Origin of the sequence: Ruegeria sp. ANG10 (assembly GCF_040705255.1) — a bacterium.
GTDB lineage: Bacteria > Pseudomonadota > Alphaproteobacteria > Rhodobacterales > Rhodobacteraceae > Ruegeria.
Genome location: NZ_JBFCVU010000013.1, coordinates 57,672 through 112,289, shown reverse-complemented (window position 1 = coordinate 112,289; position 54,618 = coordinate 57,672). Strand labels below are relative to the sequence as shown.

The following is a 54,618-nucleotide window of genomic DNA, read 5'->3' as shown; positions in this document are numbered from 1 at the left end:
GCGGTCAGTGTCACCAACGCCCCATCCGGCAGTTTCCGCACGATCTCGTGCAGGGTTGTCGCTGCGACGGTTGTGGCGCCCGCTTTTTCGACCTGCGCCGGGGCTTTGTCGACCACCTCGATATCCAGATCGGTGGCGCGGAACATTGCCTGATCGCCTTCGGCCTCGATCAGCACATTGGCCAGTATGGGAATGGTGTTCCGGCGTTCTACAACAGATTGGGCCTGCGAAACGGCCTTGAGAAGGGTGCCGCGTTCGATGCTGATCTTCATACCCTCAATTCCTCTGACTTGCGTGCCGAAAACAGGCGGGACTGGCACGTTAGCGGTTCCACCCTGAGGCACAAGGATTTTTTATGGTTTTCTGGGTCGGAACGGCCAAAGGGTCAAGGGGCGCGTGGCCGCGTGGGCACAGTTCCTATTCAACCGTGGATTTAAGCGCACAAGAAAACGCCCCGGGCGTGAGGGTCCGGGGCGTTTTCTTGAATTGATGGGATGACCCTTAGGCTTCCAGCGACCGGCGCAGCATTTCCACGTCTTCGGCGATCTGGCCGTCGGTGACTTTCAATTCTTCAATGCGTTTGACGCCGTGCATGACGGTGGTGTGATCGCGTCCACCAAAGCGACGCCCAATCTCGGGCAGGGACCGGCTGGTCAATTGTTTGCACAGGTACATCGCCACCTGACGCGGACGCGCATAAGACCGCAGGCGTTTGGGGCCGATGATGTCGGACAGGCGGATGTTGTAATAGTCCGAAACTTTGCGTTGAATCTCTTCGACGGTGATCTTGCGCTCGGACGCCCGCAGCACATCCGCCAGACAATCCTGAGTCAACTCCATGTCGATCTCACGCCCCACCAGCGAGGCAAAAGCGAACAGACGGGTCAGGGCACCCTCCAGCACGCGCACGTTGGTCGAGATACGATGGGCCAGAAACTCCAGCACGCCATCGGCGATGGTCAGATCGGGATAGGTGCTGCTGTATTGCTGCACCTTGTTCTGCAAGATGCCCAGTCGCAGTTCGTAATCGGTGGGGTGTAAGTCGACAACCAGACCGCATTGCAGGCGCGATTTCACGCGATCTTCCAGATCCTTGATCTCACCCGGGGCGCGGTCAGCGGAAATGATGATCTGCTTGTTCTGATCAACCAGCGCATTGAATGTGTGAAAGAATTCTTCCTGAGTCGAATCTTTGCCAGCGATGAACTGCACGTCATCCACCATCAACACGTCGACCGAGCGGAACAGATGTTTGAAATCCATCATCCGACGTTCACGCAGGGCCTGCACAAAGCGGTACATGAATTGTTCCGCCGACAGATACAGCACGTTCAACTCGGGGCGTTTGGTTTTCAGCTCCCACGCGATGGCATGCATTAGGTGCGTCTTACCAAGACCAACACCGCCATACAGAACCAGCGGGTTGAACGTGACGGGGCCACCTTCGGAGACACGGCGCGCGGCGGCATGGGCCAGTTCGTTGGGTTTGCCGACCACAAAACTGTCAAAAGTGAAACGGGCATCCAGCGGTGCAGCCTGAAGGGATTCGAGCGCATCATTCGCGGGCTCGGCCCGCTGTGACAGGGACTGCGGTTGAGGCGCGTCCTGAACAACGGACGGCGCAGCTTCTACATCACCCGACGGACGCACCGGCGAATTGGCCGCGACGCGAAACGCCAATCGCTGAACCGATTCCCCTGCGGTGTTCATCTCGTACAGAATCAAGTCCGCAAAGTTTTGACTAACATAATTGCCCATGAAGTTGGTCGGAACCGAGAACGTGGCCACGCCATCCTGCAGCTCTTGGAATTCAAGAGGCTCGATCCAGGTGGTATAGTTGTTCTTGCCGATCGCCTTGAGCAGTTTGTTACGCAGTTGTCCCCATTTCTCTTGTGTCATCAAGCGCCTCACGCATCCCATTCTTTATTGGCCTGTCGGCCTTATTAATCTAGCCCGGTTGCCCGGTTCTTAAGCATTCACACGCAATAGGATACCCATCGCCAAACCACATGGGTCTGGCGGGACTGTCCCGAAAGTTTGCACGGCCCAGCAATCAGGCACCCATAATCCGGGCGCCCCGTAACCGGGTTGCGCTTCGCAATCAAATTTTTAGACAGGGCTCAGATCTTCGGTTACCCCAAGACCTTTAGCAGATCAGCAAATCAGCCGTGACCGATTGCCAACATTCGTTTCGTGACCGTCCTGATGCCCGTCAGTCAGATCGCCGAAACAGCCTGTCCCCCCAAGCGAGTGAATCGCTGTACCAGTGGTAGCAAGAGGCCAAGGCGTACGGCAACGAAACTCTGATATTGACTCGGGTCTTTTGCAGAAAGAATCTCTCGGTTTTGTGAAGACGCGACTTTCCGGCAACAGCAACAAAAAGGCGCCACGCATTGTGACGCCTTTGAGAACAATTCGACCTTGCTTTGTTGACCCAAGGTCAACCCGAGCGATTAGCCCAGTGCTTTTACGCGGGCCGACAGGCGCGACATTTTCCGCGAAGCGGTGTTTTTGTGAAAGACGCCTTTGGTGACGCCACGCATCAGTTCGGGCTGAGCGGCACGCAGAGCTGTGGTTGCTGCATCCTTGTCGCCGGACGCAATCGCTTCTTCAACCTTGCGCAGATAAGTACGGATGCGCGAGCGACGTGCTTTGTTGATAGCAAAACGCTTTTCGTTCTGACGAGCGCGCTTTTTAGCCTGAGGCGAGTTTGCCATGTGTTTCTGACCTTCATTCGGTACGGTTATCAATGGTTGCGCGTCACGGACTATCCGCACCGGATCAGAATCACGAGTGTGAGTCGGGCCAAGCGGGCCGCACGCGCATGTATAGCGGCGCTAGTTACCCAAGTTTGCGGGCTTTGCCAAGCCGATTCTTTTGCGACGTATAGCAGCCATGAAAAAAGGCAGGCCAAGCCCGCCTGTTTCGGTCGCTTGCCCGTTTTACTTGTCGCGGAATTGAGCCGCGCGTTTTTCCAAGAAGGCCGCCATGCCTTCTTTCTGGTCTTCTGTCGCAAACATCGAGTGGAACACGCGACGTTCAAACAGCATCCCTTCGCTGAGCGGCAACTCATAGCTGCGGTTCACAGCTTCTTTGGCGGCCATTGCACTCAGCTGCGATTTCTCAGCGATCTTCTGGGCGGCGCCCATCGCCTCTTCCATCAGCTTCTTGGCTGGCACGACCCGACTGACAAGACCCGAACGCTCGGCCTCTTCGGCATCCATGAAGCGACCGGTCAGATTCATGTCCATCGATTTGGACTTACCAACGAAACGCGTCAGGCGCTGCGAACCACCCAGCCCTGCAATGACGCCCAGATTGATTTCGGGTTGCCCGAACTTGGCGGTATCCGCAGCAATGATGAAATCGCACAACATGGCCAATTCGCACCCACCGCCCAGCGCATAGCCAGCAACGGCTGCAATGATCGGCTTGCGGATCGCGCAAACACGGTCATTCAGAGCACCAAACAGATTTGAGCTGTAGACATCGACAAAGCTCATCTCGGACATTTCCTTGATGTCCGCGCCAGCCGCGAACGCCTTGTCCGAACCGGTAATGACGATGCAGCGCACCTTGTCGTTGGTATCCGCATCTTCCAATGCGGTGCATAGTTCCTGAGCCAGCTGCGAATTCAGTGCATTCAGCGCATCGGGTCTGTCGAGCTTGATAAGGGCGACGTGGTCTTCGATTTCGACGATGATCGTCTCAAAAGCCATGAGGTGTAAGCTTCCGGTTGTTCCGTTCAAGTACGATTCCTTATCACGCGAATTTTCTGGATCAAGTTATCTTTGGCATTGCGCGCAATAGAAGGATGAGCGACCGGACTGGGTGATTCTTTTCACAACGGCATCACAACCCTCGGTCCGGCAGGGTTCGCCTTCACGCCCATAGACATCGAAGCTGTGCTGAAAATATCCAAGTTCTCCATCAGCTTGGCGGAAATCACGCAGGGATGAACCACCGGCCTCGATCGCGTCCTGCAACACCTGCCGAATGACCGGAACCAGAGAGGCAACGCGTGGTGCAGAAATTTGTCCGGCTTTGCGACGTGGCGACACACCCGCGCGATAAAGGGCCTCGCAAACATAGATATTGCCCAATCCGGCAACGATTCCCTGATCCAAAAGCGCAGATTTGACCGGAGTGTTCTTGCCTTTGAACGCCTCGATCAGGTGCTGTTCGTGGAAATCATTCCCCAAGGGCTCTGGGCCTAAAACTGACAGCAGTTTGTGATCCTCAGCCGCAGCCGTGGTCAACAGGTCCATCGCGCCGAAGCGCCGCGGATCGTTGAACGTCACACGCGCGCCATTGGCCATGTGAAACACCACGTGGTCGTGTTTTTCGGGCATGGGATGCTCATGTACGAACTGCCCCAGCGGATCACCCGATACTGTCATTCGCCCGGACATCCCTAGGTGAATCAGAAGCGTTTCACCACTGCTGAGATCGGCCAGAATATATTTTGACCGCCGCCGCAGCTGATCCACCCGCTGCCCGGTCAGCCGCTCGGCCATGCGGTCCGGGAACGGCCAGCGCAAATCGGGGCGATTTACATCTGCCCGTTCGATCACAACCCCCTCCATTGCGGGGCTCAGGCCGCGTCTTACTGTCTCGACCTCGGGCAATTCGGGCATTAGATGGCTCCTAATTCAAAGGGCCGCATTGTGCCCCGGTTCCAGAGCCCTATAACAGAGACGAAATTCGACAAACGGCAAGGCTTATGTCCGACAACAGCGACAAGACCACTCATTTCGGGTTTGAAACCGTGCGCGAGGCCGACAAGGCCGGTCGTGTGCAGGGCGTGTTCAACTCGGTCGCCTCGAAATACGATGTGATGAACGATGTCATGTCGATGGGCATCCACCGGGTCTGGAAAGACGCGATGATGGACTGGCTGGCCCCGCGCCCCGGTCAACGTCTGCTGGATGTGGCCGGTGGAACGGGCGATATCTCGTTTCGCTTCCTCAAACGCGCGGGCTACGGCCACGCCACCGTTCTGGACCTGACCGAGCCGATGCTGGTCGAAGGCCGCCAGCGCGCCGAGGCCGATCAGATGTCCGACAGCCTGAACTGGGTAGTGGGCGATGCGATGGCCCTGCCGTTCGAGGACAATACCTTTGACGTTTACACCATCTCGTTCGGCATCCGGAACGTGACCCGCCCTCAAGAAGCGCTGAACGAAGCCTTCCGGGTGCTGAAACCCGGTGGCCGTCTGATGGTGCTGGAATTCAGCCAGTTGCCCAATGACGGGCTGCAAAAGCTCTATGACCTGTACAGCTTCAACATCATTCCCCGCATGGGCAAGCTGATCGCCAATGATTACGACAGCTATCAATACCTGGTCGAATCGATCCGCAATTTTCCCGATCAGGAAACTTTTCTGGGCATGGTTCGTGCCGCTGGTTTCGAAAACGCCAAATACCGCAACCTCAGCATGGGTATCGCTGCGCTACACTCCGGCTGGAAGATTTAATGCGCGGCCCTCACAACATCATCCGCCTGATCCGCACAGGCGCCACGTTTGAACGCACAGGCGCCATGAATGTGGTGCTGGACGCGTTTGAGGCCCCCCGTGCGCTGCGGTTTCTGGCGCATGCGTTGGGCAAACCGTTTCAATGGCTGGGTTACAAGGGCGACCCCAACATGCCACCCGCCACCCGGGCACTGACAGCACTGGGCCCGGCTTATATCAAGTTCGGTCAGATCCTCTCGACCCGCCCTGACGTGGTGGGCGAAGAACTGGCCGCCCAATTGCGTGTGTTGCAGGACAAGCTGCCACCCTTTTCCCGCGCCGAAGCCATGGCCGAGGTGGAAAAGGAACTTGGCCAACCCGTCGATGAGGTTTTTGAGGAATTCAGCGAACCAATCGCTGCGGCTTCGATCGCGCAGGTGCATAAGGCGCGATTGGTCAGCACCGGTGAATATGTCGCCGTCAAAGTGCTGCGCCCAGGGATCGAGCGTGCCTTTCACAAGGATGTCGATGCGTTCTATTTCGCCGCCCGTATTGTCGACCTGTTCGCCCCCGGCGCGCGCCGCCTGCGACCGATGGACGTGATCGAACATTTCGACGGCGTTGTACGGGGTGAGTTGGACCTGCGACTGGAAAGCGCCGCTGCCTCGGAATATGCTGCCAATACCAAGGACGATGCCGGTTTCTGGCTGCCCCCCGTTGTGTGGTCACTGTCCGCGCGCCGGGTGATGACGCTCAGCTGGGCGGATGGTGTACCGCTGGGCGACAATGCTGCACTGGATGCGGTTGGTCACAACCGCCGCGATCTGGCGGAGCGGGTCCTGCACCTGTTCCTGCTGCACGCCCTGCGTGACGGCTATTTCCACGCCGATATGCATCAGGGCAACCTGAAGGTCGCCGCAAATGGCGATATCATCGCCTATGACTACGGCATCATGGGTCATATCGACGAATACACCCGCCGGGTTTATGCCGAGATTCTGTTCGGTTTCATCCGCCGCGACTATAAACGCGTGGCCGAGGTACATTTCGAGGCCGGTTACGTCCCCGCCAACCAGGATGTCGACGAATTTGCCCGCGCTTTGCGAGCGGTGGGCGAGCCGATCTTTGGCATGGACGCCTCGCATATCTCAATGGGCCGCCTGCTGAATTACCTGTTCGAGGTCACCGAACGCTTTGGCATGGAAACCCGGACCGAACTGATCCTATTGCAGCGTACGATGGTGGTGGTCGAAGGCGTTGCACGGTCGCTTGATCCGCATATGAACATCTGGGAAACTGCCCGCCCCGTGGTTGAGGATTACATCAAGCAATCCATCGGTCCCCGCGCGGCGCTGCGGGACTTCGGGAAAACCGCGATGGTCCTGGCCCGCTTTGGCCCACGACTGCCCGGTCTGGTCGAAAATGCACTGATCGCGCAGACCCAAAAGGATGATCCGCAAAAGTCATCCTTATGGTCCGCGGCCCTACCTGCCGCCATCGGTGCCGCAGCCGGTGCGGCGCTAGTCCTGATTGTCAACGTGCTCAGCTAAGTCAGCCCGCCTGCTTCATCTGGCCAATAATACCTTCGGGGGGAATCGCGCCTATGCGCGATGGGGGGCAGACAGCCCCCCCTGCACGGTTCGAAATCAAAGCCGCTGGATAGCCAGCGCAATACCCTGCCCACCACCGATACACATGGTCACCAGCCCCTTGGTCCCTCCAATGCGCTCCAGCTCATACAGCGCTTTCATGGTGATGATTGCGCCGGTCGCCCCAACCGGGTGACCCAAGGCAATCGCGCCACCATTCGGGTTAACTTTCGACGCGTCCAATCCCAGTTCCTGATTTACCGCCAAGGCCTGCGCCGCGAAGGCCTCGTTGCTTTCGATCACATCGAAATCATCCACCGACAGGCCGGTTTTTTCCATCAGGTTCCGCACCGCCGGAACCGGCCCAATTCCCATAACCTCGGGGCGAACGCCCGCATGGGCATATCCCAGCACGCGCGCCTTGGGCTTCAACCCGGCTTTCTCGGCTGCATCCGCTGTTGCCAAAACCATCGCCGCCGCCCCGTCATTGATGCCCGAAGCATTACCCGCTGTAACGCGCCCATCCTTCTGGAACACCGGCCGCAGCCCGGCCAGCGCCTCGGCAGTGGTGGCCTTGGGATGTTCGTCGACCTTGAAATCAACCATGTCCCGTTTGACCTTGACCTGCACCGGCGCGATCTGGCTGTCGAAATACCCCGCCTCAATCGCCGCTGCGGCGCGGGTCTGGCTGGTTACGGCGAACTGGTCCATCTGCTCGCGGGTGATCTGGTGTTCGTCTGCCACGTTCTCAGCTGTCACACCCATATGTCCGGTGCCAAACGGGCAATTCAGCGCCCCCAGCATCATATCCAACGAGGTGACATCGCCCATCTTCGCGCCCCAGCGCGCCTGCGGCACGATATAGGGACTGCGCGACATGCTCTCGGCCCCGCCTGCCACGGCAAATTCGGCATCCCCCAACATCAGCGACTGCACAGCTGAGACAATTGCCTGCGCGCCTGACCCACACAGCCGGTTCACGTTCATCGCAGGTGTTCCATTCGGAATTCCAGCCTGCATCGCGGCAACGCGCGACAGGTACATATCCCGCGGCTCGGTATTGATCACGTGGCCAAACACCACATGCCCGATCTGACCACCTTCAACACCCGAGCGTTCCAGCGCGGCTTCGGTGACAACCGTAGCCAGATCGATCGGAGCGGTCGAAGCCAGCGCGCCACCAAAGGTTCCGATAGCGGTGCGGGCACCGTCCAAAATTACGATATCAGTCATGGATCACTCCTCGTGCATTTGCGCGCAGTATGCATACACCACGTCGCCCTGTCCTATGAGACGTCCCGTCACAGATGGAATTGACAACCACATATACAAAGCGCATGAAATTCCGTCATGACGGAGAATACAGACGATATCCTGACACGCCTGCCCGCCCGCCTGAAAGAGGCGCGCCGAGCCAAGGGTCTGTCGCTTGAAGCCGTGGCCAACCTCAGCGGCGTGTCGCGTTCAATGGTCAGTCAGATCGAACGGGGGGAAAGCAGCCCCACCATCTCGACCCTGTGGAACCTGACTCGGGCCTTGCAGGTGGATTTCGCCGGTCTGCTCGAAGAGAGCGGCGCAGCAAACCAGATTGAGGTGCTGCGAAAGTCCGAAGTGCCGAGCATCGACAATATGGGTCAGAACTGCCGGATTCGTATCCTGTCACCCCCCGAAGAAGCGGGCGGGCACGAGGTCTACGATATTCAGTTCGACAAGGACGGCGCGTTGAACAGCCAGCCCCACACGCGCGGCGCGCAAGAGCAATTGACGGTTTTGGAAGGATCGGTTCGCGTCACATCGGGATCGGCCACAATGGACCTGAACCAAGGCGATACAGCGCGGTACGCGGCAGACGTCTTGCACTCGATCGCATCACCCAATGGTGCCGCGCGGGTGTTCCTGATTGTGAAAAACGCCTGACCCCGACCGGGGCGAAGTTTGGGGGATACCTGTGTGTTGTGCTATTTTATGGCATTTACACAAATTGGAGTTACCCAAAATAGCGTTTGAACAGCTGAGTTTCGGACCCTGCCACCGGATCAGTGAACTTGATTCGAGATTTACCGCAGATTCCGCTATTGTGGATTTTTTTCTGTAATATTGAAATCCCCTATTTGGGAACCATATCCGTTATGTTAGATACGCGACTCATATAAACCGGAGACCGCCATGGCCGATGCATTCCTGTCCCATATCTCGGACACCCTTGCGCAGATTGAATCTGAGGGTCTGTATAAACGCGAACGAATGATCACCTCGCCTCAGGGCGGTGAAATCACTGTGGGCGACAAGCAGGTGATCAACCTGTGCGCCAACAATTATCTGGGTCTGGCCGATCACCCTGCGCTGATCGACGCCGCCAAGGGCGCGATGCGGCCCAAAGGGTTCGGCATGGCCTCGGTCCGGTTTATCTGCGGCACGCAGGACATTCACCGTGAGCTAGAGCAGAAGCTGGCACAATTCCTGAACAAGGACGACGCGATCCTGTTTGCGGCCTGTTTCGATGCCAATGGTGGGCTCTTTGAGCCCCTGTTAGGGCCTGAAGACGCCATCATCTCGGACAGTTTGAACCATGCCTCGATCATCGACGGGGTGCGGCTGTGCAAGGCGAAGCGCTACCGCTATCTGAACAATGACATGAACGACCTTGAGGCCTGGTTGAAACAGGCGCGCGAGGACGGAGCGCGGCACATCATGATCGCGACCGACGGTGTGTTCTCGATGGACGGCTATCTTGCCAACCTGCCGAAAATTCGCGAGCTGGCCGATAAATATGATGCCATCGTCATGGTCGATGACTGCCACGCCACCGGCTTTATGGGACCGAACGGCGCTGGCACGCCAGATCATTTTGGTGTCGATGTCGACATTCTGACGGGAACCTTGGGCAAGGCACTTGGGGGGGCAATCGGCGGTTATATCGCTGGGCCGCAACCAGTGATCGATCTGCTGCGGCAGCGGGCGCGGCCCTATTTGTTCTCGAACTCGCTGCCGCCCTCGATTGTCGCCGCCGGATTGGAAGCCATCCGGCTCGTCGAAGAAGGCGAAATGCTGCGGGCTCAGCTGTTCGGCAATGCAAAATACTGGCGCGCAGGGCTTGAGAAGTTGGGCTTTGACCTGTTGCCCGGCGAACATCCCATCATTCCGGTGATGCTGGGCGAGGCCACCTTAGCGCAGGACATGGCGTCGCGACTGTTTGACGAGGGCGTCTATGTCTCGGGCTTCTTCTTCCCCGTCGTCCCGCGCGGACAAGCGCGGATCAGGACGCAGATGAATGCAGCCTTGACGAAAGACGAACTGGACCGTGCATTGGCCGCCTTTGGCAAGGTTGGCAAAGAATTGGGAGTGATCTGATGCGACCCAACACGATGAAAGCTTTGGAGAAATCCAAGCCCGAGGAAGGTCTGTGGATGGTGCAGGCCCCGGTGCCCGAGATCAGCCCCGAAGAGGTGCTGATCCGCGTCAACAAGACCGGCATCTGCGGCACTGATATCCATATCTGGAACTGGGATGACTGGGCCGCCGCCACGGTGCCGATACCTATGATCACCGGCCACGAGTTTGCGGGCGAAATCGTCGAGATCGGGCGCAATGTGACGGGTCTTGAGATCGGGCAACGCTGCTCGGGCGAGGGGCATCTGATCACTAACGACAGCCGTCAGAGCAGAGCGGGAAAGTTCCACCTCGATCCTGGCACGCGGGGGATTGGCGTAAACGAACAGGGGGCCTTTGCCCAATATCTTAAGCTGCCCGCCTTCAACGTGGTGCCCCTGCCCGAGGACGTGCCGGATGAGATCGGCGCCATCCTCGATCCATTGGGCAATGCGGTTCACACGGCGCTCAGCTTTGATCTGCTGGGTGAGGATGTTCTGATCACCGGCGCAGGCCCCATCGGCATCATGGCTGCCGCTGTCGCCCGCCATGCCGGCGCGCGCCATGTGGTGATCACCGATATCAACCCCGACCGTCTGAAACTGGCCGAACATGTGGTACCGACCGTGCGCACCGTGGATGTGTCCAAAGAAGACCTGCAGGACGTCATCGCAGAACTGGGCATGAAAGAAGGGTTCGATGTAGGACTGGAAATGTCCGGCTCACAAATCGCACTAGATCAGATGGTCGAAGCGCTTGTGATGGGCGGCAAGATCGCTCTGCTGGGTATTCCGCCCGGCAAATCCCCGGTCGACTGGTCCCGCATTGTGTTTAAGGCCATCACCATCAAAGGCGTCTACGGGCGCGAGATGTTCGAGACCTGGTACAAGATGATCGCCATGCTGCAGAACGGTCTGGATGTCAGCCGCGTCATCACGCACGAGATGAAAGTCGACGATTTTGCCGAAGGATTTGCCGCGATGAAATCGGGCCGGTCAGGCAAAGTGGTGCTGGACTGGACCTGACGCTCTGGCACTGCGCGGGTTCAGCCCCTAAACAGGGGTAAACCCGGACGTTTGGAGGAGCATATGGGCGATAAGGATGATCGGTATCTGGAACGCGGAATCGAAGACACTCTGGTCACCGATTTCGCGCAGACCCATCGCAAGAGTTACGGCGATTTTCTGCAGCTGAAGGCCCTGCTGAACCTGCAAAAAACCTTTCAGGACCCTGCGCAACCAGATGAGATGCTGTTCATCATCATTCATCAGGTCAGCGAGCTGTGGCTGAAACTGATGCATCATCAACTGGTCGAGGTGCGCCACTTCCTGCAACGGGATGAATTTGGCCCGGCGATGAAAAATCTCGACCGGGTCAAGGCGATCCAGCGGCAACTGATTTCAGCCTGGGAGACGTTGCTGACCATGACCCCAGCAGATTACATGACCTTTCGCGAGGCATTGGGCAGTTCGTCCGGCTTCCAAAGCTATGGCTACCGCCAGATCGAATTCATTTTGGGCAACAAGGACGCCTCGACCCTGAAAGTCCACGAACATGACGCGCAGGTCATGGAACTGCTGAACGCCGCGCTGACCAAGCCGTCTTTGTATGACGAGGTTCTGTTCATGCTGGCCCGACAGGGGTTTGACGTGCCGCAAGACCTGCTGGATCGCGACTATGCGCAGCCATACTCCGGTGATCCGCGCGTGGTGAAAATCTGGGTTCAGGTGTATCGCGACACAGGCAAATACTGGGACCTCTACGCACTGGCTGAAAAACTGATGGACGTGGAATCCCTGTTTCAACGCTGGCGCTTCGATCACGTCACCGCGGTAGAACGGGTGATTGGCAACCAGCCGGGCACCGGCGGGTCCAGCGGTGTATCCTTCCTGCGGAAAGCCTTGGATTTGCGGTTCTTCCATGATCTCTATGATATGCGCACTGAACTGATGTATTCCGAGCAGGAGTAGGTGATGCTGTACCGCGGGTTTTCGCAGGAAGAGCTAGAACAGGAATATTCGCCCCGGTCGATGATCGGCGGCGACCTGACGCCCTATCTGGACAGCTACGCCGCGCTCAGCGCGCAGCACCGGGCCCAGATGGAGGTCATCGGGAATGTCTCTTACGGTGACGGTAGGGCTCAGGTTCTGGATTTCTTTCCCGCGAAGGGCGCAGGCGCGCCGCTGCACGTCTTTATTCACGGCGGTTACTGGCAGGCGCTGAGTCAGAACGAGTCGGCGATGATGGCCCCGGCACTGGTTGAGGCCGAACAGTCCTTTGCGACCCTGAACTACACGTTGGCCCCCGAGGCGCGGATTGGTGACATGATCGATGAATGCCGCGACGCCCTGCTGTGGCTGGCCGCAAATGCGCCTGATCTGGGTTTCGATCCGTCACGGATCACCCTGTCGGGGCACAGCGCCGGGGCGCAATTGGCGGCTATGGTCATGGCAAATTCGGCCGATGCGCTGGCCCGCGCAGGGTTACGGGTGCGCGAGGTGATCCTGATCAGCGGGGTCTATGATCTGGAGCCGATCAGCCTGACGTCCGTAAACGATCCGCTGCAACTGACTCCGGTCGAGATACATGATTTGTCCCCCATCCTGCACCTGCCCGCCCCCGGCCCGCGCTACCACGTGACCGTGGCCGAACGAGACACGCCCGAATTTGTTCGCCAGAGCCGAGATTATGCTGAATTGCTGCGCAAAGCCGGACATTCGGTCAGTTTCGACCTGAAAAAGGGGATGCAGCATTTCGATATTATCATGCATCCGGGGACGTTTTTAGCAGGGTCGAAATAGGCAAGGGCCATTTGCTGCGACGCCATGAACGTCTTGTTCGAGTCCCGTAGCGGCCATTGCTGAACCCCGGGCTAACTTCCGCTTGTCGGCAAGGAGGCAGAGACCATTGTATGACCTCTGCCTCATCACTTCATCTATTGAAGAACTTAGCAACAGCATCGGTTGATGCCTTCACGGCCTCGGGCTTGTAGTAGAAGTCCACATGGGAGAACTCATCAAACGCCAATTCCTCATGCTCATTGGTCAACTTCTCGACAAACTGCGTTGAGCAGGGGGCCGTGAATGCTGAGCTGCTATAGATGGTCAGGGACGGCTGCACGATCTTGTCGGCATAGGCTTCCCCAATAGAAATCAGCGACTGCATGCCCTGATCGCCAATATGCATGTTGGTATAGGTCGGAACCGCAACCGGCCCTTTGACCCCATCGCGGCCGTAGTAATCGTAGGATTCACCTGCCATCGGATTGACGCCCGATCCGACAAAATCTTCTCGGGATTGGTCATCGCTAAGGCCAAAGGGAGCGACGTAATCCGGTTCGCCTGTTTCATAAATCTTCTGCTTCGAAGCGTTCGAGGCTGCGATTTGCTGGTTGACCACGTCTCGGTCGGTCCATTGGAAGCCATCGGCTGCCATCATGCCGGACACCATGGCGATTTTCTTGATCCGATGATCGGTCACGGCAGCGGGCGCGATGATCGAGCCGCCTTGGCAAACGCCCAGACCGTAAATCTCGTCAACGAACGGCAGAGTGCCGAGGTAAGACACGGCGTCCCAAGTGTTTTCGATGAGCCGGAACATGTAGCGGGATTGCTTGTACTCTCCGGGCAGCGCGGGGGACGAGCCCATGCCGAGGTAATCGAAACCGAGGTAGATGAAGCCCAGTGCAGCCATTTCTGGGCCGTAGGTCGCCGGGATCTGATCTTTGACCTGTGGGAATGGGCTGGCACCAACGATGGCCTTGTAAGTCTTGGTTTTGTCAAAATTTTCGGGAAGGTAAAGGTCACCTGCCAAATCCACACCAAAGGATTTGAAGGTGACTTCGTTTTTGCCCGCGTCGAAATTTTGGGTTGTCATAGTCTTGGTCCTTTCGGGGTCAGGCAGCTTTGCGCCTTGCTAAAGTAAATCGTTGTGTTTACTTATGGTGAGGAAATGGCGCTTGTAAACACATCTTTTTACTTCTTGAGGCAGAAATCGTGAAACGTACTGAAAAGAAAAGAAAAGATATCATCGATGCGGCCATCGATGAGTTTAAAGAGCAGGGGTTTCTGGGGGCAAAGACCACTTCAATCGCGAAAAAAGCGAACGTATCGAGTCGCACGCTCTACAATCACTTCGAGAGCAAGGAGGCTCTCTTTGAGGCGATCTCACAGATTATGCTGGAGCAGAACCGGAGCATGGAGCCAGTGCCCTATGATCCGGATCGAGACTTCGTTGAGCAACTGAAGAACGCCTTGTGGCGCTACATTGGGGTGATCACCGATGAGACCGCCATCGGATTAAACCGGATGGTCATCTCAGAATTGATCCGTGACCTTGACCGATCCCGGCAATTCTTCACTGAAACAGCAACACATGATTACCCAATAAAGAGGCTGATCAGCGAAGCCATGGACGCAGGTGTGATCCGAAAGGCTGATCCGGTTTTTGCGACCAATCAACTTCTGGCGCTTGTAAAAAACTTCTTCTTCTGGCCAGAGTTCTTCCTTGGTGAGAACCCCACGCCGAAAGACGTATTGGACGATTGTGTAGCGATGTTTCTAAAGCACTACAAAGCAGACGTTTAATCGGCCATCACGAAGGGTAGGAAAGTCCGCAAAGCGGACGTGCAATCATTGTACTCTTGAGGATAGAGCAGGATTAAATGATGCGTGTTTCTGACTGGATTCGGAAAGCCTTAGGCAAAACATAGAAAAACGGCGACCCTTGGGGTCGCCGCTAACTGTTTCAGCGCATAGCAAGATCAATCCAGCGTACGCGTAACCTCTTCGCGCTCGAAGATTTCGATCACATCGCCGGCCCGGATATCGTCGTAGTTTTCGAACGCCATACCGCATTCCTGACCCGACTGAACCTCGGTCACTTCGTCCTTGAAGCGTTTCAGCGTCTTCAGCGTGCCTTCGTGGATCACCACGTTGTCGCGCAGCAGGCGGACGCCCGCGGAACGGCGCGCCACGCCTTCGGTGACCAGACAGCCGGCAACTTTGCCAACACCGGTGACCTTGAAGACTTCGCGGATCTCGGCGTAACCGATGAACTTTTCGCGGATCTCGGCGCTCAGCAGGCCCGAAGCGGCGGCTTTCACGTCGTCGACCAGATCGTAGATCACCGAGTAATAGCGGATTTCCACGCCCTTCTGGTTCGCCGTGTTTCGTGCCGAAGCATTGGCACGCACGTTAAACCCAAAGATCGGCGCACCTGACGCTTCGGCCAGACCGACATCCGTTTCGGTGATCGCACCAACGCCCGAGTGCAGCACTCGTACGCGCACTTCGTCGTTGCCGATCTTTTCCATCGCCTGAACGATGGCCTCGGCCGAACCTTGTACGTCCGCTTTCATCAGAATCGGCAGCTCGGTGACGTTTTCGTCTTCCTTGGCCTTCTGCATCAGCTGCTCAAGGGTGGTCGCGGCACCAGCGGCGGCGCGTTTGTCCTTGGCGGCCTGTTCGCGATAGGCGGCAATCTCACGGGCTTGCGCTTCGGTCTCGGTCACGTTCAGAACGTCACCGGCCTCGGGCGTGCCGTTGAGACCCAGAACCTCGACCGGGACCGAGGGGCCAGCTTCTTTGACGCGGTCGCCCTTGTCGTTGATCAGCGCGCGGACTTTACCGTATTGCTCACCCACAACGAAGATATCGCCCTGACGTAGCGTGCCGTTCTGAACCAGAACGGTGGCTACGGGACCGCGGCCCACATCCAGCTGCGCCTCGATCACGGCACCTTGGGCGGCGCGATCGGGGTTGGCTTTCAGCTCCAGAATCTCGGCCTGCAGCGCGATGGCTTCCAGCAATTCATCCAGACCCTGACCAGTGATGGCTGACACTTCGACGTCCTGAACCTCACCCGACATTTTCTCAACGATGACTTCGTGTTGCAGCAGATCGGTGCGCACCTTGTCCGGGTTTGCATCCGGCTTGTCGACCTTGTTGATCGCCACGATCATCGGCACTTCGGCCGCTTTGGCGTGGTTGATCGCCTCGATCGTCTGCGGCATCACCGCGTCGTCGGCGGCCACAACCAGCACTACGATATCCGTGACCTGAGCCCCGCGTGAACGCATCGAGGTAAAGGCCGCGTGGCCCGGCGTATCCAGGAACGTCAGCGTCGTGCCGCCATCGGTTTTCACCTGATAGGCACCGATATGCTGGGTGATGCCACCGGCCTCACCGGCAACAACGCGCGCATCACGAATCGCATCCAGCAACGAGGTCTTACCGTGGTCGACGTGACCCATGATGGTGATGACCGGCGGACGCGGCTGCAGATCTTCTTCGCTGTCTTCGACCTCTTTGATGACGTCTTCGACATCCGAATCGGAAACACGCGTGACCTTGTGGCCAAACTCTTCGATGATCAGTTCTGCGGTATCGGCGTCGATGGTCTGGTTCTGCGTGACCATCATGCCCATGTTCATCAGCGATTTGACCACATCAGCCACACGCTCGGCCATACGGTTGGCCAGCTCGGACACTGTGATCGCCTCGGGCAGTTGCACGTCGCGGATTACCTTTTCCCGCTCGACCGGGCCGCCCATGGCTTTCTGACGCGCACGCTCCTGCTTGCGCTTCATCGACGCCATCGAGCGCTGACGGCTACCTTCGCCACCGGTGGCCTGACCCAGTGTCAGCTTGCCGGAACGACGATTGTCATCACGGCCCTTGCCGCGGTTTCCACGCTGCTCCCGCTCACGCTCGTTCTTACGAGGCGTCGCGGCAGGTGCCGGTTTATTGACCGGGCTGCGCGGTGCGGCGGCCTTGGGTTCGGCAGGCGCAGGGGTTGCGGCACGTTGTGCAGCAATTTCAGCCTCTTTGCGCTTGCGCTCTTCCTCTTCAGCCTTGGCGCGCGCGCGCTCTTCGGCTTCGCGCTGTTCGCGCTCTTTTGCTTCTTGCTCGGCACGACGACGGGCGCGCTCTTCCTCGCGCGCCTTTTCGGCGGCTTCACGCGCTGCGGCCTCTTCGACTTCGCGGGCCTTGGCAGCCTGCAGTGCCTTCATCCGGCGCGCCATTTCCGCGTCAGAGATACCTGCAGGGCGACGCGACGGATCACCCGACGGCGTTGCTCCGCCACCCGGTTTGCCGGCGCCCGGCTTGGGAACCACCACGCGCTTGCGTTTGGTTTCCACCACGACATTCTTGGTGCGTCCGTGGCTGAAACTCTGTTTCACATTTCCGGGGCGTGCCCCGCCACGAAGACCCAATGTCTTTTTGCCGTCATTCTCGCTCATAAAGCTTTTTACCCTTCCGCGCGGCCCCTGCCGCCGTCATCCGTTTCGCGCAAGCCACGCAGGCGCTGCGCTTCCTCTACAACACGTTTGGCGAGTCCGCCAGAGGCCAGCGCCGCATGAATCACGGTTTGGCGCCCAAATGCCTGTCCTAACTCGTCTGCGGTCAGCCAACCGATGTATTTTCCGAAGTGCGGCGTGCTGAGTTTCGACTTGCCGCGCCCCGATCCATCGCTGGCCTGAATCAGCACTTGTGCCTCTTCCCGGTCCAGCCATGTCTTGACCTTTTCGTACCCGGCGACCGCGTCACCGGACTTGCGCGCCAGGCTCAACAGCTCGATCACCCGGCGCGAAACCTGTTTTTCGACCTCATCGGTCAGATTCTGTGGCACGCTGACTTGCGCCTTGAACCCACGGGCGAACAGCTTCTTGCCCACAGCCTTGTCCAGCGCAGCGCGATCCGCCGCCACATAGACTCCGCGTCCCGGCAATTTCGCCGCGACATCCGGATAGACCTGCCCGTCCGGCCCCGTCACAAAGCGTATCAACCCGTATTTAGGTTGAATGTCGCCCGTGGCGATGCACTTGCGTTCAGGTCCTTCGGACCGATCCTTATGGACGCCACCGCGACCCATGCGCGTACCCCGAGGCCTGAGATCAGGCCTCGGCCTCCTCGTCTACTGCTTCGCCATCTTCTTCGGCTTGTTCCAGCTCGGCGGGATCAACCCAGCCCAGCATGATGCGCGCGGTCATGACCAGATCCTGTGCTTCTTCCAGCGACAAGCCGAAAGGCTCAAGCACACCGTCATCCTTGATTCGCTCACCATCAACCGTGGTCCAACCGCCGGCCAGCTCCCAGTCGGCGCAGGTGGCGAAGTCTTCGAGCGTTTTCACGTCGTCCTTTGCCAGCGCTTCCACCATCTGGGGTGTCAAGCCTTCGAATTCAATAAGGCTGTCCTCGGCACCCAGAGCACGCGCTGCATCCAGTGCAGCTTTGGCCTGTGCTTCCAGATATTCACGGGCACGGGTCTGCAGTTCCTGCGCGGTGCCTTCGTCAACGCCGTCAATGACCAGCAGTTCATCGATTTCCACATACGCAACCTCTTCGAGGTTGGTAAAGCCTTCAGACACCAGCAACTGAGCGAAGAATTCGTCCAGATCCAAGCTTTCCATGAACAGCTGGGTGCGGGCTTCGAACTCCTTCTGACGGCGGGCCGATTCTTCGGCTTCGGTCATGATGTCGATGTCCAGATTTGTCAGCTGGCTGGCCAGACGCACGTTCTGACCGCGGCGACCGATTGCGAGGCTCAGTTGTTCCTCGGGAACCACAACTTCGATCTTGCCGGCTTCTTCGTCCAGAACCACCTTGGAAACCTCGGCGGGCTGCAGCGCATTCACCAGGAAGGTCGGCTGATCTTCGTTCCACGGGATGATGTCGATTTTCTCACCCTGCAGTTCGTTCACAACGGCCTGCACGCGGCTACCGCGCATACCAACGCAGGCACCAACGGGATCAATCGAACCGTCATACGAGATCACGGCGATCTTGGCGCGCGAACCGGGGTCACGGGCCACGGCCTTGACCTCGATGATGCCGTCATAGATTTCTGGCACTTCCATCTTGAACAGCTCGGCCATGAATTCCGGCGCGGTGCGCGACAGGAAGATCTGGTGGCCACGAACCTCGCGGCGGACTTCCTTGATATAGGCACGCACGCGGTCATTCGGGCGATAGCTTTCGCGGCCGATCTTGTCGTTGCGGCGCAGAACGGCCTCGGCACCGCCCAGATCGACGATGACATTGCCAAACTCCTCGCGCTTGACGGCACCGTTGATGATGGTTCCTGCGCGATCCTTGAATTCTTCGTACTGACGGTCACGCTCAGCTTCGCGAACCTTCTGCAGAATGACCTGCTTGGCGGACTGAGCAGCAATCCGTCCCATTTCAACTGGCGGTACTTCTTCGACGAAGACGTCACCCACCTCGGGCGCTTCCATGTACTGTTTCGCCTGTTCGACAGTCATCTCGGCCTGATAATTCTCAAGCTCTTCATCCTCAACCACGGTGCGGACGCGAGTGAAGGTCGCCTTGCCGGTCTTGCGGTCGATTGACACGCGGATGTCCATCTCGGCGCCGTAACGGCTCTTGGCGGCACGGGCGAGCGATTCTTCCATCGCTTCGACAACCAGACCGGGGTCGATCATCTTTTCGCGGGCCACGGCCTCGGCGGTCTGCAGCAGCTCCAGCTGGTTGGCTGAGGTGATTGCCATCAGTTCGTCTCCTCTTCGGACCCTTCGGTCTCAATCTCGTCGAAAGCGTTTTCGTTCAGGGCACCGGCGTCCTTGCGCTGGCGCAACATTTCCTTGATCAGATCATCGGTCAGGACCAGCTTGGCATCGCTCAGCCAGTCGAATTGTAGACCAATGGTGATCGTCTCATCCCCCTCGGGGATGTTGATCAGAACCTCATCCCCTTCGATCCCGGCCAATTCGCCCTTGAACCGGCGACGGCCGTCGATCAGCTCGGCGGTTTCGATCTTGGCCTCATACCCTTCGAACATCTCAAAATCCTTGAGACGGGTCAGCGGGCGGTCGATACCGGGGCTGGACACTTCCAGCGTATAGGCGTCTAGGATCGGGTCCTCGACATCCAACGTAGCGCTAATCGCGTTCGAAATTTCGGCGCAGTCATCCACTTCGATACCGCCATCGGGCTTGTCGGCCATGATCTGCATCGTGGTGGTCTTGCCGCTCATCAGGCGGATGCGGACCAGTTCATACCCCAGATCTTCGATCACGGGGGTGATGATCTCGGCCAGTCTCCGGTCAATCGCCGCTTTGGCTATCAGGTCGTTTGTCATCAGGTGCTCTACCCTGTCATACGGGCACAAAAAAACGGGCGCGCGGCCCGTCGAAATTTTCCGGTGGAGCCCCGGACCAGAAGTCCAACGCGCCGCTGTTGCAACTGCATATACGCAGGGTTTCCCGAATCTGCAACCCCCGGTGCAAGACGTGATCGGATTTACGCCATCCACCACCGTTCAGCGATGCGGCCATCGTCCAGTGCGCGGCCTGTTCCGATCTGGCGCGGCATGCCAACGTGCGGGGCCACGGCCAGTGCCATATCCGATTCGCTTGGGTGAAAACGCAGCCCGCGCTGGCCTTTTAACTCACTGCGCGTGGGCAGCGCCGCCACATCGACAAAGCCATCACGCAAGGCCTCGGCCCGGACACGGGCGTCGGGGATGACAATGATTTCGAACGTCTCGGCCCATCCGGCGTTACCTTCTTTGTAGTGCCCGTCCACCTTGCGGCCCAGGAAATGACGATCATCCTCGGCCCGGTCCACGCGGTAGCATCCGGTGCCATTGGCCGCGTGCAAAGGCGTCACGCCTTGTCCGTCGCGTGTAATGACAAAGCGGCTGTCGGCCAGCAGGAACGGCAGACCCGGATTTGCCTCAAACAGTTCAAGCTGCACCTGGTTGGGCGATACCGCTTCGACCCGCCCAACATCGCCCAGAACCGCCATCACATCCGCAACGTCCAGCGGCACGCCATCGTGAAAGGTAACACCCTCGCGCAGATCGAACTGCCAAACCCGCGCATCCGCGTCCGTGTGCCAACCCGTCGCAAGCTCTCCGCGCAAGGTGCCATCGGGGGCAATCTCGGTCAGAGTGTCAAACACCGCCCCACGCGCCACCTGTTCCAAGCTGTCGTCGCGCGGCACAGCCAGCCGTAACGCCCCACCGGCCTTGGGCGTATCCGCCAGCGACGCCCCCGTGGCCGCCAGCAAAGCTGCGGCAGCACCTGAGGCAAACAGAGCACGACGGTCAATCCGGGTCATACCACCCCCTCGGCCACGCGATCCATGATCCGGACCAGCTCGGCACTGATACCGGGCTCAGAAAGGGCGTGGCCTGCGTTGCGGACCATCTTCAGTTCGGCATTGGGCCAGCGTTCGGCCAGATTCCACGCGGCCTGTGGTGGGCAAATCATGTCATAGCGCCCCTGCACGATATGGCCGGGGATATGGGCGATCTTGTCCATCTGATCCAGAATCTGACCGTCCTTCTCAAGGAAGGCGTTATTGATGAAATAGTGATTCTCAAGCCGCGCAAAGGCCCGCGCGTATTCGCCGGGACTTTCCCCTGTCCCGCCTTGGGCATGAATTGACGCCAGCGCATTCTCCCACGCCGACCAGGCCCGCCCATACAGGATTTCCGTGGCGCGATCCCCGGAAAACAGTCGTTTGTTATAAGCAGCGATCGTGTCGGTCAGCTCGGCCTCGGACAGCAGAGCGGTGAATTTCGCCCATTGCTCGGGCCAGAACTTACCCGCGCCACCGCCATAGAACCAATCAAGCTCGGCCTGCGTGGCCAGAAACACGCCGCGCAGCACCAGCCGGTTCACACGATCCGGATGCGCCTGCGCATAGATCAGCGCCAGGGTCGCGCCCCAGCTGCCGCCAAACACAGCCCAATCATCGATATCCAGCAGGGTGCGCAACCGTTCGATATCGGCCACCAGATGCCACGTCGTGTTGTCGGTCACCGACGCATGGGGCCGCGACCGGCCACAGCCACGCTGATCGAACAGAATCACCCGGTACACATCTGGGTCGAAATACCGCCGCATCGCCGGGCTGCAGCCGCCGCCCGGCCCGCCATGCAGCACCACAACCGGCATCCCCTTTGGATTGCCGCATTGTTCCATATAAATGCGATGCCCTTCGCCCATATCCACCATGCGCTGATCGAACGGGTCGATCGGCGGGTACAGATATTGCACTGCGCGCTTTTGGTCCGGGTACTTGTCCATTATGGCCCTATATAGTCCTTAAACGTAAAAGAGCATACGGAGACAGGAATGCAAGCGCATCCGAACACTGTGGACCCATCCGAGATCGCAAAATTCGAAGCGATGGCCGCAGAATGGTGGGATCCTCACGGGAAATTCAAACCGCTGCACATGATGAATCCGTGCCGTCTGGATTATATCACACAGCAGATCGCAGGCGAATTTGACCGGGATTTGACCGCGCCGAACCCGTTTCAGGGCCTGCGCCTGCTGGATATCGGCTGCGGAGGCGGCTTGCTAAGCGAACCCATGGCGCGTCTCGGGGCCGAGGTCGTGGGCGCCGACGCTGCCGAGGGCAACCTGCCCGTCGCGCGCATTCATGCGGAACAGTCCGGGTTGGACATCGACTATCGCCACACCACTGCCGAAGCATTGGCCGAAGCGGGCGAGCAGTTCGAAGTGGTGCTGAATATGGAAGTTGTCGAGCATGTGGCCGACCCTCTGTCTTATTTGACCGCAACGCGGCAACTGCTGAAACCCGGCGGGCTAGAGATTTGTTCCACCATCAACCGCAACCCGAAATCCTATGCGATGGCGATTGTCGGGGCCGAGGTCGTCATGCGCTGGCTGCCACGCGGAACGCACGAATGGAACAAGTTCATCACGCCTGATGAGCTGTTCGACCTACTGCGCCAAGCCGGGCTGGAACCGGTGGACCGGAAGGGATTCGTGTTCAACCCGTTCCTTTGGAGTTGGTCGATCTCTGACCGGGATTTGAGCGTGAATTATGTGACGGCGAGCGTGAAGCCGGGGTAGGATGGGTGCTTACCGAAACTTCCCCCATGCATAAGCTTGTGTTCGTGTAAGCACTAGGAACCACATTGCTATTGTCCGTATTGAAACGCGCCGGAATTGGTATTTCGTTCTCAATGTTTGCGTTTTCGCTATCAGCAAATGCAGCATGCATTGACATAGGTAATCCGACTTTTGCGAATACTCAGACCAAAATTGCGCTATGCGTGGAAGGCAATTGCAAAGACGCATCTCTTGTTCGGATTTGCGGCAACACTAGCTACGAAATGCAGGAATACGACGCAGACAACAAAAGTTTGATATTTCGCGTTCGATTCCTTCAGGATGGTTCTGGAGAAAGTGAATTCGCAGTTTTACGCAACAGCCAAGAATTTTCAGGCCCAGAAGTGGCCAAGCTGAGTTGCGCGGCAAAAACTGAAACTAACGGCTGCAAATTTGTATATCGCACCCTACTGCAATCTAAGGTGGGTTGACCTGCCGCAAGCTCACTGGTTCTACGAAAGTCGAAACTTTAGAAAGGTTGCGGCTGGCTCACTCCCCCTCCAACTGCAACCGCAAATCCCGCAGTACGGGCAGGGTGCTGCGGACACGCTCCAACCCCAGCTCTCCGACCACGCGGTTGATCAACGGCGCAATCGAGGAAATCGCCTGATCGCGCGCGCGGCGACCTGCAGGGCTGATGGCGACCATCTTGCGGCGGGCGTCGTCCCAGTCGGGGCGGATGTGGATATATCCGGCCCATTCCAGCTTGGCCAAGGTGTTGGTCATCGCACCGCGCGTGACGTGAAAGGTATTGGCCAATTGCGCGGGGGTGCGTTCGTCTCCGACAAAGACCAAATGGTTCAACACCGAGAAATGCGAGATTTCCATGCCCTTGGGCAGCACCCGGCTTAGTCGGTTGCGCAATAGCTGATCGGCGGTCAGGATCTCGCTGAACAGCGTGACCGCAAGGGCATTATGTTCGTCAGTCATGGTCCGGTTCTGGGTCAGGGCCCATCGAAAGGCCGCACGTGAGTCAACGAGGGCACCCGACGGCGCGCCTCTGACACAGAACTATCATCGATATCGAAAAAGTGAATGCCTGGATCGCCCCCTGCGTCGACAACGACCTCTCCCCACGGGGCCACGACCATGCTGTGACCGTAGGTGTGGCGCGTTCTGCCGCGGGTTTTCGGATGCTCTCCGGTCTGTGCCGGGGCCAGCACCCAACAGCCGGTTTCAATCGCCCGCGCCCGCAGCAATGATTCCCAATGGGCAGCGCCGGTGACCGGCGAAAACGCTGCCGGAATTGTCAGAATTTGCGCCCCCGCCTGCGCCAATGCGGCATAAAGATGCGGGAAACGGATGTCATAACAGATGGTCATCCCAACCGTGCCGAAATCGGTTTTGGCCAGCACCGCCTTATCGCCAGGGCGATAGTTTTTGGATTCGCGGAAGGTCTCAGATTCCGAGACCTGCACGTCGAACATGTGAATCTTGTCATACCGCGCCACGATCTGCCCGTGCGGGTCGATCAAAAAGGAACGGTTGGCAAAACGCCCATCGGCGTCATGGGTTTTGATGGCCAAAGACCCGATCAGCAGCCAGATGCCCAGCGCGGCGGCCTGATCTCGCAGACCCGCCAGCGTTTGGTCGTCTTCTTCATGCTGCAGAACGTCGCGCTGCCGGGTCGTGCTGGTGGACACACAATTCGTCACCTCGGGCGTCAGAATGAACCGCGCACCCTGACCTGCGGCCTCGGCCATCATGGCGCGCACCATTTCCAGATTTTCGGCCGGGTCGTCCGACGAAGTGATTTGCAGCAGCGCGGATTTCATCAGGCCGCCAAAAGACGGTCCAGCTTGCCCTGACGGTCCAGTTCGTACAGGTCATCGCAGCCGCCCACATGCTGCGTCCCGACGAAAATCTGCGGCACGGTGCGTTTGCCGCCTGCGCGTTTGATCATCTCGGGCTTGCGCTTGGGGTGCATCAGCACGTCGATCTCTTTGAATTCGACGCCTTTCTGTTTCAGCAGTCGTTTGGCCGCATGGCAAAAACCGCACAGCGGCGAGGTGTAGATTTCAACCGGTTTCATATTCCGTCCCTTTGGGTTTCGCGTGATCTTCCGCGAATTAGGCATCCTTGGCAACGCGTGCCAGTACCAACACGAAAATATGATTTGCACCCGCTGCATGGCAGGCACGCGCACAGGCTGTCAGAGTCGCACCAGAGGTCATGACATCATCGACCAGCAAGATATCCCGTCCCTTACTGCGCGACCCCTGCCTGGGATGCGCCGAGATCGCACCGGCCAGGGTTTCCGCCCGCTGAGCAGCGGTTTTCCCGTCCAGAACTGGCGTTCGTGCCCGTCGGTGCAACAGGTCCGGGCACACCTCAATTCCCGTTTCCCGCCCCAGATGCTGGGCTAGCAATGCCGACTGGTTGTACCGCCGCTTGATCAAACGGGACCAGTGCAAGGGCACAGGCGCGATCAGCATGTTGTCGCGAAATAGATCCCGCCCGGCTTGCGCCATCCACCGAGCTGCTGGCTTTGCCAGCTCAGGTCTGTCGCCGTGTTTCAAGGCCAGAATCAAGGCGCGCGCCTTGCCATCGTACATCAGCGCAGCCCGACCATCCTGCCAGGGGCGGGCCGTTTTCATGCAGTCATCGCATTCGATCCGGTGACCATCCACCTCGCCCGGCAAGGGCACCCCGCAGCTTTCGCATACCACTCCGCCAATGAAAGGCGTGTCGCGCCAGCAAGCGCCGCACAGGCCGAAATCCGCTTCGGTCAATTCACCACATCCCAGACATCGCGGTGGATAGATCAACTCGACAGCGGTTTGAATCCGCTGCCATATGCGGTAGTTGCGCCCTATGAAACTGCCTGAGTCCAACGCACCCTCTCTGTTCGACCGCCCAGCCCTGGTCCGACACCGTGCCCGCGCTCAGGACGAGGCGCTGTTTTTGCATCGCGCCGCGGTGGATGAGGTGCAGGATCGGCTCTCCATGGTTAATAAAACCTTTACGGCCCCGGCGATTGTGACGCCGTTTGCGCATATCTGGCAGGACGTTTTGCCGGAGGCACAGATCGTTTCGGATGACGATATTCTGGACTTAGCACCCAGAGCGCATGATCTGGTGATTCACGCCATGGCGCTGCATTGGGCCAATGATCCGGTGGGGCAGCTGATCCAATGTCACCGCGCCCTGCAGCCCGACGGCTTGCTGCTGGTGGTGTGTCTCGGCGGTGAAACCCTGCACGAGTTACGCGCCGCCCTTGGGCAGGCCGAGATCGAGGTCACAGGTGGCCTCAGCCCCCGTATCGCCCCGATGGCCGAGCTGCGCGATCTGGGCGGGTTGCTGCAACGCGCGGGGCTAGCGCTGCCGGTCGCCGATACCGCCCGTCTGACGGCGGAATATCGCGACTTGACCCATCTGATGTACGACCTGCGCGCGATGGGAGAAACCAACAGCCTGTCCGGACGCATGAAACACGCCACACAGCGGCAGGTCTTTGCCCGGGCGCAGCAGATTTACGCCGATCACTTCCCGACACCGCAGGGGCGTTTGTCGGCCACTTACGAATTGATTTGCCTGACCGGCTGGTCGCCCGACGAAAGCCAGCAAAAACCATTGCGTCCGGGATCAGCGCAGGCGCGCCTTGCTGAGGCGCTGGGGACAAAAGAAGGCAAACTGCCCGATTGACGATTGGGCAAATCCGGTTATCTCACGTCAAACAGAGAAATCTCAGGAAGCTCGAAATGTTTGACGCCACTCGCCCCGATCATGCCCCCGCGGACCATCCCAAGGTCAAAATGGGCCGCGTCGGCATCCTGCTGGCCAATCTGGGCACGCCGGACGACTACAGCTATTGGCCGATGCGCCGGTATTTGAACGAGTTTCTGTCGGACCAGCGCGTGATCGATTACCCCAAGTGGAAATGGCAGCCGATCCTGCAAGGGATTATCCTGACCAAACGCCCGTTCAGCTCGGGCGAGGCCTATAAGTCGATCTGGAACCACGATAAAGGCGAAAGCCCGCTTATGACGATCACCAAGGACCAAACCGCCAAGCTGCGCGACGCGATGCAGGCACGCTATGGTGATCAGGTCATGGTCGATTTCTGCATGCGCTACGGCAAGCCGTCGACCAAGTCGAAAGTGCGCGAGATGGTGGCGGCGGGCTGCGACCGCATCCTGTTCTTCCCGCTTTATCCGCAATATGCGGGCGCAACGACGGCCACGGCCAATGATCAGTTCTTCCGCGCGCTGATGGAAGAATCCTGGCAACCGGCCTCTCGCACCGTACCCGCCTATTTCGACGAACCCGCCTATATCGACGCTTTGGCCGGATCGGTGGAGCAAGCCTATGCCGCGATGGAGTCCAAGCCGGATATTTTGGTCTGTTCCTATCACGGCATGCCGGAACGGTATTTGCAGCAGGGCGATCCATACCACTGCCAATGCGCAAAAACCTCGCGTTTGCTCAAGGAACGGCTGGGTTGGTCGGACGATCAGCTTGTTTCAACCTTCCAATCCCGATTCGGGCCTGAGGAATGGTTGAAGCCGTATACGGTCGACCACGTGGCCGAACTGGCGCGACAGGGAAAGAAGAACATTGCCGTTATCGCACCGGCGTTTTCCGCCGATTGCATCGAAACGCTGGAAGAGATCAACGAAGAGATCAAGGAAAGCTTCGAAGAGGCGGGCGGTGAGACCTTTACCTATATTCCCTGCCTCAACGACGATGATTCGCATATTGCGGCATTGGGCAAGGTGATCGAAGACAATCTGAAGGGTTGGCTGGACTAAGCAGCACCCATCAATCAGGCATGAAAAAAGGCGGTGGAGCGATCCACCGCCTTTTCTCTAGATGACGCTCGTCAAATTAGCTTGCTGCAACAGCTGCGGCAACTACGACCAGCAGGATCAGCGGCAGGATGATGCCCTGCGACGAACCTTGAGTTTCCTCTACAACAACCGGTGCTTCAACAACCGGCTCTTCCAGGTTACCGGCATAAGCGGTCGAAGCAGCAGCAGTCAGTGCAGCGGCGAGAACGAGTTTCTTCATATTAACCTCCAGAATTTGCACGGTTCCGAATAGTGAAACCGCACACCCAAGACTTACCTCGTGTTTTTTTCTAACCAGCTATCCGACTGGAATGCAATTGCAACTTGCGCCGCAAGCGGGTTCGTGCGCGAAAATGTCGTCAAATTAGCAACACTTGCGTGCCGACCTTCGCCATTGAAAACAATTCTGCGATATCCTCGTTGAACAAACCGATGCAACCATTCGACGAACGGCGGCCGATTTTGCGCGTGTCATGTGTTCCGTGGATGCGATAATACTTCCAACTTAGATACAAAGCGTGTGTTCCCAATGGGTTATCAGGACCCGGCGGGATATAATCCGGCCATTCGGGATTGCGCTTTTTCATCGAAGGCGTCGGTGACCAGCTTGGACCCTCGACTTTGCGGATCACACTTGTGCGACCACGGCGCGTCAGTTCCTCGGTCAGGGGCACCGATGATGGGTAAAGTTTATACACCCGCTGGTCGTCGGACCAGTAATGTAACGCGCGCGAGACCGTATCGACCAGAATGGCACCGTTATTTGTGTTCGAAAAATAGGGTTGCCAGTCCAATGCGCGGAAGCCCGAGATATTGCGACGCACATCGGGCTCCGGTTCCGGCGCGGGGCGAAGCGGGTCACCGGGAATGTATTGCGCAATCGCAGGTGAGGCCAGCAGGGCTGAAGCCCCGGCCAGGAATCCGCGACGGGAAGCTACATGAATGTGTTTCTTGACCATGAGGGGCGGTCCTTTGCTAAGGCCAGTCTGAAAATCTGTCGTATTCTATTGCCAGAATGCTTCAGTCGCAAATCAAACCGGCAGAATCACGCAGAACGGGTCCATTGTGCGTTTGCTCAAGACGGTCTGTCACGCTATGCCGTAGATTAACACAATCATCAGGTCGATCATGACGCGTATTATTTCATTACTGTTTGCCTGCTTTATTGCTCTGGCCGCATGTACACCCAGCAGCACCCCGACCTATGGGGCGGACGGTCGGCCACTGCCGACAGTTTACAAAATCCGGGGCAATCCCGAAAAGCTGCAGTTCCGCATGCTTGATTCGGTCAACGCACTGCGTCAGGCGCAGGGCTTGCAGTCAGTGCAGCTGAATTCGCAGCTTAATGCCGCGGCCGCCACACATGCCAAGGACATGGCACGGCAAAACCGCCCTTGGCATTTTGGGTCGGACGGATCATCGCCAATCGACCGAGCACAGCGCGTGGGCTATTTCGGCACGTTCCTGGGCGAAGCAATTTCCGAAACCTATGAAACCGAAACCGAAACGCTGGCCGCCTGGATGCAGGAACCCGGTCCGCGCTCGGTGATTCTGGACCCCAAGGCCACGCAGATGGGTTTTGCATGGCATCAGGAAGGTGGCGGGAAAATCTGGTGGACGCTGGAAATGGGCGCTGGCGGTTAACCGCAACCCCATCCGAAAACGAAAAAGCCCCCGGAAAACCGGGGGCTTTTTTATATCCTCAGAGGCTTAGGCCGCTTGCATAGACTGCGCTTCGGTCAAAATGGCATACAGCTTGACCGGGTCCGGGTTGGCCCGCAGCTTGGCGCAGACCGACGTGTCGCGCAGGGTACGGGACACCAGTGCAAGTGCTTTCAGATGATCCACCCCGGCCTCTTCGGGGGCGAACAGGGCAAAGGCAATATCGACCGGCTGCCGGTCGACCGATCCGAAATCGATCGGTTTTTCCAGCATGACAAACACGCCTGAAACATTTTCCAATTCAGCCATACGGGCATGCGGCAATGCCACGCCATGACCCACACCGGTCGGCCCCAGGCTTTCCCGTTCCAGCAGCCCTTCGACAACGATCTGGGCATCAAGGCCCAACGCCGCCTCAGCCACATCCGCAATTTCCTGAAACAACCGCTTCTTACTGGAAGCGGCGGACAGTACGCGAACTGCTTCGGGCTTCAATATGCTCGAAAGCTCCATGATTACGCTCCATGGCGATGCCCCCGCATTTGCAGGGGCCTGCCTTTGCTATTCTTGCCTGTTACGGATCGATCCAGCCGATATTACCGTCCTCCCGACGATAAACGACGTTCAATCCGTCCTTGTTTTCATTCCGGAACACCAGCACTGGGGCGCCGGCCAGTTCCATCTGCATGACGGCTTCACCAACACTCAGCGATGGGATCTTGGTTTCCATCTCAGCCACGATCATCGGCTGCAGAGAATCGGGTTCGGCTGCCGAGTCAGATTCGTCAGAGGCGAGGATATAGGACGACGCCCCAAAGAGTTCAACAGGCTCAGACCGATCCTTGTGGTGGTCCTTCAAACGCCGCTTATACCGGCGTAGCTGGGTCTCCATCTTGTCGCAGCAGCCTTCGAACGCCGCATAGATTTCAGTTGCATGAGCTTTGGCCTGCGCCGTCAGCCCCGTAGAAAGATGTACGGTGGTTTCGCATACATATTCATGCGCTGAACGGGAAAAGACGACGTTGGCATCTGTTGGACGCTGGGCATATTTGCCCACAACCTCGCCCAGTTCGGTCTGCACGTGAGTTTGCAGCGCCGCGCCGATGTCGATCTGTTTTCCGCTGATTTGGTAACGCATGTGATCTCCTTCACAATTCACACCCATTCTTACTTACGTCACGTAACGCGACGCACGTGTTTTTATCGGGTGGGGGAAAAAGGCATAACCTGCAGTAGCCGCGCCGTTCGCCCTTCCAGGAAGGGGCATCGTGATCCAGACGGAAACCGAAGAAATGCCATGACCCAATTGAGGCAAGAGACGGCGGGAGAGTCAATCAAAACAGACGTGTATATACGTGATTTCCGCCATGCAGTCGGCGCATTTCTGCGCAAGCCTATGATATACGGAAATTTTCACCCAGATAGACACGGCGGACGTTCTCATTTTCGACCACTTCGTCCGGGGTGCCGGACATCAGCACCTGACCGTCATGCAGGATATAGGCGCGATCTACAATTTCTAGTGTTTCCCGCACGTTATGATCAGTGATCAGAACACCAATACCGCGTTTTTTCAGATCAGCGACTAGGTGGCGGATATCGCCCACACTGATCGGATCGACACCTGCAAAAGGTTCATCCAACAGCAGGTATTTCGGATCGGCCGCCAGACAGCGCGCAATTTCAACCCGGCGGCGTTCACCGCCCGACAAGGCCAGCGCGGGTGCCCGGCGCAGGTGTTCAATCGAAAAATCCGAAAGCAGCTCTTCAAGCCGCTCTTTGCGGCGATGGGCGTGACGGACGGTGATATCCAGAACCGAGGCGATGTTGTCCTCGACGCTCATGCCGCGAAAGATCGACATCTCTTGCGGCAGATAGCCGATGCCCAGACGCGCGCGGCGGTACATCGGCAGGGTCGTCACGATCTGCCCGTCGATTGTAACCGTGCCCGCCTCGGGGAATACCAGCCCGGCAACCGAGTAAAACGTGGTGGTTTTGCCCGACCCGTTTGGACCCAGCAGCGCCACAACCTCGGACCGGTCAAGCGTCATCGACACATCGCGGATCACGGTCTTTTTGCTATAAGATTTCCGCAGCTTTTCGATTCTGAGGCCGGACTGCCCCTCGGCCACGGTCAGTTCAGGCCGCGCCATCAATTGTTGCCCTGCTGCAGAATGGTTTTGACATTACCGGTCATTGTGGCCGTGCCAGTGGTCAGATCAGCGTTCATCTGATCGCCGCTGATGGTGCTGGGACCTTGCGTCAGCAGCACATTGCCCTTCATCACGATCACGCCTGAATCAATGGTGTATTCGGCCCAGTCACCCTCGGCCGCGTCGGGCGGGCTGACCAGAACCACATCTTCGGTCGCTTCCATCCGCTCGATACCCGAGCGATCCTCATTATAGAGAACCAGCACCCGTTCAGCGGTCAGGCGCATTTCCCCCTGAATGACGATCACATTGCCCACAAATTCGGCCGAGCCGTTTTCTTGATTGACGTTCAGGGTTTCTGAGGTCACCTCGACCGGCAGCGAAGGGTCGGCCTTGACCGCGCCAAACGCAACCTGAGTCTCCTGCGCTGCCGCAGAAAAAGCACCAAGTGTCAGTACAAGGCAAAGTGGAACAAATCGAAAATCGAACACAGGTTATCTTTCTGCTTTTTCAGGCTCGTATATCAGCTTCACGCCGTCTGTAAAAATAATATGGACCGGTCCGTCCTTTTTTTCCGTTCCAAAGGTCATGCCCCCCGCCGAAATGTTGCCGATAATCCCGGTGCCATGCACCTCACCCGGCGCGTCACCGCGAATTTCATCCAGCGCCGTGTTCAGCAGATCGGTGGTAATTTCAGTGCCGTCAGTCGAGGTAATGACCACATCGCCAACAAAGGTTGCGGTGTTTTTGTCGGGCCGGATCATGCCGGAATTGGAATCCAACGTGATGACGCCGCCGCCCGACAGGCCCAGGCGGCCCCGGAAATCGGCCGCTGTCGGCGTAGAGGCTTCGGTGCCCTGCGTGGCGCGTGTCGATTGGATCTGGACCTCTTCGCCCTTGCGCGTGGTGCCACGGTAGTTTGGCTGCGTCACCACCTGATCGGCCAACCGTTCGTCGATATCCTGTTGGGAAAAGGGCACGGACACATTGGTTTCGATACTGCGCGACAGCAAAAACACGGTGGACAGCATCAGGATGGCCACCAACGGTAGCACCACCTTGAAAAACTGAACCATGCGTGAATGTCCGTCCACCTCTCCGCCCCCTACCTAGCCCAGACCGACGCGCAAGCAGTCGTGAATGTGCAGCAGCCCCTCGGCCTGCCCCTGTCCTTCGGGATCAACTACAAACAGCGAGGTGATCTTGCGATCGTTCATGATCGCAACCGCCTCTTCCGCCATAGCGTTTGGTGCAATGGTCATCGGGTTGCGGGTCATTACCTCTTCGGTGGTTCTGTTCAGCAACCCATCCATGTTCCGGCGCAAGTCACCATCCGTGACGATGCCCATCAGGCGGCCCGCCTCGTCGGTCACACCGACAACGCCAAAGCTTTTCTGGCTCATGACCAGCAAGGCCTCGCTCATCGGGGTTCCAACGGGCACCACGGGCAGGTCGGCATGCATCAGATCGCGCACCGTGGATAGCTGCGCCCCCAGCTTGCCGCCGGGGTGGAAAGCGCGGAAATCTTCGGGCTTGAAATCGCGGTACTTCATCAACGCAATCGCCAACGCGTCGCCCATTGCCAGCGTCAGCGTGGTCGAGATCGAGGGCACCATGCCAAACCCGCACGCCTCACCCAGCGACGGGATCAGCAGATGCACATCCGCCTGCTTCATCAATGTGCTTTCCGGCTTGCTGGAAAGGCCGATCAGCGGAATGCCAAAGCGGCGGGTAAAGGCCAGCAGGTTAACCAGCTCCGGTGCTTCGCCCGAATTGGAAATCGCCACAACCACATCGCCTTTGGAGACCATACCCAAATCACCATGGCTGGCCTCGGCAGGGTGCACGAAATAGGCAGGCGTGCCGGTGCTGGCCAGGGTGGCGGCGATCTTGTGGCCGATATGGCCGGATTTGCCGATGCCACTGATGATAATACGGCCTGGGGCCTGCAGGATCATTTGCACGGCTTCGGCAAAGTGCTCGTCCAGACTGTCGGCCAGCACGTCCAGCGCGCGAGCCTCGTCGGTGACGACCTGTTTGGCGGTTCTCAGAAAGGACTCGTTATCAGTCATGAGTGTGCAAAGATATCCGTTTCGGGCCAGCCTGCGAGGTCAAGTTTCGCACGCATCGGCAAGAAGTCAAAACACGCCTGCGCCATCTCGCTACGGCCTTCGCGGGCCAAACGCCCGTCCAGCGCATCGCGCAATTGGTGCAGGTACAGAACGTCCGAGGCCGCATATTCCAGCTGCGCGTCGGTCAGGGTTTCGGCCCCCCAGTCGCTCATCTGCTGCTGCTTCGAAATATCGACACCAATCAGCTCCTGACACAGGTTCTTCAGGCCATGACGGTCGGTATAGGTCCGCACCAGACGGCTGGCGATCTTCGTGCAGTAGACCGGCGCGGCCAGTGCGCCAAAGGTGTGGTACATCGCGGCAATATCAAACCGACCGAAATGAAACAGCTTTAACACGTCGGGGTTTTCCAACATGGCGCACAGGTTTGGTGCCTGCGTCTGGCCCTTTTCAACCTGCACGATATGACTGTTGCCGTCGCCGCCCGACATCTGGATCACGCACAGGCGGTCGCGATGCGGGTTCAGCCCCATGGTTTCGCAATCAATGGCCACCACAGGGCCCAGGTCCAACCCGTCCGGCAGGTCGTTTTTATAAAGATGGTTCGCCACGGGGTCTTCCTTTATGCGATATCGCCCCCGAGATAGGAGGTTTGGCCCGTAAACTCAACGCCATCAATAGAATGCGACAAACATGCGCGGATTTCTTGACCCCACCTGCTTTGACAGGAAAATGGAAAAGGCCGCCGTACGCCTGGCATTAAGCAGGCCCTGACGCGACGCCAATTGAAAAAAGGTCCGAACCGCCGATGCTGAGTGTCCTTCGAAACCGAACCTATCGCCATTTGCTGGGTGCTCAGGTCGTTGCGTTGACGGGCACCGGTTTGGCGACAATTGCGTTGGGGCTACTGGCTTATGATCTGGCAGGTGACGCGGCCAGTCTGGTGCTGGGCACCGCGCTGACGATCAAAATGGTGGCTTACGTGGTCATCGCCCCACTTGCCGCAGCCTTCGCAGAGCGGCTCGACCGTCGCAGGATGCTGGTGGCGTTGGATCTGGTGCGTGCGGCGGTCGCGGTCTGTCTGCCTTTCGTGACCGAGATCTGGCAGGTTTACGTGCTGATCTTTGTCCTGCAATCCGCATCCGCCGGGTTCACCCCCGCGTTTCAGGCCACCATTCCCGACGTGTTGACCGATGAACAGGACTATACCAAGGCGCTCTCCCTGTCGCGGCTTGCCTACGATCTTGAAAGCCTGCTCAGCCCTGCTATCGCCGCAGCGCTTTTGCTGATCGTCAGTTTTGACAGCCTGTTCTGGGGCACGGGGCTGGGGTTCATCGCCTCGGCCTTGTTCGTGGTGTCGGTTGCCCTGCCCTCACCCAAACCAGCCAAACGTCGTGGAATTTATGACCGCACGACACGCGGCATTCGTCTTTACCTGAGCACACCTCGACTGCGCGGATTACTTGCCCTGACTTGGACAGCAGCGACCCTCAGCGCGATGGTCATCGTCAATACGGTTGTTATTGTGCGGTCCGATTTGGGCCTGTCGGAAAGTGCTGTGGCCATAGCGTTGGCTGGCTTCGGTGGCGGTTCGATGCTGGCCGCATTTGCGCTACCCGGGCTGTTGGATCGCTTCATGGACCGCACTATCATGCTGAACGGGGCCATTTTCGGAACCCTGGCAATTGGCCTCTCTGCCATCCTGTTCGCGGCAGTGCCGATCCCTCTGATAGGTCTCGCAATACTCTGGGCCTGCATCGGGTTTGGCTATTCCGCCACGCTGACGCCTTCAGGCCGGTTACTGACCCGCTCGACCCGACCCGAAGACCGACCAGCCGTGTTTGCCGCCCAGTTCACCCTGTCGCACGTCTGCTGGCTGGTGCTGTATCCGCTGACCGGGTGGATCATGACCACAACCAGCACGGCGGCAACATTGGGCTGGATGACCTTGATCGCGGCCCCCGGGGTTGTGGTGGCCCTTATGATCTGGCCGCGTTCGGACCGGAAAGCCGTTTCGAAAGAACATGCTGACATGTCTTGAGCCCCCCTACCCCGGTGCATTACACCTTGGTGCATCATGGATCAGCTAGACCGTCGCATCATCGCCGCCCTGCAGCACAACGCCCGCGAATCGACCACCAAGATCGCCGCGAAACTGGGCGTGGCCCGGACCACCGTGCATGAACGCATCAACCGCATGGAAGAGCGTGGCGTGATCGCAGGCTATTCGGTGGTACTGAACAGCCCCGAAGACGCCCCGCGCGTACAGGTGGTCGTGCTGCTGGAAGTGCAGCAAAAGGAAACCAAGCGCATCATCAATCGGCTTGAGGCCTACCCCGAGGTCAAGCTCTGCCTGTCGATCAACGGCGAGTTTGACCTGCTACTGTCGGCTGAGGCCCCAAGGATCGAGGATCTGGATATTCTGGTTGATGATCTGGCCAAGATCCCCGGTGTGCTGCGCACCAATACCAGCGTTGTCTTCGGTCGCCGGATCGATCGAATCTGAGCGGCTGATAACCCTCTGTAAACCCTAGCAGGACTAGCTTGACCGGGACTGATTAGAACCCCGGACCGGCAGAATGCCCCATCGTTTGATCTTTGGCCTAAGTTTGCTTGCGCTATGTGCGGCGCAACAGGTCTTTGCTATGCCCGATGACCGCGGGGCAGGCATTTGCGATGCAGCCGCCAGGCGCGCTGCCCATTCCGAAGGCGTGCCGCTGGACGTGTTGCGTGCGATTGCGCGGGTGGAAACCGGGCGGTTGCGGGACGGGCGGTTGGAACCCTGGCCCTGGACCATCAATGTCGAAGGTCAGGGTTTTTGGTTTACCTCCGAGTTTGAAGCGAAGTCTTACGTCTTCAACATCTTCAAAGCTGGTAAGCGCAGCTTTGACATCGGCTGTTTCCAGATCAATTACCGCTGGCATGGCAAGGCGTTCCAATCCATCGACGCCATGTTCGATCCGGATGAAAACGCCACCTACGCCGCCCGGTTTCTGAATGAATTATACGCCGAGCTTGGATCGTGGCCCGCAGCCGTGGGAGCTTATCATTCCCGCACACCATCGCTGGCCAATGCTTACTCGAGCCGGTTTCAGACCGTACTGGCACAACTGGATCAATCCTTGCCCACTGACCCGGAACGGGCCGCACGCGACCCGTTTACCACCGCAACCCCTCTGATCCCGGTCAACCTGCCGCAACCGGGTGGCGGCGCGCTGGGGTCACTGGTTCCGCCTTCGGGCACTGCCACCGCCTTTATCTCGTTCAACTAGGAGGCACGCGTGCCCAAGATCGACGCCCGTTCCCTGTTTTCTCCGACCGTGCTGCTGGCGCTGGCGCTGATGACGGTCATCGTGATGATGATCTTGCCAATGCCCGCCTGGGTGCTGGATGTGGGGCTGGCTGCCTCGTTCGCGCTGGCGATCCTGATCTTTACACTGACACTGTTTATCGAACGGCCGCTGGATTTCTCGTCTTTCCCGACAATCCTTTTAGCCTCGCTGATGCTGCGGCTGTCGCTGAACGTATCCTCGACCAAGCTGATCATCGGAGAGGGTCACACAGGACCCAATGCCGCCGGAAACGTGATCGAAGGTTTTGCCGATTTCGTCATGGGCGGCAGTATCTTTCTAGGGCTGGTGGTTTTCGGAGTGCTGCTGATCGTGAATTTCATGGTCATCACCAAAGGTGCCGCCCGCATGGCCGAGGTCGGCGCGCGGTTCGCCTTGGACGGCATGCCGGGTAAGCAGCTGGCTATCGACAGCGACATGTCCGCCGGAGCCATCGACCACCAGCAGGCCAAAGAACGCCGCGAGCGTGAGCAACAGGAGACGACGTTTTTCGGCTCACTCGATGGGGCGTCGAAATTCGTCAAAGGCGATGCCGTTGCCGGGCTGCTGATTACGTTGCTCAATCTGGTGATGGGTTTGATCATGGGCGTGATCGTCCACGGCATGCCAATCTCATCCGCGTTCGAGACCTATGCCATCCTGACCGTCGGTGACGGGCTGGTGTCGCAAATCCCGGCGGTGATCATTTCGATCGCGTCGGCCCTGTTGCTGGCACGCGGCGGCACGCAGGGGGCGACCGACAACGCCATCTTTTCGCAGTTAGGACGGCATCCGGCGGCACTGGGAACGGTTGCCATGCTGATGGTGCTGTTTGCGCTGGTGCCCGGCCTGCCCTTTCTGCCATTCATCCTGGGGGCGGGTGTGCTGGGCTATGCGGCCTATAACGTCCATCGCAAGCAAAAGGCCGAAGCAGAAGAAGCGCTGGCCCCAACACCGCTGGAAGACACACCGGTCTCGCAGGCCATTGGCGACATTCTGGATTTGGACGACGTGCATCTGGAGTTTGCCCCCGATCTGGTCAGCATGGTCCTGAACCCCGGCACCGGGCTGGACGCGCGCATCGCCAATATGCGGACCTATGTGGCCTCCAGCTTTGGTCTGATCCTACCTGATATCCGCCTGACCGACCGCGCCGATCTGCCCATGGGCACCTATGTGGTCAAGGTCCAGGGCGTCGAACAGGCACGCGGTGTGTTGAACCCCGATCTGGTTCTGGCGCTGGTACAGGATGACCGCGACATGCTGCCCGAGGGTAATGACGTGACCGAGCCCGTCTATGGCGCCCCCGCCCGCTGGATTCTGCCCAAAGATCAAGAGGCCGCCGCGCTTAGTGGGGCCACCATCGTTTCCCCGCCCGAGATTCTGGCCACTCATCTGCTTGAGATCATCAAACAGAACTTCTCACGCCTGTTGACGCTGAAATCCCTGCGTCGCCTTTTGTCCGAGATGACACGGCTCAGCGATCCGGTTCGGGCCGAGGCTAACCGCAAGCTTCTGGACGAGTTGATCCCCGACAAGGTACCGATCGACACGCTACATGCGGTGCTGCGTCTGCTGCTGGACGAACGGGTCTCGATCCGAAACATGGCGCTGATTCTGGAAAGTGTGGCCGAGGCGCGCCTGACCACCACCCAGCCCGAAGGCATCTGCGAACTGGTCCGGCAGCGATTGGGTTTCCAACTGGTGGCCGAGATGAAACGCGAAGACGGATCGATCCCGCTGATCCAACTGGCCCCGGAGTGGGAGGATACTTTCACCACCTACCAGATCGACGCGCCTGCATCGGGTCTGGACGTGGCGCTGCCACCAAACCTGTTCAACAAGCTGGCCGATGGCGTGGTCGACAGTGTCGCGCAATCCGCCGATCACGGGCTGTTTCCGGCGGTGGTCACCTCGACCCGCCGCCGCCGTTTGCTGCGCACCATCATGCACGCGCGCGGTATAGCCAACCCGGTGCTGTCGTTCGAGGAAATCGGGCTCGAGGCGCGGCCCTCGCTGGTAGGAACGGTGCCCGCGTGATCGCGCTGCCGCCAGAACTTTTGCCCCAACTGGGTGAGGGTTTGTGGCATCTCTTTGCCGTCTTCCTGCGTGTCTCGGCCATGGTGTCGCTGCTGCCTGCCTTTGGCGAGCGCAGCATCCCGACCCGGGTCAAATTTGCTATCGCCACGGCCTTTACCCTAATTGTGACACCAGCGATTGCGGCGCCTGTTGCCCCACCCGACCTGTTGCCAATGGCAGGATTGGTTCTGACCGAAGTGCTGATCGGGATGGCCTTGGGTATGTCGCTGCGACTGTTCGTGCTGGCCTTGCAAACGGCAGGGTCGATTGCGGCGCAGGCAACGTCGCTGTCACAGATTCTGGGTCCAGCGGCGGCAGATCCTGTGCCCGCGATGGGATATCTTCTGACATTGGCTGGCCTGACACTGGCAGTGTTGCTGGGCCTGCACATCCGCGTCGCGCAATTTCTTATCCACAGCTATGCGCTTTTTCCAATGGGTACGCCGCCCCTGGCCCCGGACCTGTCGCAATGGGGGGTGCAGCAAACCGCGCGCAGCTTTGGATTGGCTTTTGCGTTGGCGATGCCCTTCGTGATCGCATCACTGATCTATAACCTTGCGCTTGGCGTCATCAACCGTGCGATGCCACAACTGATGGTGGCGTTTGTCGGCGCTCCGGCCATTACCTTCGCGGGCCTGTTCCTGTTGTTCGCCGGCACGCCCCTGATCTTGTCTGTGTGGTCCGATGCCTTGTTTGCCTTTATGCTGAACCCGCTTGAGGGTCCAAGATGAGCGGGCCCGACGACGACAGCGACAAGTCCTACGAGCCGACGCCGCAGAAGCTCCAGAAAGCGCGCGAAAAAGGTGAGGTTGCCAAGTCCAACGACCTGTCCGTGGTTGCCGCTTATGCCGGGTTCCTCATCGCCTTGTTCGCAGCCGGGCAATTCGGCGTGCAACATATGGGAAGCCTGTTTGTCGTGCTGATTGATCAGGCCGTCACAATCGCCCCCTTGCTGACCGAAGGGCCCGCCGCAAACCCGGTCGGTGGGATGGTCAACAAGGCGCTGATGTCCGTCACGATTCTGTTTGCCCTACCCGCCGCCGCAGTTCTGCTCAGCCTGATCGCCCAGCGTGCGCTGATCTTCGCGCCCAGTAAACTGAAACCCAAACTGTCCCGCATCTCGATCATCTCGAACGCAAAAAACAAATTCGGGCGCGGCGGTCTGTTCGAATTCGCCAAGAGCTTTGTGAAACTGGTAATCTACGGCACCTGCCTGACGCTGTTTCTGCGCTCCAACCTAAACGAGATTCTGTCCGCCAGCGCTGCTCCGGCGCGGTCATCGGTCATGCTGATGATGAATTTTCTGTTTCGCTTCCTGTTCATCGTCATCGCCGTAGCGCTGGCCATCGGGGTGGTCGACTATCTTTGGCAACATGCAGAACATATCCGCAAGAACCGGATGTCGCGCAAGGAAATTCAGGACGAAACCAAGGATGCCGAGGGCGACCCGCATGTCAAACAACAACGCCGCCAGCGCGCGCAGGACATCGCCACGAACCAGATGATGTCGGATGTACCCTCGGCGGATGTGGTGATCGTCAACCCGACCCATTACGCGGTGGCCTTAAAATGGGCCCGGACGGCGGGTTCAGCCCCTGTTTGCGTGGCCAAAGGCGTGGACGAGGTGGCCGCAGCAATCCGGGGCCGGGCTGCTGAGGCTGGCGTTCCCATTCATTCCGACCCGCCCACGGCCCGCGGCCTGCATGCCGCCGTCGAGATCGGACAGGAAATCGCGGAAGATCATTATCGCCCCGTCGCTGCCGCGATCCGATTTGCCGAGGCGATGCGCAAAAAGGCCAAAGGACAGATCAGATGAAACAAGCCGCGCTATCAGATCTGAAAAACGTTACCGAGGCCGTGTTTCAAAAAGAATACAACGCCCTGCGCCCCCTGCTAGAGGCTGAAGCACGCGTGCAACAGCAATTAGCGCGGCTGGACGCGCAGGTCCGGCAATCACGCCAAGACAGCGCCGCGGCCGAGGGGTACCTAGTCACCGGCACCGATGTGTTGTGGAACGGTTGGGAGTCGGCCACGCGCCGCCAGTTGAATATGGAACTGGCGCGGATTCGAGCGCAAAAGCTGTCGGCGATGGACGCACTCCGTAGGGCCTTTGGCCGCAAACAGGCCGTCACCAACCTGTCTGCGGCCCAAAAAGAGGCGCACGAACACGCCCAGCGCCAGAAATCATAACCCTTCTAAACAACGTATCACCCCGTCAGGATCAGACATCCTGACGGTTGACGCTCATAATCAAGACCTGAAACACATCATCGCCCAAATCCTTGCGCGCTGTCTCCAGCAACGCTTTGCGCAGAACACTCATATTGTCCGATTCAGTGAATGCGCCGTCAAAACCGCCAGTATTGGCGTGATCGAACATGACCTGCAAAAATCCGTCACGCAGCTTTGGTTCAAGCGAGTAGAAAGCCTCGGTCATGCCGGGGGTGACTTCAAGGCTCAGCGACATTGTGACCAACGCCGCGATCCGATCCGCATCGACGACGGGCACCACAAACTGCTTGGTCAGTTTGAGGTATTCATAGTCGCTTTTGGCGTCCTTTTTCCCAGCCTTGTCCTTTTTCTTGGCGGATTTCTCTTTGGGTTTTTCCGCCTTGGTCTTGGGGTTTTCCTGTTTTGCGGCCTCTTTCGGTTCGCCGGAGGGCGCAAACACAACGCCGGCACCGATACCGGCCCCCAGACCGATCAGCAAGAATACGACGGGTAGAAGTTTCTTCATCACATCCGCTCCTTAATACGGCAGCACGGCATCCAGGATCTGCTGACCATAACGCGGCTGCTGCACATCAGTGATCTGTCCGCGTCCGCCATAAGACACGCGGGCCGAGGCGATCTTGTCATAGGTGATCTCATTCTTGCGCGAGATATCTTGTGGGCGCACATAGCCCGTCACCAAAAGCTCGCGCAGTTCGAAATTGACGCGCAGTTCCTGCGAGCCCGATATCGACAACACCCCGTTTGGCAGCACATCAATCACTGTCGCAGCCACGCGTAACGTCAGCTTTTCCTTGCGTTTAACCGATCCTTCGCCCGTGCTTTCCGAGGCGGAATCGATCTCGACCGCGTCCGCCAGCGATGCGCCTTCCGGCAGATGATCCGCCGCGCGCTGTGGCAGGCCAAACAGGCCGACGATGCCAAGGCTTTCCGAGGCGGATCGCGAGCGTTCCGTGTCGTTCGAGAACTCGGCCTTTTCGTCCAGCTCGATCACGACCGTCAGGATATCGCCCTTTTTGATCGCCCGCTGATCGCCCAACAGCGATTGTTGCCCGCCGCTCCAAAGCGAGGATCTGTCGACATTGCGCTGCGGCTGGGTGTGCAAGGGCAGGCCCGGCCACAACATAGCGACATGTTCAGGGGAATCCTCGTTCGGAGTGAAGCTTGGCGGCTTGCCCAGGTGATCCAAGCGCCCGCAGGCGGATACGGCCAGAATGGCAAATAACAGAGATTTCGAAAGTTGCGACATCATTTTACCTCGATTTGGCCGTCGGGCCGGATAAGGCCCGTCACAGTGGTACGGGAGGATAAGTTCATGACCCGGATACGTTCCCCGGCAGCCCCACGACCCAGCGCGCGGCCCTCTGCGGTGATCGACAGCGGTGTGCGGTCAAAGATCAGGACAACCAGATCGTTGCGATCCACCAGGGCCGGTGGACCCACATCGCCTTCGCGGATCGGGCGTCCGGGATACAGCGCGACGCGGGCCTCTTGCCCGATCAGAAACTCAGGCGTAGTTATCGCGCCGGGCACCTGCTGGGCCTTAAGCTCCAGGTCAGTCGCAGAGATGATTTCCTTCGCGCGAATGGTGCGGGTCGGCACGACGATATCAGCCTGTACCGAAGCCGGCACCAAAAGGGCCAACATCAAAACCAGAAACCGCATCACCGCACCTGTGTGGTTGCGCCCATCATCTGGTCGACAGCGGAAATGACCTTGGCGTTCATCTCATATCCCCGCTGCGCCTCGATCAATTCTGTCACTTCACGCACTGCATCGACCGAGCTGTCCTCAAGATAGCCTTGCCGCAACGTACCTAGACCATCCTGGCCCGGGGTGCCGACCACGGGCGCGCCTGAGGCTTCAGTTTCCTTGAACAGGTTGCTGCCAATCGCCTCAAGCCCCTTGGCGTTCGAGAAACTGGCCAGCGTTAGCTCACCCAACAGCTGCCCGTCTGCCGTGTCGTCGAAATAAGCATAAACTTCGCCCGCAGCGTTGATCGAGATCGACCGGGCATCGTCAGGAATGGTGATCTCGGGCGCGACGGCAAACCCGTCTGATGTGACGATCAACCCCTCGGCGGATCGTTTCAGGCTGCCATCGCGGGTATAGCCCGACTGACCATTGGCCAGCGTTACCTCAAGATAACCACGCCCTTCGATGGCCACGTCCAGATCGCTCCCGGTGGCTGACAAGCCACCCTGCGCCAACTGCACTGTGACGGCCGCTGGACGCACACCCAGACCCAGCTGAATACCGGTGGGCAGAACGGTGCCGTCATTGGCGTTCACCGCCCCGGCCCGCGCCATTTGTTGATAGTGCAAATCCGCGAACTCAGCCCGGCGGGCATTGTAGCCAGTAGTGTTCGTGTTCGCCAGGTTGTTCGAGATCGTCTCGACCCGCATCTGCTGCGCGGTCATGCCAGTCGCCGCGATTTTCAAAGCCCGCATATTCAAATCTCCTTTTCACAAATCAACGCATCAGCGCCTTGAGCGCGCCGCGCAGACGTTCGTCTTCGGTTTCCAGAAAGCTTTGGCCCAGCTCATAGGCGCGCTGGATTTCCACCAGCCGGGTCACCTGCTCGACCGCATTGACGTTGGACCCTTCGAGAAAACGCTGCAGCACCACTGGGTTTTCGACCGGGTCAATTTCGCCCTCGGCGCGGAACTGCGTGCTGCCTTCACGCACCAGCGTTTTGGGATCGGCCACACGATAGACGCCGATCTGCCCCAGCAATTGCCCCTCGATACTCAGCGTGCCATCGCTGCCCACGTCGATCGACGCGGCATCGGGTGGGATGAAAACAGGCGCGCCGTTGCTGTCTAACACCCGGTGGCCATCCATCGTGACCAAATCACCCTCGGCGCTGGGTGAGAACGCCCCGGCTCGCGTCAGCCGGTTGCCCGAGGGCGTTTCGACCATGAAAAACCCATCACCTTCGATGGCAAAATCAAACTGGCTGCCGGTTTCGGTCAAAAGGCCCTGCTGCAATGAAGTGTTGCGCACCTCTGCCCGGGCCATGGACAGGGACGGGTTGCCCGGCAAGTCGCGGACAAACTCGGAAAACACCAGACCCTGCGCGCGGTATCCGGTGGTGTTGGCATTGGCGATATTATTCGCCACCAGCCGCATTTCATTCATCAGGCCCGATTGGCGGGACAAGGTGGTATAGGCGGTATCCATCAGCGACCTCCGGCGATCAGTGGGATGAGAGTTGTGGTGAAAAAAGTCACTAGCGTCTGCGTCATGAACCCCATCGAGATCCAGAACACGATGACGATGGCGATTAGCTTTGGCACGAAGGTCAGCGTCATTTCCTGCACCGAGGTCAGCGCCTGAAACAGGCCCACGATCAGGCCCGATACAAGCGCCACCGCCAGGATAGGAACCGAGGTGATGACCGCGACCCACAGCGCCTGGCGCACGATGTCATAGAAAAGACCTTCGCTCAGCATCCGATCAGACCGGCATCCGCAGGATTTCCTGATACGCCTCGACCACCTTGTTGCGGACAATGACCGCCGTTTCCACTGCCAGCTCGGTCTGTGCCAGTGCCTGCACCAGAGCGTGCGGGTCGGCCTGGCCGGTCATGGCGGCCTGCGACATTTGCTCGGAATGTTTCAGCGTTGCGGTAAAGTCCTGAAACGTGTTGCGCAGCCCTTGCGCCATGCCGGCGTGATCAGGATCGGCCTGCGTGGCCGGGCGGGCGACGGCATAATTCTGTGCCGCGGTCAGGGATCGGATATCCATTCTGGTGTCCTTTATTTTCTGAGAAGTTCCATCAAGCTCGACGACATCTGGCGTGACTGGTCGAACATCTTGAGATTGGCCTCATAGCTGCGCTGCGCCTCGCGCGCGTCGGCGATTTCGATCATCAGATCGACATTCGAGCCACGGTAATGACCGGTTTCATCTGCCATAGGGTGACCGGGGTCATAAATGCGCGACCCCTCGCGGCGATCCAGTTTGACGCGCCCGGCCTGCACCACCTCTTGCCCGTTCCTTTGCACCGTCTCGAACGGCACGGTCTTGCGGCGATAACCCGGCGTATCGGCGTTCGAGATATTCTCGGACACATGCCGCAGGCGGGCTGATTGCGCGCGCAGAGCATTGGTTGAGGCGGCTAGGGAATGAGAAAAATCGCTCATGTCTTACACTCCTTATGACCGACCAAGGCTGCTGCGCAGGATGTTCATCGAGGATTTGTAGATGGTCAGCGCGCGGTCATGCTGGCGCTTCACTTCAACGGCTTTGAACATCTCTTCCTCGACAGACACTCCATTGCCGTTGGGATCGCCTGACGGCGCAACCTCAAACTCGGCCCAGGGCTGTGGGCCGGTGGCGCCGTTCAGATGGCCCGCACGGGTGGCGGCCATCGAAACCTCACGTCCGGACTTTTCGAATGCTTTCTGGAAACCCTCGATATCGCGGGGCTGGTAGCCGGGCGTATCCGCATTGGCCATGTTGCGCGCAACTACCGCCTGCCGTTGCCCGGCATGGGTTGCCATTGCGTACGCGGTCTTAAAGACGTTCAGGTCATAGAACATCGGGGCTTCTCCCTCGATCAATTTCAATCAAGGCTTAACCCCGATTCCTTTAGAAAGCGTTTTCAGAAACCCGTTGGAGAACCCACGATGTCCGATCTCGACCCAATGCTTCTGAAATGCGAATTCGACCGTCTGTCCGCTGTGCGCCATATGGGCCGCGTTGCAGGTGTGGCGCGCGGAGTCATTGAAATACAAGGGCTTGAAGGGCAGGCGCGAATCGGTGATCACCTGACCTTGCGGCGGCGCAACGCCCCGGATCTGCCAGGCGAAGTGCTGCACGTTGAGGCCGAGAGGGTTCACATGATGCCTACAGCCGCGCCGGATGGGGTGTGCCTCGGTGACCGGGTGATTCTGGATCAGACGCCCGATTTCGCACCCGGCTTGCACTGGCTGGGGCGCGTGGTTGACCCGTTTGGCAAACCGCTGGACGGGAAACCTCTGCTTTCTGGCGCGCAGGAACAGGACATCATGCGTGCCCCGCCCCCGGCTGTGGCACGCAAGCCGCTGGGCGCACGGATGGAAACCGGTTTGGCGATGCTCAACACGATGCTGCCCGTGGTTCAGGGTCAGCGCATCGGTCTGTTCGCCGGATCGGGCGTCGGAAAATCCACCTTGCTGGCAACGCTGGCGAAATCGATGCAGGCGGATGCCGTTGTGGTCGCGCTGGTGGGCGAACGTGGGCGCGAGGTGAACGAGTTTGTCGAGCATACGCTGGGGCGCGAGGGGATGAAACGTTCGATCGTCGTGGCCGCCACATCGGATCAATCTGCATTGGCCCGCAGACGCTGCGCCTGGTCGGCGATGTCGGCGGCCGAGTTTCTGCGCGATCAGGGGCTGAACGTACTGTTTCTGGCCGATTCCGTGACCCGATTTGCCGAGGCACATCGCGAAATTGCAGTCGCCATGGGCGAAGCGCCCTCGTTGCGTGGCTTCCCGCCTTCGGTCACGCCGCTGATTGCCGGGTTGTGCGAACGCGCTGGTCCTGGCACGGCGGATCATGGCGATATCACCGCCGTATTCAGCGTTCTGGTTGCGGGATCGGATATGGATGAACCGGTGGCCGACATCCTGCGCGGGGTTCTGGACGGGCATATTGTCCTCAGCCGCGACATTGCCGAGCGCGGGCGGTTTCCGGCCATTGACCTCAGCCGTTCGGTATCGCGCAGCCTGCCCGGGGCGGCGACCGCAGAGGAAAACCAAATGATCTCGGAAACCCGCAAACTGGTCGGCAGCTATGAACAGTCCGAGGTCATGATCAAGGCCGGGCTTTATGCCGAAGGCGCGGACCCGCTGCTGGATCAGGCCGTACGCGTGCATGAGGAACTGGACGCGTTCTTTGGCAAACCCGAGCCAAATGGAATCAAAAACAGCTTTAACCGTCTGCAACTGATCCTGCGGCGGGCCAGCGCCAACCTGCCACGCTAGCGAAATCCGGACAGTTTTAAGTGTTAAGCCCACCTTAAGACCTGCCCGGCTACGCCTGTAGTTGGGTGATAAAAAAGGTGGTGGAGATGGGTGCGCAATCCAATGCGGCGCCAATCATCATCAAGAAGAAACGTGTGTCAGGTGGCGATGGTCACCACGGTGGCGCGTGGAAAGTTGCATATGCCGACTTTGTCACGGCCATGATGGCGTTCTTCATGTTGATGTGGCTGCTGAATGCAACGACTGAGAAACAACGCAAAGGGCTGGCGGATTACTTCTCGCCAACGATTCCGGTGAACCCGGTTTCGGGCGGGGGCGATGGGGCCTTTGGCGGCAACAACATGTTTTCCGAAGTGACCATGGTGATGGACGGCTCGGGCGCGACCAAGCGGCACCCGACATTTGCGCGGCAAGCGCGGGGATCGATCGGTGTGAATCCCGATGGCGGAAAAGAGATGTCCGAAGATTTCTCAACGCTTGAGGCGCAGCTTCTGGGGCATACCGGGGAAAGCATGGTGTCGGACAAGGTGCTGAAACATATCGTCACGCGCGTCACCGACGAAGGTCTGGTGGTCGAGCTGTTCGATACCGAAGATCAGCCACTGTTCGAGTCGGGGACGGATGAACCGACCCCGATGATGCGGGCGCTGGCGCTGCTGGTGACGCGATCGTCGGATTTGGTGACAAATGCAGTGTCGGTCGAAGGCCATGTCAGCGCCTCGCCCGTGGTTCTGGCGCAGGACCCCTCCTGGGATGTGTCGACCTCGCGCGCGCAGGTGGTGCGCCAACTGCTTGAGGATAAGGGTTTTGCGGGTTCTCGGCTGGACCGCGTGACCGGTCATGCCGACCGGGAATTGAGCGATGAAAACCCGATGGCCGTGCGCAATAACCGGATCGAGATTATCTTTCTGCGCGACACCTGAAGGCACAAGGATAGGCCGCATTTTAACTGTTAGCGCGCTGTTAAGGGGCAGTGCGTTAGCTGTTGCCTCAACGATTGACGCAACAGAAGGGCGTGCCTATGACGATTTCCTCCTCGCTGAATGCCGGTGTGGCCTCATTGAAGGCCAACGCTAACCGGCTGGCTACTATTTCAGACAACATCGCCAACTCATCGACCTTCGGCTACAAGCGGGTCGAGACGGATTTTCATTCCATGGTCACCTCGGGTCAGGGCGGCAGCTACTCGGCGGGTGGGGTCAGAACCACCAGCCAGCGTCTGATCGATCAGCGCGGGTCACTGGTGACGACCAACAATTCAACCGATCTGGCCGTGCGCGGCCGGGGCATGCTGCCGGTTCGCCCAAGCTCGCAAATCGCGGGTGGTTCGAATGAGATGCAACTGACCACGACCGGTTCTTTCCGCACCAATGAGGAAGGGTATCTGGTCACCGAATCCGGCTTGGTTCTGCTGGGCTGGCGCGCCAACCCGGATGGTTCGATCCCGGCGGTGCCGCGGGACACCCCAGCGGCGCTCGAGCCCGTGCAGCTTAGCGTCAATCAACTGTCCGGCGCGCCGACCACACAGATGAATCTGCGCATGAATCTGCCCGCAACAGCTACCGAAGCCGGATCGCCGGGCGACACACAACCCCTGTCGGTTGAATATTTCGACAACCTTGGCAAATCAGAAAGCGTGGATATCGAGCTTGTGCCAACTGTTCCCGGGGCCGGCACCAGCAATGAATGGACCATGGTGCTGCGCGATTCAGCTTCGGGCGGGGCGGTGATCGGGGAGTACACGTTGACGTTCACCGACAGCCGAACAGCAGGCGGCACGCTGGCCAGTGTCGCCGCCGTGTCGGGCGGGGCTTATGACCCGGCAACCGGCAGTCTTGTAGTCAACGTCGCGGGCGGCCCGATGGAGATCAATATCGGCCAGATCGGCGACGCGGACGGAATCACGCAACTGTCCGATACCTTTGCGCCCGTTTCGATCACACGCGACGGGTCAGCCGTGGGCACGATGACCAGCGTTCAGGTCGATGAAAATGGCTATGTCTATGCGTTCTATGACACCGGTGTCAGCCGCCGCATGTTCCAGATCCCGCTGGCGGATGTGCCCAACCCCAATGGCCTGACCGCGCTGGACAGCCAGACTTATGCGCCATCACGGGAAAGCGGCACATATTTTCTCTGGAACGCAGGGGAAGGTCCAACGGGTGAGCTTGTGTCCTTCGCGCGTGAGGAATCGACAACCGATATCGCGACCGAGCTGACCTCGCTGATCCAGACCCAACGCGCCTATTCCTCGGCCGCTACGGTGATTCAGACTGTTGATGAGATGCTGCAGGAAACCACCAATATCAAACGCTGATTTGGGTTTTGACCCGGAAAGGGGGCCTGTCTGATGAATTTGTCGACAGCATTCAACAACGCCGTCAGCGGTCTGACGGCCTCGAGCCGCGGCACCTCGGTCGTGTCGGACAATATCGCCAACGCGCGGACGCCCGGTTATGCCCGCAGGTCGCTGGAACTGACAACGAACGTGATTTCGGGCACCGGGGTGCGCACGGTCAGTGTGGTCCGAAATCAGGACCCTGTTCTGACCGCCAACCGCCGCACTACCGACGCGGAACTGGCCTATCAATTCGCGGTTTCCAGCTTTCATACCGGCGTCGAAGGCGTCGTGGGCTCGGTTGACGACCCAACATCGCTTGCCAACCGGTTGGCTGAGTTCGACAGCAGCCTGATCACCGCCGCCAGCCTGCCTGATTCCTCTGAACGGCTGGATCAGGTGGCCCGCGCCGGTCGTGACCTGGCCAACGCGCTCAATTCGGCATCTGAAGGCGTGCGGCAGCTGCGCTCGGACGCAGATCGCACCATTGGAAAACAGTTGGAAGGGCTGAACCAGACCCTCAAGGATATCGAGAAGCTGAACGCCAGAATCCCCGCGGTCAAACATGCGGGTGGCGATATTGGTGCCCTGCTGGACCAGCGGCAAGTGTTGATAGATCAGGTAAATGAGTTGGTGCCGGTAAACGCGGTTCCGCGGGCGAATGATCAGGTGTCGTTATACTCAGACGGCGGCCTGATCCTGCTGGAAGGCACGGCGGCCGAGTTTTCCTTTACCACCACAGGCGACACCAAACCTCATATGACAGTGGGCAATGGGCTTCTGTCCGGATTGGAGATGAACGGAAATCCGGTGCGCACCAGCGGCGACAATGCCCAGATACGCGGCGGCGCGCTGATGGCACAGTTCGAAACCCGCGATGAGCTGGCGGTTGAGGCACAGGCCAAACTCGACTCGGTCGCACGGGATTTGATCGAACGGTTCGAAACACCCGGTCTGGACCCCACCGCATTGCCTACCGATCCCGGTCTGTTCACGGATGCAGGCACCCGGTTCGATGCCACTGCGCCCGAGGGGCTGGCCTCGCGCATCAGCCTGAACACGATTGTTGATCCCGATACTGGCGGTGACAGCTGGCGCTTGCGCGACGGGCTTGGTGCAGTGGCCCCCGGCGATCCGGGCGACGCCACGCAATTGCAAGCCTTTGGCGCCGTTCTCAGCGATGCGCGGCCCGTCGCGGGGTCACCCTTTGGCACCGGCGATATGCGAGCCGCGGACCTGACCGAGGCGCTGATGTCAAAAACCGGATCGGACGCTCATACCGCCAGCCAGCGCCTGACCTTTGCCAACAGCGCACAACTGGAAATGGCCCGAATCGAGGCGGAACAGGGCGTGGATACCGACCAGGAATTACAGAACCTGATGGAGATCGAGCAGGCCTATGCCGCGAACGCGCGGGTCATCTCGGTAGTGGATGAATTGATGCAAACCTTGTTGAGGCTCTAATGATGAATTTGACGTCTATTGGCGATCTGGCGCGGGGTATGACATTGCGGACCCGCTCGACTGAACTCAGAAACGAAATCGAAACCCTGTCTTATGAAATGTCCGCCGGCAAGGTACAGGACGTGTCCGGGCGACTGGATGGAGACTATTCGCACCTGCTAGATCTGGACCGCAGCCTGTCGCGTCTGGACGCTTATCAGGTATCAACGGCTGAGGCTGGGTTGTTTACGGACGCCATGCAGTTGAGCCTGACCACGATCAACGAGTCCGTGACCGAGTTGACCTCATCCCTTTTGTCCTTCGGCACATCGAACCAAGCGGTCAGCCATGAAAACGCATCGGTTCAGGCCTGGAACGAGCTGGACACGATCATATCAGCGCTGAACACCCGCGCGGGTGGGCGCAGCCTGTATTCCGGTGCGGCCACGGATGTATCCCCCCTGCCTTCAACCGACACATTGTTGAGCGCCCTTGAAACGGAGCTGAGCGGATACGTCACGACGGCAGATATCCGGCAGGCGGCGGAAGACTGGTTCAACGACCCCGCCGGATTTGATGCGGTGATCTATCAGGGCTCGGGTAATGCGCTGGCACCGATGCAGATATCCGAGAATGAAAGCGTCACGATCCCGATCACGGCCACCGACCCCGCGATCAAGGATGCGATACGGGATATCGCAGTTGCGGCGTTAGTCTCTGACAATGCGCTGAACTTGCCGCGTGATCAGCGCACCGCCCTGTTTACGCAGTTGGGCGTCGATCTGGCCAACACCCAGAACGATGTGGTGAATCTGCGCGCTCAGGTCGGTTCGGCTGAAGCGCGCATCGAACAGGCCTCCACCCGCAACAGTGCGGCGCAGACCAGCCTGGAGTTCAGCCGAAACAAATTGATCGCTGCGGACCCCTATGAAACCGCCGCACAGTTGCAGACCGTCCAGTTCCAATTGGAGAGCCTGTATTCCGTCACCGTTCGCAATGCGAATCTGTCGTTGGTGAATTTCCTAAGATGAAGCTTTTTGTTTTCCTACTGATGTTGCTGCCCGGGATAGCATCCGCTGGCACGATCCGCCTGAAGGATCTTGTGGATTTTGACGGGGTACGGGGCAATGATCTGGTCGGCTATGGCCTGGTCGTCGGGCTGAACGGAACCGGTGACGGGCTGCGCAATTCACCCTTCACCGAAGAGATCATGTCGAACATCCTGGAACGGCTGGGCGTCAACGTGAATGGCGAGGATTTTCGCCCCAAAAACGTCGCGGCCGTGTTGGTGACCGCCAGCCTGCCGCCTTTTGCGCGGGTCGGCGGGCAGATCGACGTGACAGTGTCGGCCATTGGCGATTCCAAAAGCCTGCTGGGCGGCACCCTGATCATGACGCCGCTGAACGCGGCTGATGGGCAAATCTATGCCGTGGCGCAGGGCACGGTTCTGGCCGGTGGCACCGTGGCCGAGGGTGAGGCTGCCTCGGTTGTGCAGGGTGTGCCGACTTCGGGCGTGATCCCATCGGGCGCGCGGGTCGAGCGTGAGATCGACTTTGACCTGTCGACGCTGACGCAAATGCGCCTTGCCCTGCGCGAGCCGGATTTCACCACTGCCAGCCGGATTGAAATCGCGATCAATACGGAATTCAATCGCGCAGTGGCGATCATGCGAGATTCCGGCACGGTCGAACTCAACATCGAAGCTACCCAGTCGATTTCTACCGCCCATGCGCTGGGTCGAATCGAAAACATTCTGGTTGAACCGGAAACCAAGGCCCGCGTCGTGGTCGATCAGCGCTCGGGCACCATTGTAATGGGACAAGAAGTGCGGATTTCACGGGTTGCGGTGTCACAAGGCAACCTGACCCTGACAGTCGAGGAATCCCCCATCGCAGTTCAGCCCAACCCGTTTGCCCGCGGCGAAACGGTCGTGGTCCCCCGCACTTTTGCCGGAATTGAAGAAGAAGAGGGCACCGGGCTGGCCGAAATCCCCGAGGCAACCACCCTATCAGAGGTCGTAGCCGGGCTGAACGCGCTGGGCGTGTCGCCCCGCGATATGATCGACATACTGAAAACGATCAAAGCCGCCGGGGCGTTGCACGCTGAATTTGTGGTCCGATAAAGGACCAGCACCAGCCATATGGCGGGATCAGATACCCGCCGTCACTTGGATTTCCAGCTATCAAGCCAGCGGCGGATCCCGTTGCGCTTTTCTTCGATCGCATCACCGGCGGCATAGATTCCGTCTTCCATATTCTCAAGCATCGGGTCGATACGGCGTTGCCGGAACCGGCGCCAGCGCACCCAAATGGCCCAGACGATGGCAAAGAAAACCGTCAGAAAGATGATGTTGAACCATGGGATCAACCGCACATCGGGGCTTTCCACCGGGCGCACCGAGACCACGTTGGGGAAAATCGACATAAGCTGATTGCGCCAACCATAATGGCGCAAAACCACCCATTGCGGGTTATCCGCGGTCGACACGAGATTGGTCAGTTCCGCCTGTAGGTTCGAACTGTCGAGCTTGAAATAGGGCGGCCAGCCCCAGCCGGTATCCTCATTGCGATACACGCGCGGTTTCCCGTTCGGGCGGAAGGTTTCCACAAAACGCACATCGCGGTTGGTGGTCTGCGCGCCCTCTTGCCCTGTATCCTGCTGTGCCCAGAAGATCGAGTTCTCACCAAAATCGACGCGCCGCACCTCGGTCTTTACGATCCGCACCACATCCTGCTGCGGCAAAGTGTATTCCAGCACCGAGGCGACCAGCCCCCAGAACAAGATGATGAATACCCATTTGACATAGACCATCTATCCGGCCCTCATTTGAAATTAGTAATATAGATCAGCAGGGCAATGGCCCCAAGCGGGATGACATAGACACCCAGCAGCAGTTTCTTGCGGAACGATTTGTCATATTGCCGCATTCCCCGCTCGAGAAAAGCCTCACGATCACCGTGCAGCCCTTTTTTTTCCCAGTGCGCGATCAGCTTACGCCGACGGACGAGGCGGGAATAGATCGACAGCCCGACATAGATCACGGTCAGAACAATCAGCAGTGGAACTAGAAAACGGATTGCGACAAGCATTCAATTCCTCCCAACTGCGCCCCAGGGACCAACGCGTGCAATGATGTCATCGCTAATCCGGTCACTGCCACTCATGTCTGGCTCATGCCCGAACAACGCAGCGCGGGCGCCCGCCTTGTCCACCTGATACTCGCGCGCAAGAAAGTCGGCAACA

General features: G+C 58.7%; 64 protein-coding genes (2 of these 64 running past the window's edge). 26 read left to right on the top strand and 38 right to left on the bottom strand.

Annotation, left to right across the window (positions count from 1 at the left end):
- The 5 genes from dnaN to mutM form a co-directional block, all read right to left on the bottom strand.
- A protein-coding gene (gene dnaN / locus AB1A64_RS20780) for a DNA polymerase III subunit beta (protein WP_366553825.1) crosses the window boundary here: on the bottom strand, window positions 1–272 show its beginning. Its footprint begins 850 nt before the window's first position; 272 of the gene's 1,122 nt are visible here — the first part of the coding sequence; it begins with the start codon at window positions 270–272; its stop codon lies beyond the left edge, outside the window.
- Between the two features lie 229 nt (window positions 273–501).
- Entirely contained in the window at window positions 502–1,899 is a 1,398-nt protein-coding gene (dnaA, locus tag AB1A64_RS20775; RefSeq protein ID WP_366553823.1) for a chromosomal replication initiator protein DnaA, read from the bottom strand.
- A 554-nt stretch (window positions 1,900–2,453) separates the two neighbouring features.
- Window positions 2,454–2,717: a 30S ribosomal protein S20 gene (gene rpsT / locus AB1A64_RS20770; RefSeq protein ID WP_170418171.1), complete on the bottom strand. Its 264-nt coding sequence runs from the start codon at window positions 2,715–2,717 to the stop codon at window positions 2,454–2,456.
- Between the two features lie 225 nt (window positions 2,718–2,942).
- Window positions 2,943–3,719, bottom strand: coding sequence for an enoyl-CoA hydratase (locus tag AB1A64_RS20765; RefSeq protein ID WP_366553821.1), 777 nt, complete (start codon window positions 3,717–3,719; stop codon window positions 2,943–2,945).
- Window positions 3,720–3,785: 66 nt separating this feature from the next.
- Window positions 3,786–4,637: a bifunctional DNA-formamidopyrimidine glycosylase/DNA-(apurinic or apyrimidinic site) lyase gene (mutM, locus tag AB1A64_RS20760; RefSeq protein WP_366553819.1), complete on the bottom strand. Its 852-nt coding sequence runs from the start codon at window positions 4,635–4,637 to the stop codon at window positions 3,786–3,788.
- 86 nt (window positions 4,638–4,723) lie between these two features.
- On the opposite strand from mutM, the gene ubiE reads away from it, so the two are divergent.
- The gene (gene ubiE, locus AB1A64_RS20755) at window positions 4,724–5,476 is read left to right on the top strand and encodes a bifunctional demethylmenaquinone methyltransferase/2-methoxy-6-polyprenyl-1,4-benzoquinol methylase UbiE (protein WP_366553817.1); all 753 of its coding nucleotides are present in this window, start codon (window positions 4,724–4,726) and stop codon (window positions 5,474–5,476) included.
- Window positions 5,476–7,005 (top strand): 2-polyprenylphenol 6-hydroxylase, encoded by a 1,530-nt coding sequence (gene ubiB, locus AB1A64_RS20750; protein WP_366553815.1) that lies wholly within the window; start codon window positions 5,476–5,478, stop codon window positions 7,003–7,005. The genes ubiE and ubiB overlap by 1 nt, the downstream gene beginning before the upstream one ends.
- 96 nt (window positions 7,006–7,101) lie before the next feature.
- Here ubiB and AB1A64_RS20745 read toward each other — a convergent pair whose 3' ends face one another.
- On the bottom strand, window positions 7,102–8,277 hold the full coding sequence (locus AB1A64_RS20745) for an acetyl-CoA C-acyltransferase family protein (protein WP_366553813.1): 1,176 nt from the start codon (window positions 8,275–8,277) through the stop codon (window positions 7,102–7,104).
- Between the two features lie 117 nt (window positions 8,278–8,394).
- Here AB1A64_RS20745 and AB1A64_RS20740 point away from each other — a divergent pair, with 117 nt between their 5' ends.
- The 5 genes from AB1A64_RS20740 to AB1A64_RS20720 all read left to right on the top strand — a co-directional run bounded on the left by AB1A64_RS20740 (window position 8,395) and on the right by AB1A64_RS20720 (window position 13,214).
- Window positions 8,395–8,961: an XRE family transcriptional regulator gene (locus tag AB1A64_RS20740; RefSeq protein ID WP_366553811.1), complete on the top strand. Its 567-nt coding sequence runs from the start codon at window positions 8,395–8,397 to the stop codon at window positions 8,959–8,961.
- 249 nt (window positions 8,962–9,210) lie between these two features.
- Entirely contained in the window at window positions 9,211–10,395 is a 1,185-nt protein-coding gene (locus tag AB1A64_RS20735; protein WP_366553809.1) for a glycine C-acetyltransferase, read from the top strand.
- Window positions 10,396–10,409: 14 nt separating this feature from the next.
- A complete protein-coding gene (tdh, locus tag AB1A64_RS20730) occupies window positions 10,410–11,438 on the top strand; it encodes an L-threonine 3-dehydrogenase (RefSeq protein WP_170399571.1) in 1,029 nt (342 codons plus the stop codon).
- 63 nt (window positions 11,439–11,501) lie between these two features.
- Window positions 11,502–12,383 carry a tryptophan 2,3-dioxygenase family protein gene (locus tag AB1A64_RS20725; protein WP_366553807.1) on the top strand — a complete coding sequence of 294 codons (882 nt, stop codon included), beginning with the start codon at window positions 11,502–11,504 and terminating at the stop codon, window positions 12,381–12,383.
- A gap of 3 nt (window positions 12,384–12,386) precedes the next feature.
- A complete protein-coding gene (locus AB1A64_RS20720) occupies window positions 12,387–13,214 on the top strand; it encodes an alpha/beta hydrolase (protein WP_366553805.1) in 828 nt (275 codons plus the stop codon).
- Between the two features lie 130 nt (window positions 13,215–13,344).
- Here the strand turns inward: AB1A64_RS20720 and AB1A64_RS20715 are convergent, their stop codons facing one another.
- Window positions 13,345–14,289, bottom strand: a complete 945-nt coding sequence (locus AB1A64_RS20715) for a hypothetical protein (RefSeq protein ID WP_366553803.1) — start codon at window positions 14,287–14,289, stop codon at window positions 13,345–13,347.
- Between the two features lie 119 nt (window positions 14,290–14,408).
- Here AB1A64_RS20715 and AB1A64_RS20710 point away from each other — a divergent pair, with 119 nt between their 5' ends.
- Window positions 14,409–14,999 carry a TetR/AcrR family transcriptional regulator gene (locus AB1A64_RS20710; RefSeq protein ID WP_366553801.1) on the top strand — a complete coding sequence of 197 codons (591 nt, stop codon included), beginning with the start codon at window positions 14,409–14,411 and terminating at the stop codon, window positions 14,997–14,999.
- Window positions 15,000–15,175: 176 nt separating this feature from the next.
- Here AB1A64_RS20710 and infB read toward each other — a convergent pair whose 3' ends face one another.
- From infB to pip, 6 genes are all read right to left on the bottom strand, one after another.
- Window positions 15,176–17,656, bottom strand: coding sequence for a translation initiation factor IF-2 (gene infB / locus AB1A64_RS20705; RefSeq protein WP_366553799.1), 2,481 nt, complete (start codon window positions 17,654–17,656; stop codon window positions 15,176–15,178).
- Between the two features lie 8 nt (window positions 17,657–17,664).
- Entirely contained in the window at window positions 17,665–18,288 is a 624-nt protein-coding gene (locus AB1A64_RS20700) for an RNA-binding protein (RefSeq protein WP_366553797.1), read from the bottom strand.
- A gap of 22 nt (window positions 18,289–18,310) precedes the next feature.
- The gene (gene nusA / locus AB1A64_RS20695) at window positions 18,311–19,924 is read right to left on the bottom strand and encodes a transcription termination factor NusA (protein WP_366553795.1); all 1,614 of its coding nucleotides are present in this window, start codon (window positions 19,922–19,924) and stop codon (window positions 18,311–18,313) included.
- Complete coding sequence (gene rimP / locus AB1A64_RS20690; RefSeq protein ID WP_366553793.1) at window positions 19,924–20,514, bottom strand: ribosome maturation factor RimP; 591 nt, start codon at window positions 20,512–20,514, stop codon at window positions 19,924–19,926. The genes nusA and rimP overlap by 1 nt, the downstream gene beginning before the upstream one ends.
- A gap of 161 nt (window positions 20,515–20,675) precedes the next feature.
- The gene (locus AB1A64_RS20685) at window positions 20,676–21,497 is read right to left on the bottom strand and encodes an ABC transporter substrate-binding protein (RefSeq protein ID WP_366553791.1); all 822 of its coding nucleotides are present in this window, start codon (window positions 21,495–21,497) and stop codon (window positions 20,676–20,678) included.
- Window positions 21,494–22,471, bottom strand: coding sequence for a prolyl aminopeptidase (gene pip / locus AB1A64_RS20680; protein WP_366553789.1), 978 nt, complete (start codon window positions 22,469–22,471; stop codon window positions 21,494–21,496). Before pip ends, AB1A64_RS20685 begins: the two co-directional genes overlap by 4 nt.
- Before the next feature lie 48 nt (window positions 22,472–22,519).
- Here pip and ubiG point away from each other — a divergent pair, with 48 nt between their 5' ends.
- The gene (ubiG, locus tag AB1A64_RS20675) at window positions 22,520–23,266 is read left to right on the top strand and encodes a bifunctional 2-polyprenyl-6-hydroxyphenol methylase/3-demethylubiquinol 3-O-methyltransferase UbiG (protein ID WP_366553787.1); all 747 of its coding nucleotides are present in this window, start codon (window positions 22,520–22,522) and stop codon (window positions 23,264–23,266) included.
- A gap of 71 nt (window positions 23,267–23,337) precedes the next feature.
- The gene (locus AB1A64_RS20670; RefSeq protein WP_366553785.1) at window positions 23,338–23,736 is read left to right on the top strand and encodes a hypothetical protein; all 399 of its coding nucleotides are present in this window, start codon (window positions 23,338–23,340) and stop codon (window positions 23,734–23,736) included.
- Between the two features lie 58 nt (window positions 23,737–23,794).
- On the opposite strand, the gene AB1A64_RS20665 is transcribed toward AB1A64_RS20670, so the two are convergent.
- The 4 genes from AB1A64_RS20665 to AB1A64_RS20650 are packed head-to-tail and all read right to left on the bottom strand — an operon-like array spanning window position 23,795 to window position 26,139.
- On the bottom strand, window positions 23,795–24,235 hold the full coding sequence (locus AB1A64_RS20665) for a MarR family winged helix-turn-helix transcriptional regulator (RefSeq protein WP_366553783.1): 441 nt from the start codon (window positions 24,233–24,235) through the stop codon (window positions 23,795–23,797).
- A 14-nt stretch (window positions 24,236–24,249) separates the two neighbouring features.
- The gene (locus AB1A64_RS20660) at window positions 24,250–25,080 is read right to left on the bottom strand and encodes a carbon-nitrogen hydrolase family protein (RefSeq protein WP_366553781.1); all 831 of its coding nucleotides are present in this window, start codon (window positions 25,078–25,080) and stop codon (window positions 24,250–24,252) included.
- The gene (gene grxC / locus AB1A64_RS20655) at window positions 25,080–25,337 is read right to left on the bottom strand and encodes a glutaredoxin 3 (protein WP_170351906.1); all 258 of its coding nucleotides are present in this window, start codon (window positions 25,335–25,337) and stop codon (window positions 25,080–25,082) included. Before grxC ends, AB1A64_RS20660 begins: the two co-directional genes overlap by 1 nt.
- A gap of 37 nt (window positions 25,338–25,374) precedes the next feature.
- On the bottom strand, window positions 25,375–26,139 hold the full coding sequence (locus tag AB1A64_RS20650; protein WP_366553779.1) for a ComF family protein: 765 nt from the start codon (window positions 26,137–26,139) through the stop codon (window positions 25,375–25,377).
- On the opposite strand from AB1A64_RS20650, the gene AB1A64_RS20645 reads away from it, so the two are divergent.
- Window positions 26,120–26,950 carry a methyltransferase domain-containing protein gene (locus AB1A64_RS20645; protein ID WP_366553777.1) on the top strand — a complete coding sequence of 277 codons (831 nt, stop codon included), beginning with the start codon at window positions 26,120–26,122 and terminating at the stop codon, window positions 26,948–26,950. The two genes, AB1A64_RS20650 and AB1A64_RS20645, sit on opposite strands and share 20 nt — an antisense overlap.
- Before the next feature lie 56 nt (window positions 26,951–27,006).
- Window positions 27,007–28,056 carry a ferrochelatase gene (gene hemH, locus AB1A64_RS20640; protein WP_366553775.1) on the top strand — a complete coding sequence of 350 codons (1,050 nt, stop codon included), beginning with the start codon at window positions 27,007–27,009 and terminating at the stop codon, window positions 28,054–28,056.
- A gap of 76 nt (window positions 28,057–28,132) precedes the next feature.
- Here the strand turns inward: hemH and AB1A64_RS20635 are convergent, their stop codons facing one another.
- Together AB1A64_RS20635 and AB1A64_RS20630 are read right to left on the bottom strand one after the other, a co-directional pair.
- The gene (locus tag AB1A64_RS20635; RefSeq protein ID WP_010442520.1) at window positions 28,133–28,315 is read right to left on the bottom strand and encodes a hypothetical protein; all 183 of its coding nucleotides are present in this window, start codon (window positions 28,313–28,315) and stop codon (window positions 28,133–28,135) included.
- Window positions 28,316–28,454: 139 nt separating this feature from the next.
- Entirely contained in the window at window positions 28,455–29,054 is a 600-nt protein-coding gene (locus AB1A64_RS20630; protein WP_366553773.1) for a L,D-transpeptidase, read from the bottom strand.
- 169 nt (window positions 29,055–29,223) lie between these two features.
- On the opposite strand from AB1A64_RS20630, the gene AB1A64_RS20625 reads away from it, so the two are divergent.
- Window positions 29,224–29,739: a CAP domain-containing protein gene (locus AB1A64_RS20625; protein WP_366553771.1), complete on the top strand. Its 516-nt coding sequence runs from the start codon at window positions 29,224–29,226 to the stop codon at window positions 29,737–29,739.
- Between the two features lie 66 nt (window positions 29,740–29,805).
- Here the strand turns inward: AB1A64_RS20625 and AB1A64_RS20620 are convergent, their stop codons facing one another.
- The 7 genes from AB1A64_RS20620 to AB1A64_RS20590 all read right to left on the bottom strand — a co-directional run bounded on the left by AB1A64_RS20620 (window position 29,806) and on the right by AB1A64_RS20590 (window position 34,593).
- On the bottom strand, window positions 29,806–30,270 hold the full coding sequence (locus AB1A64_RS20620; protein ID WP_170351901.1) for a PTS sugar transporter subunit IIA: 465 nt from the start codon (window positions 30,268–30,270) through the stop codon (window positions 29,806–29,808).
- A 61-nt stretch (window positions 30,271–30,331) separates the two neighbouring features.
- The gene (gene raiA, locus AB1A64_RS20615) at window positions 30,332–30,895 is read right to left on the bottom strand and encodes a ribosome-associated translation inhibitor RaiA (RefSeq protein ID WP_366553769.1); all 564 of its coding nucleotides are present in this window, start codon (window positions 30,893–30,895) and stop codon (window positions 30,332–30,334) included.
- A gap of 256 nt (window positions 30,896–31,151) precedes the next feature.
- The gene (lptB, locus tag AB1A64_RS20610) at window positions 31,152–31,910 is read right to left on the bottom strand and encodes an LPS export ABC transporter ATP-binding protein (RefSeq protein ID WP_366553767.1); all 759 of its coding nucleotides are present in this window, start codon (window positions 31,908–31,910) and stop codon (window positions 31,152–31,154) included.
- Window positions 31,910–32,365, bottom strand: a complete 456-nt coding sequence (locus AB1A64_RS20605; protein ID WP_170351945.1) for an LptA/OstA family protein — start codon at window positions 32,363–32,365, stop codon at window positions 31,910–31,912. Before AB1A64_RS20605 ends, lptB begins: the two co-directional genes overlap by 1 nt.
- Before the next feature lie 39 nt (window positions 32,366–32,404).
- Window positions 32,405–32,986 (bottom strand): LPS export ABC transporter periplasmic protein LptC, encoded by a 582-nt coding sequence (gene lptC / locus AB1A64_RS20600; protein WP_366553765.1) that lies wholly within the window; start codon window positions 32,984–32,986, stop codon window positions 32,405–32,407.
- 33 nt (window positions 32,987–33,019) lie between these two features.
- Window positions 33,020–33,982, bottom strand: a complete 963-nt coding sequence (locus tag AB1A64_RS20595) for a KpsF/GutQ family sugar-phosphate isomerase (RefSeq protein WP_366553763.1) — start codon at window positions 33,980–33,982, stop codon at window positions 33,020–33,022.
- A complete protein-coding gene (locus AB1A64_RS20590; RefSeq protein WP_366553761.1) occupies window positions 33,979–34,593 on the bottom strand; it encodes a ribonuclease D in 615 nt (204 codons plus the stop codon). Before AB1A64_RS20590 ends, AB1A64_RS20595 begins: the two co-directional genes overlap by 4 nt.
- 197 nt (window positions 34,594–34,790) lie before the next feature.
- Here AB1A64_RS20590 and AB1A64_RS20585 point away from each other — a divergent pair, with 197 nt between their 5' ends.
- The 7 genes from AB1A64_RS20585 (at window position 34,791) to AB1A64_RS20555 (ending at window position 41,580) form a co-directional block, all read left to right on the top strand.
- A complete protein-coding gene (locus tag AB1A64_RS20585; RefSeq protein WP_366553759.1) occupies window positions 34,791–36,023 on the top strand; it encodes an MFS transporter in 1,233 nt (410 codons plus the stop codon).
- A 36-nt stretch (window positions 36,024–36,059) separates the two neighbouring features.
- Window positions 36,060–36,488 (top strand): Lrp/AsnC family transcriptional regulator, encoded by a 429-nt coding sequence (locus AB1A64_RS20580; RefSeq protein ID WP_366553757.1) that lies wholly within the window; start codon window positions 36,060–36,062, stop codon window positions 36,486–36,488.
- A gap of 139 nt (window positions 36,489–36,627) precedes the next feature.
- A complete protein-coding gene (locus tag AB1A64_RS20575) occupies window positions 36,628–37,254 on the top strand; it encodes a lytic transglycosylase domain-containing protein (RefSeq protein WP_366553861.1) in 627 nt (208 codons plus the stop codon).
- A gap of 9 nt (window positions 37,255–37,263) precedes the next feature.
- Window positions 37,264–39,351, top strand: a complete 2,088-nt coding sequence (flhA, locus tag AB1A64_RS20570) for a flagellar biosynthesis protein FlhA (protein WP_366553755.1) — start codon at window positions 37,264–37,266, stop codon at window positions 39,349–39,351.
- The gene (locus tag AB1A64_RS20565; RefSeq protein WP_366553753.1) at window positions 39,348–40,121 is read left to right on the top strand and encodes a flagellar biosynthetic protein FliR; all 774 of its coding nucleotides are present in this window, start codon (window positions 39,348–39,350) and stop codon (window positions 40,119–40,121) included. Before flhA ends, AB1A64_RS20565 begins: the two co-directional genes overlap by 4 nt.
- On the top strand, window positions 40,118–41,206 hold the full coding sequence (locus AB1A64_RS20560) for a flagellar type III secretion system protein FlhB (RefSeq protein WP_366553751.1): 1,089 nt from the start codon (window positions 40,118–40,120) through the stop codon (window positions 41,204–41,206). The genes AB1A64_RS20565 and AB1A64_RS20560 overlap by 4 nt, the downstream gene beginning before the upstream one ends.
- Window positions 41,203–41,580, top strand: coding sequence for a hypothetical protein (locus tag AB1A64_RS20555; RefSeq protein WP_366553749.1), 378 nt, complete (start codon window positions 41,203–41,205; stop codon window positions 41,578–41,580). Before AB1A64_RS20560 ends, AB1A64_RS20555 begins: the two co-directional genes overlap by 4 nt.
- 31 nt (window positions 41,581–41,611) lie before the next feature.
- Here the strand turns inward: AB1A64_RS20555 and AB1A64_RS20550 are convergent, their stop codons facing one another.
- From AB1A64_RS20550 to AB1A64_RS20510, 9 genes are read right to left on the bottom strand one after another with little or no spacing between them, the layout of a single operon-like run.
- A complete protein-coding gene (locus AB1A64_RS20550) occupies window positions 41,612–42,127 on the bottom strand; it encodes a flagellar basal body-associated protein FliL (RefSeq protein WP_366553747.1) in 516 nt (171 codons plus the stop codon).
- Between the two features lie 12 nt (window positions 42,128–42,139).
- Window positions 42,140–42,874, bottom strand: coding sequence for a flagellar basal body L-ring protein FlgH (gene flgH, locus AB1A64_RS20545; RefSeq protein ID WP_170351888.1), 735 nt, complete (start codon window positions 42,872–42,874; stop codon window positions 42,140–42,142).
- On the bottom strand, window positions 42,871–43,287 hold the full coding sequence (gene flgA, locus AB1A64_RS20540; RefSeq protein ID WP_366553745.1) for a flagellar basal body P-ring formation chaperone FlgA: 417 nt from the start codon (window positions 43,285–43,287) through the stop codon (window positions 42,871–42,873). Before flgA ends, flgH begins: the two co-directional genes overlap by 4 nt.
- Window positions 43,287–44,072 carry a flagellar basal-body rod protein FlgG gene (gene flgG / locus AB1A64_RS20535; protein ID WP_366553743.1) on the bottom strand — a complete coding sequence of 262 codons (786 nt, stop codon included), beginning with the start codon at window positions 44,070–44,072 and terminating at the stop codon, window positions 43,287–43,289. Before flgG ends, flgA begins: the two co-directional genes overlap by 1 nt.
- A 22-nt stretch (window positions 44,073–44,094) precedes the next feature.
- On the bottom strand, window positions 44,095–44,805 hold the full coding sequence (locus AB1A64_RS20530) for a flagellar hook-basal body complex protein (protein WP_366553741.1): 711 nt from the start codon (window positions 44,803–44,805) through the stop codon (window positions 44,095–44,097).
- A complete protein-coding gene (locus AB1A64_RS20525; protein ID WP_058282142.1) occupies window positions 44,805–45,077 on the bottom strand; it encodes a flagellar biosynthetic protein FliQ in 273 nt (90 codons plus the stop codon). The genes AB1A64_RS20530 and AB1A64_RS20525 overlap by 1 nt, the downstream gene beginning before the upstream one ends.
- A 4-nt stretch (window positions 45,078–45,081) precedes the next feature.
- Window positions 45,082–45,372, bottom strand: coding sequence for a flagellar hook-basal body complex protein FliE (fliE, locus tag AB1A64_RS20520; protein ID WP_366553739.1), 291 nt, complete (start codon window positions 45,370–45,372; stop codon window positions 45,082–45,084).
- 11 nt (window positions 45,373–45,383) lie between these two features.
- Window positions 45,384–45,770 carry a flagellar basal body rod protein FlgC gene (gene flgC / locus AB1A64_RS20515; RefSeq protein WP_366553737.1) on the bottom strand — a complete coding sequence of 129 codons (387 nt, stop codon included), beginning with the start codon at window positions 45,768–45,770 and terminating at the stop codon, window positions 45,384–45,386.
- A gap of 12 nt (window positions 45,771–45,782) precedes the next feature.
- The gene (locus tag AB1A64_RS20510) at window positions 45,783–46,169 is read right to left on the bottom strand and encodes a FlgB family protein (protein WP_366553859.1); all 387 of its coding nucleotides are present in this window, start codon (window positions 46,167–46,169) and stop codon (window positions 45,783–45,785) included.
- An 87-nt stretch (window positions 46,170–46,256) separates the two neighbouring features.
- Here AB1A64_RS20510 and AB1A64_RS20505 point away from each other — a divergent pair, with 87 nt between their 5' ends.
- The 6 genes from AB1A64_RS20505 to AB1A64_RS20480 all read left to right on the top strand — a co-directional run bounded on the left by AB1A64_RS20505 (window position 46,257) and on the right by AB1A64_RS20480 (window position 53,497).
- Entirely contained in the window at window positions 46,257–47,594 is a 1,338-nt protein-coding gene (locus tag AB1A64_RS20505; RefSeq protein ID WP_366553735.1) for a FliI/YscN family ATPase, read from the top strand.
- A gap of 86 nt (window positions 47,595–47,680) precedes the next feature.
- A complete protein-coding gene (locus tag AB1A64_RS20500; protein WP_366553733.1) occupies window positions 47,681–48,517 on the top strand; it encodes a flagellar motor protein MotB in 837 nt (278 codons plus the stop codon).
- A gap of 98 nt (window positions 48,518–48,615) precedes the next feature.
- Entirely contained in the window at window positions 48,616–49,911 is a 1,296-nt protein-coding gene (locus AB1A64_RS20495; protein ID WP_366553731.1) for a flagellar hook-basal body complex protein, read from the top strand.
- 33 nt (window positions 49,912–49,944) lie between these two features.
- Window positions 49,945–51,396 (top strand): flagellar hook-associated protein FlgK, encoded by a 1,452-nt coding sequence (flgK, locus tag AB1A64_RS20490; protein ID WP_366553729.1) that lies wholly within the window; start codon window positions 49,945–49,947, stop codon window positions 51,394–51,396.
- Window positions 51,396–52,406, top strand: coding sequence for a flagellin (locus AB1A64_RS20485; RefSeq protein WP_366553727.1), 1,011 nt, complete (start codon window positions 51,396–51,398; stop codon window positions 52,404–52,406). Before flgK ends, AB1A64_RS20485 begins: the two co-directional genes overlap by 1 nt.
- Complete coding sequence (locus AB1A64_RS20480; protein WP_366553725.1) at window positions 52,403–53,497, top strand: flagellar basal body P-ring protein FlgI; 1,095 nt, start codon at window positions 52,403–52,405, stop codon at window positions 53,495–53,497. The genes AB1A64_RS20485 and AB1A64_RS20480 overlap by 4 nt, the downstream gene beginning before the upstream one ends.
- Window positions 53,498–53,538: 41 nt before the next feature.
- Here the strand turns inward: AB1A64_RS20480 and AB1A64_RS20475 are convergent, their stop codons facing one another.
- The 3 genes in view from AB1A64_RS20475 to AB1A64_RS20465 are tightly spaced (at most 11 nt apart) and all read right to left on the bottom strand, a layout consistent with a single transcriptional unit that may run on beyond the window.
- The gene (locus AB1A64_RS20475; RefSeq protein ID WP_366553723.1) at window positions 53,539–54,186 is read right to left on the bottom strand and encodes a DUF1523 family protein; all 648 of its coding nucleotides are present in this window, start codon (window positions 54,184–54,186) and stop codon (window positions 53,539–53,541) included.
- 11 nt (window positions 54,187–54,197) lie between these two features.
- Window positions 54,198–54,464, bottom strand: coding sequence for a hypothetical protein (locus AB1A64_RS20470; RefSeq protein WP_366553721.1), 267 nt, complete (start codon window positions 54,462–54,464; stop codon window positions 54,198–54,200).
- On the bottom strand, window positions 54,465–54,618 hold the 3' portion of the coding sequence (locus tag AB1A64_RS20465) for a DUF6638 family protein (protein ID WP_366553719.1). It continues 1,184 nt past the right edge of the window; 154 of the gene's 1,338 nt are visible here — the last part of the coding sequence; the start codon falls outside the window, past its right edge — the gene reads right to left on this strand; the stop codon is at window positions 54,465–54,467.

Coding starts and splice junctions, on each gene's coding strand:
- dnaA (WP_366553823.1), bottom strand. CDS start 1,899: ATGACACAAGAGAAATGGGGACAACTGCGTAACAAACTGCTCAAGGCG.
- rpsT (WP_170418171.1), bottom strand. CDS start 2,717: ATGGCAAACTCGCCTCAGGCTAAAAAGCGCGCTCGTCAGAACGAAAAG.
- AB1A64_RS20765 (WP_366553821.1), bottom strand. CDS start 3,719: ATGGCTTTTGAGACGATCATCGTCGAAATCGAAGACCACGTCGCCCTT.
- mutM (WP_366553819.1), bottom strand. CDS start 4,637: ATGCCCGAATTGCCCGAGGTCGAGACAGTAAGACGCGGCCTGAGCCCC.
- ubiE (WP_366553817.1), top strand. CDS start 4,724: ATGTCCGACAACAGCGACAAGACCACTCATTTCGGGTTTGAAACCGTG.
- ubiB (WP_366553815.1), top strand. CDS start 5,476: ATGCGCGGCCCTCACAACATCATCCGCCTGATCCGCACAGGCGCCACG.
- AB1A64_RS20745 (WP_366553813.1), bottom strand. CDS start 8,277: ATGACTGATATCGTAATTTTGGACGGTGCCCGCACCGCTATCGGAACC.
- AB1A64_RS20740 (WP_366553811.1), top strand. CDS start 8,395: ATGACGGAGAATACAGACGATATCCTGACACGCCTGCCCGCCCGCCTG.
- AB1A64_RS20735 (WP_366553809.1), top strand. CDS start 9,211: ATGGCCGATGCATTCCTGTCCCATATCTCGGACACCCTTGCGCAGATT.
- tdh (WP_170399571.1), top strand. CDS start 10,410: ATGAAAGCTTTGGAGAAATCCAAGCCCGAGGAAGGTCTGTGGATGGTG.
- AB1A64_RS20725 (WP_366553807.1), top strand. CDS start 11,502: ATGGGCGATAAGGATGATCGGTATCTGGAACGCGGAATCGAAGACACT.
- AB1A64_RS20720 (WP_366553805.1), top strand. CDS start 12,387: ATGCTGTACCGCGGGTTTTCGCAGGAAGAGCTAGAACAGGAATATTCG.
- AB1A64_RS20715 (WP_366553803.1), bottom strand. CDS start 14,289: ATGACAACCCAAAATTTCGACGCGGGCAAAAACGAAGTCACCTTCAAA.
- infB (WP_366553799.1), bottom strand. CDS start 17,656: ATGAGCGAGAATGACGGCAAAAAGACATTGGGTCTTCGTGGCGGGGCA.
- AB1A64_RS20700 (WP_366553797.1), bottom strand. CDS start 18,288: ATGGGTCGCGGTGGCGTCCATAAGGATCGGTCCGAAGGACCTGAACGC.
- nusA (WP_366553795.1), bottom strand. CDS start 19,924: ATGGCAATCACCTCAGCCAACCAGCTGGAGCTGCTGCAGACCGCCGAG.
- rimP (WP_366553793.1), bottom strand. CDS start 20,514: ATGACAAACGACCTGATAGCCAAAGCGGCGATTGACCGGAGACTGGCC.
- AB1A64_RS20685 (WP_366553791.1), bottom strand. CDS start 21,497: ATGACCCGGATTGACCGTCGTGCTCTGTTTGCCTCAGGTGCTGCCGCA.
- pip (WP_366553789.1), bottom strand. CDS start 22,471: ATGGACAAGTACCCGGACCAAAAGCGCGCAGTGCAATATCTGTACCCG.
- ubiG (WP_366553787.1), top strand. CDS start 22,520: ATGCAAGCGCATCCGAACACTGTGGACCCATCCGAGATCGCAAAATTC.
- AB1A64_RS20665 (WP_366553783.1), bottom strand. CDS start 24,235: ATGACTGACGAACATAATGCCCTTGCGGTCACGCTGTTCAGCGAGATC.
- AB1A64_RS20660 (WP_366553781.1), bottom strand. CDS start 25,080: ATGAAATCCGCGCTGCTGCAAATCACTTCGTCGGACGACCCGGCCGAA.
- grxC (WP_170351906.1), bottom strand. CDS start 25,337: ATGAAACCGGTTGAAATCTACACCTCGCCGCTGTGCGGTTTTTGCCAT.
- AB1A64_RS20645 (WP_366553777.1), top strand. CDS start 26,120: ATGAAACTGCCTGAGTCCAACGCACCCTCTCTGTTCGACCGCCCAGCC.
- hemH (WP_366553775.1), top strand. CDS start 27,007: ATGTTTGACGCCACTCGCCCCGATCATGCCCCCGCGGACCATCCCAAG.
- AB1A64_RS20635 (WP_010442520.1), bottom strand. CDS start 28,315: ATGAAGAAACTCGTTCTCGCCGCTGCACTGACTGCTGCTGCTTCGACC.
- AB1A64_RS20630 (WP_366553773.1), bottom strand. CDS start 29,054: ATGGTCAAGAAACACATTCATGTAGCTTCCCGTCGCGGATTCCTGGCC.
- AB1A64_RS20625 (WP_366553771.1), top strand. CDS start 29,224: ATGACGCGTATTATTTCATTACTGTTTGCCTGCTTTATTGCTCTGGCC.
- AB1A64_RS20620 (WP_170351901.1), bottom strand. CDS start 30,270: ATGGAGCTTTCGAGCATATTGAAGCCCGAAGCAGTTCGCGTACTGTCC.
- raiA (WP_366553769.1), bottom strand. CDS start 30,895: ATGCGTTACCAAATCAGCGGAAAACAGATCGACATCGGCGCGGCGCTG.
- lptB (WP_366553767.1), bottom strand. CDS start 31,910: ATGGCGCGGCCTGAACTGACCGTGGCCGAGGGGCAGTCCGGCCTCAGA.
- lptC (WP_366553765.1), bottom strand. CDS start 32,986: ATGGTTCAGTTTTTCAAGGTGGTGCTACCGTTGGTGGCCATCCTGATG.
- AB1A64_RS20595 (WP_366553763.1), bottom strand. CDS start 33,982: ATGACTGATAACGAGTCCTTTCTGAGAACCGCCAAACAGGTCGTCACC.
- AB1A64_RS20585 (WP_366553759.1), top strand. CDS start 34,791: ATGCTGAGTGTCCTTCGAAACCGAACCTATCGCCATTTGCTGGGTGCT.
- AB1A64_RS20580 (WP_366553757.1), top strand. CDS start 36,060: ATGGATCAGCTAGACCGTCGCATCATCGCCGCCCTGCAGCACAACGCC.
- AB1A64_RS20575 (WP_366553861.1), top strand. CDS start 36,628: ATGCCCGATGACCGCGGGGCAGGCATTTGCGATGCAGCCGCCAGGCGC.
- AB1A64_RS20560 (WP_366553751.1), top strand. CDS start 40,118: ATGAGCGGGCCCGACGACGACAGCGACAAGTCCTACGAGCCGACGCCG.
- AB1A64_RS20555 (WP_366553749.1), top strand. CDS start 41,203: ATGAAACAAGCCGCGCTATCAGATCTGAAAAACGTTACCGAGGCCGTG.
- AB1A64_RS20550 (WP_366553747.1), bottom strand. CDS start 42,127: ATGAAGAAACTTCTACCCGTCGTATTCTTGCTGATCGGTCTGGGGGCC.
- flgH (WP_170351888.1), bottom strand. CDS start 42,874: ATGATGTCGCAACTTTCGAAATCTCTGTTATTTGCCATTCTGGCCGTA.
- flgA (WP_366553745.1), bottom strand. CDS start 43,287: ATGCGGTTTCTGGTTTTGATGTTGGCCCTTTTGGTGCCGGCTTCGGTA.
- flgG (WP_366553743.1), bottom strand. CDS start 44,072: ATGCGGGCTTTGAAAATCGCGGCGACTGGCATGACCGCGCAGCAGATG.
- AB1A64_RS20530 (WP_366553741.1), bottom strand. CDS start 44,805: ATGGATACCGCCTATACCACCTTGTCCCGCCAATCGGGCCTGATGAAT.
- AB1A64_RS20525 (WP_058282142.1), bottom strand. CDS start 45,077: ATGCTGAGCGAAGGTCTTTTCTATGACATCGTGCGCCAGGCGCTGTGG.
- fliE (WP_366553739.1), bottom strand. CDS start 45,372: ATGGATATCCGATCCCTGACCGCGGCACAGAATTATGCCGTCGCCCGC.
- flgC (WP_366553737.1), bottom strand. CDS start 45,770: ATGAGCGATTTTTCTCATTCCCTAGCCGCCTCAACCAATGCTCTGCGC.
- AB1A64_RS20510 (WP_366553859.1), bottom strand. CDS start 46,169: ATGTTCTATGACCTGAACGTCTTTAAGACCGCGTACGCAATGGCAACC.
- AB1A64_RS20505 (WP_366553735.1), top strand. CDS start 46,257: ATGTCCGATCTCGACCCAATGCTTCTGAAATGCGAATTCGACCGTCTG.
- AB1A64_RS20500 (WP_366553733.1), top strand. CDS start 47,681: ATGGGTGCGCAATCCAATGCGGCGCCAATCATCATCAAGAAGAAACGT.
- AB1A64_RS20495 (WP_366553731.1), top strand. CDS start 48,616: ATGACGATTTCCTCCTCGCTGAATGCCGGTGTGGCCTCATTGAAGGCC.
- flgK (WP_366553729.1), top strand. CDS start 49,945: ATGAATTTGTCGACAGCATTCAACAACGCCGTCAGCGGTCTGACGGCC.
- AB1A64_RS20485 (WP_366553727.1), top strand. CDS start 51,396: ATGATGAATTTGACGTCTATTGGCGATCTGGCGCGGGGTATGACATTG.
- AB1A64_RS20480 (WP_366553725.1), top strand. CDS start 52,403: ATGAAGCTTTTTGTTTTCCTACTGATGTTGCTGCCCGGGATAGCATCC.
- AB1A64_RS20475 (WP_366553723.1), bottom strand. CDS start 54,186: ATGGTCTATGTCAAATGGGTATTCATCATCTTGTTCTGGGGGCTGGTC.
- AB1A64_RS20470 (WP_366553721.1), bottom strand. CDS start 54,464: ATGCTTGTCGCAATCCGTTTTCTAGTTCCACTGCTGATTGTTCTGACC.